The sequence below is a fragment of the Bacteroidota bacterium genome (assembly GCA_013696965.1).
Taxonomy (GTDB): domain Bacteria; phylum Bacteroidota; class Bacteroidia; order JACCXN01; family JACCXN01; genus JACCXN01.
In genome coordinates this window covers 1-57,671 of sequence record JACCXN010000072.1, presented here as the reverse complement: position 1 = coordinate 57,671, position 57,671 = coordinate 1, and the positions used below count along the sequence as shown (strand labels likewise).

Genomic DNA, 57,671 nt, shown 5'->3' with positions numbered 1-57,671 from the left:
TCTATTCTTGTTGATTTTGACAAGGAAAAAACTGAAATTTCAATTAAAATAACTAAACCTAAAAAAAGAAAAACTAAGGCGGATGATGAGAAAGAAAAAGATTAGTTTTAAGATTTAATTCAAATAGGTATAAAAAAGAAACCCGGCCATTTGGACCGGGTTTCTTTTTTATACCTATTTTGATTATCGTATTTTATCTGCTTCTCCCCTATTTATTTGTACCAAAATGGTTCATTACTTCCTCACTTATCCCTGTATTGGAAAAACCACCATCATGCATCAAATTTTGCATAGTTACATAACGTGTGAAGTCTGAGAACATAGAAACACAGAAATTAGCACAATCTACTGCCGGAGCATTTCCTAGAGGAGACATTTTATTAGCATAATCAAAAAACTTTTCAAAACCCTTCACCCCGCTTCCAGCTGTTGTAACTGTTGGAGATTGTGAAATGGTATTAACCCTTATTTTCCTTTTTATGCCATAATGATACCCAAAGCTTCTTGCAATAGATTCAAGTAGGGATTTTGCATCTGCCATATCATTATAATCCGGAAAAACTCTTTGCGCTGCAATATAACTTAAACCTAAAACAGATCCCCAATCATTAATAGCATCAAGTTTCATAGCAGTTTGTAATACCTTATGAAAGGACAATGCCGAAATGTCAAGGGTTTTAAGAAAAAACTCATAATTACTATCTGTATAATGTCTTCCTTTTCTAACATTTGGTGACATTCCTATTGAATGCAACACGAAATCTACCTTCCCCCCCATTTGTTCCATGGATACTTTAAAAAGGTTTTCCAAATCTTCAACCGAGGTGGCATCAGCTGGAATAACTGTTGTTTTACATTTTTCAGCCAGTTGATTTATAGCTCCCATTCTTAACGCTATTGGGGCATTTGTTAATGTAAATATTGCGCCTTCCTCATAAGCCCTTTCTGCAACCTTCCAGGCAATGGATTTTTCATCAAGCGCTCCGAATATTATTCCTCTTTTTCCTTTTAATAAATTGTTAGACATAGTTTTATGATTTTTTGTATAAAAAATGGATTTTCAAATATAGATTAAAAATTAAAAAGATTACATTTTTATATGCAATTTCAGTATATTAGAGGCATAAGCTCATCAGAAAATAGATTAAATACTTAAATACAAGAATATGTTTTTTCTTATTATATTAGGAATAACCCTTGCATTGCTTGCTCCTGCTTTATATAAATTTTCCAAAAGGCTAGCATTGGTAATGTTTTCCTTTTATCCATTGCTTTTTTTAATTTACCTGCTTATTCTTTTACCCCAAATTATTAAAGGCGATCCTGAAGTTGAGTTTTATAATTGGGTACCTGTTTTGCAAATTAATATTTCTTTTTATGCAGATGGCCTAAGTATACTGTTTGCTATTATGATTACTTTCATCGGTTTCCTGGTTATGCTTTTTTCCAGTGAATACATGAAAAATGACAAGCATGCTGGAAGATTTTATTTATTTATTCTGCTTTTCATGGCATCCATGCTTGGACTTGTTTTGGCAGGGAATATTATTTGTTTATTTATTTTTTGGGAAATTACAAGCATTAGTTCCTTTTTTCTTATCGGACATAAACATCAGGATGAAGATTCCAGAAAATCGGCCCTTCAAGCTTTGCTGGTAACAGCTGGTGGAGGCTTATTGTTGCTTGCAGGAATGATAATTCTGGGTGAGAGGATAGGAACTTATGAACTTTCAGAAATGTTGAATAATTCTCAGTTTATTCGCACTGATGGGGCTTACGTTCCAATTTTACTTTTGGTTTCTATTGGAGCATTTACTAAATCAGCTCAGTTTCCTTTTCATTTTTGGCTGCCAAATGCAATGGCTGCACCAACTCCTGTTAGCGCATACCTTCATTCAGCAACAATGGTTAAGGTGGGTATTTATTTACTTGCAAGATTGAGCCCTGTTTTAGGGGAAACTGTGTTATGGAGTAATCTATTGATGAATATTGGTGCTATAACAATGCTTACAGGGGCAATAATGGCAGTACTTCAAACTGATATGAAAAAAATTCTGGCCTACTCAACTGTTAGCTCATTGGGAATGCTTGTACTGCTTATAGGTATCGGAGGGGAAGTTGCTATTAAAGCTGCAATGTCCTTTTTAATTATTCATTCCCTTTATAAAGGCGCTTTGTTTTTGGTAGTAGGAAATGTAGATTATTTAACTACTAGTAGGGATATTTCAAAGCTTGGAGGACTGTTTAAATATATGCCGTTAGTAGGCCTGGCAGGAATTTTTGCTGCCTTATCTTATTCAGGTGTACCGCCTTTAATAGGGTTTATTGGAAAGGAATTAATTTACGAAGCTGCTATTGCAGTTGGCGAACAAAGCTCTTATTTTTTCATTGGACTTGCTGTTTTATCAAATATACTACTTGTTGTAACTGCAATTCAAGTTGGCATCAAACCTTTTATGGGTAAAACTTCTGCCCCTAAGCTTCCTTTAAATGTTCCTTTTTTACTTTGGTTTGGACCCGCTGTTCTAGCCCTGGCAGGCCTTTTTGCAGGTGTTTTTCCTCAAGTAGTGGCTAATGTTTTCATTACTCAATCAGTTAGTGCTATTTTGAATGTTAAAACACAAGTGCAATTAGAGCTCTGGCATGGATTAAATGTAATGTTGTTTTTAAGTGTGTTGACAGTAACCTTAGGGGTTGGTTTGTATTTTCTTAGGCTTTACAGACTTAAAAAAAATCCATATTTAAACATTCTTTTTAATATAGGGCCTGAAAAATGGTATGAACAATTAATAAATGCTTTGCTTAAATTTTCCTGGCTTCAAACAAAGGCAATTCAAAATGGATATTTAAGGCATTACCTTTTGGCTATAATATTGTTCTTGCTGCTTTTATTAGTAATTACCCTATTCATGTATATTTCCCCTCCAATTGAATTTTATCTTAAAGATCTAATGATCTACGAGTTTTTTCTTGGAATTACCATTGTTATAGCATCAATTTCAATTGTTATTACAAAATCAAGATTAATGGCCGTAGCCTCCCTTGGTCTTGCTGGTTATGGGCTTGCGCTGATATTTGTACTTTTTGGCGCTCCTGATATTGCAATGACTCAGTTCACAATTGATACGCTTACAGTTATTCTTTTTGTTTTGATACTTTATAAACTCCCAACATTCTCAACAATGTCAACTATTTATGTGCGCATTAGGGATATGCTCATTGCACTCACAACCGGAGCTTTACTCACATTTATAATTTTCTATGTTTCAGCAAAGCCCTCAGATGCGGGATTAAGAACTTTTTTTGCACAAAATAGTTACTTGCTTGCAAAAGGAAGAAATGTAGTAAATGTAATTCTGGTTGATTTCAGAAGTCTTGATACACTAGTTGAAATTACTGTATTAGCGGTTGCCGCAATAGGTGTTTATGCCCTTTTAAAACTTAAGCTTGATGAAAAACAATGATAAATCCGTTTTTAACCAATTCTATTTTATAACCGCAAATATTTAACTTTAAGACAAAATTTTAAACAGTTCGCCATTTTTTAACAAGGATAAACTTAACTTTTAATAATGAAATCAAAATTATTTACAACAGCTTCTAGGTTTTTGTTACCATTGCTGCTATTGTTTTCAATTTTTTTATTGATAAGAGGGCACAATGAGCCCGGTGGTGGATTTGTAGGGGGATTGGTAGCTTCAACTGCATTTGCTTTATATACAATTGCAAATGGAGTAAAATATGCAACTGCTACATTACAAGTTAAACCGGGAATATTCATTGCAACAGGATTAAGTTTCGCAGTAGGCTCAGGTATTCTGCCCTTGTTTTTTCAATTGCCGTTTTTAACTGGATTATGGTCAGATTTTCATATTCCAGCCTTCGGAAAACTTAGTACCCCATTGTTGTTTGATGTTGGTGTTTTCCTTGTTGTATTTGGAGTTACCAATACTATTGTTTTTTCACTTGCAGAAGATTAAAAAGTATGAATTTATTTTTAGCCGTTATCGTTGGAATACTCTATGCCGGAGGAATGTATATGATGCTTAGAAGGAGTATAGTTAAACTTATTATTGGTTTAATTTTGCTTTCACATGGCGCAAATTTATTTATTTTTGTTATCAGTCGTATTACCAGAGGAACGCCACCGCTTATTGAAGAATCTTCTGAAGTTCTTAAAGAACTTTACGCAGATCCTGTTCCGCATGCACTTATTTTAACAGCTATAGTTATTAGTTTTGGTGTACAAGCTTTTGCAATTGTATTAATTAAAAAAGTTTATCAGGGATCTCAAACAGATGATTTGGATGAATTAATTACAACGGATCAGGAATTAATCGAATTCGGAGAATGAATAGTTATATAAGTATTATTCTTCCTATAGTTGTACCTTGTATTGTGGCTATTTTATCCATTTTTTTCTGGTGGAAACAAAAAATACAGCTATGGTTAAACATTTTTGGCGCATTGATTTTTCTTGGAACAACTGTTAATCTTTTTCTTCAGGTAAATCATTTTGATATTATCACTTTTCAGTCAGGCAATTGGCCTGCCCCTTTTGGAATAACACTCGTAGCAGATTTATATAGTGCAATTATGATTCTTGTTACAGGAATTCTTGGGTCAGGGGGTGCAATATACTCAATGGTTAGTATGGATAAGCAAAGGATAAAATATGGTTTTTTTCCATTATTTTATTTTTTAATGATGGGTATTTCAGGCGCCTTTTTAGCTGGTGATTTGTTTAATTTATATGTCTGGTTTGAATTAATACTCATCACTTCGTTTGTTTTAATAGCTTTAGGAAGTGAAAAGGCGCAGCTTGAGGGAGCAATTAAATACGTTACTCTGAATTTATTTGCATCCATAATGCTGTTAACTGCTGTTGGGATGATTTATGGAATTACCGGTGCATTAAATATGGCTGATATTGCTGTAAAAGTGGCCGCCTTTGAAGATAAAGGAATAATAAACATTGCGGCTGTATTATTTATTATTGCATTTGGAATAAAGGCCGCTGTTTTTCCATTGTTTTATTGGCTTCCTGCATCTTACCATACCCCTCCCATAGCAGTTTCTGCCATATTTGCGGGTTTGCTTACCAAGGTTGGTACATATGCTTTAATTCGCATTTTTACCCTTATTTTTATCCACGACATTGATTTTACACATTTCATACTCCTGGTAATTGCTGGTTTTACCATGGTAACAGGTGTCTTGGGTGCAGTGGCACAATCAGAAATAAGGAGGTTGCTATCTTTCCATATTATATCCCAAATAGGATATATGATTATGGGACTAGCCATTTTCACCCCCCTTGCACTAGCTGGGGCTATTTATTTTATGTTTCATAATATTATTGTTAAAAATGCTTTATTCCTGGTTAGTGGAATTATTTATAAAATAAAAGGGCATTATCAATTGTATTATCTTGGCGGATTGTACCAGGCTTTCCCCTTTCTTTCCATTTTGTTTCTGATTCCGGCACTTTCACTTGCTGGTGTACCTCCACTTTCAGGATTTTGGGGAAAATTTATACTTATGAAAGCGGCCATTGAAACGGAACAATATGCAATTCTTGCCATTTCCTTAATTGTAAGTGTTCTAACATTATTTTCTATGATTAAGATATGGACTCAGGCTTTTTGGAAAACTACTCCTAAAGAAAGCCTCAATACTATTGGAAATTATCAACAATTTAATTTTATGAAAAAAGCAATGATATTTGGACCAATAATCTGGTTATGCATCTTAATAGGTTTGATTAGCTTTGGTGCTGAAACTGCCATTTCAATTGCACAAAGAGCAGCAGAACAATTAATGGATCCTCAGATTTATATAAATGAGGTTTTAGGAAAGTAAGTTAAATAATTATAAATTGTATTTTTTAGAACTAAGTGTAGACTGAATTTTTAATTTGAGAATAAAAAGAGATTTAATTTAAGAACAAAATAGTTGGTTTCAAGAATTTACCAGAATTATTATGAGATCCTTTTTAACTAACATATTACTGACTTTTGTTTGGGTTGTTTTAACAGGGGAGTTTATTTATCAAAACTTTATTTTGGGTTTTGCAATGAGTTTCTTTGTGCTGTGGATATCTACAGGTTACGGAAAGTCATCCCGTTATTTCCCCAGGTTAATCAGTGCTTTCGGATTGATTTTTTACTTTATACGGGAATTGTTAAAAGCTAATGTATTAGTTACTTATGATATTATAACTCCAAAATTTAAAATGCAACCTGCAATCATTGCAGTCCCCTTGTCAGTTGAATCGGATTTAGAAATAACCTTGCTTGCAAATCTTATAACCCTTACCCCTGGCACCTTAAGCATTGATGTTTCTGATGACAAAAAAATAATATATGTTCATACTATGTATTTGGTTACCCCTGAAAAATTTATTGAGCAAATCAAATCAGGCCTGGAAAGAAGGCTATTGGAGGTTTTAAGATGAATCTACTATTAATTGAGAATTTATCTGTTATCGTTTTTTTACCAATTATGGGAATTGCCATCATGCTAGTTGTTATACGGTTTATAAAAGGACCTAGTTTAACTGATAGGGTTGTTGCTTTGGATTTACTGGTAACAATTGGAATAGCCATTATTTCTGTTTACAGCATTGCCACTGGCCAATCTGCCTATCTGGATATTGCAATGATACTTGCTTTAATAGCATTTTTGAGCACAATTGCATTTGCCTATTATCTTAAAAGAAGGGGGACTGAATGATTTCTACAATTACAACCCTTGTTTTCTTAATTCTGGGAACATTTTTTATCCTTACTGCATCTATTGGAATATTACGCATGCCTGATGTGTATTTAAGAATTTCTGTTGTTACCAAAGCCGCTACCCTTGGCGTAGGATTTATGCTTATTGGCCTTGCCGTTCATTATGAAAATTTCGCTATTACAACCAGGGCCTTGGCAATTTTACTCTTTGTATTCCTAACAGGTCCTGCTGCAGCTCATATGATTGGCAGGGCAGCCTATTTTATTGGGGACCCACTTTGGAAAAAAACGGTTGGAGATGAATTAAAAAACAGATACAATAAGCAATCAGAGAACTTGGCAAGCTCAGACGAACAAGCTCATCAAAATGAATTGGACATGAAAGAAAAAAAATAAGTTGGATCAATTAAAAATCCAATTAATATTGATCGGGCTTAATTCTGTCTACCTGATCTGCTATTTCCACAGCAGTAGAAACAATTTTTTCATCCTTATCAACATTTGCCGGATTTATTACGATTTCATTGCCATTTCTCCACACCTGTAGTTTGTATTTTCCATCTTTTGATCGCCATACTATTTTGTTATCCCCATCTTCTGAATAAATAATGGTTTCCATAGCAATATCAATCTGATGTTTTACATTACACTCGTCTACAACTACCTTAATTGTGATTTCATTGGTTTCCATAACTGATATATTTAGAAAAGCAATTTACAAAAAGAAAGGCAATAAAGAAAAAATGAAGGAAAAGTTTATTTTAAATAAAGGGCAATAAGGCCTTCGGGAGTCTCTGTTATCACCTCTTTTTGAATTCTGTCAACTGATTTGATGATTTCATCATTAACCGGAATAAGAATTTCCTTGTTATCCTTAAAAACCTGCAAAACAGCCTGATTAGGGAAATCAAGAACTTGTTTTACAATACCAACAACACCAAAATTTTTATCAACTACAGTGAAATCAACTACTTCATGGTAATAAAATTTATTGCCATTTAAAGCAGGAAGAACACTTAAAGGCAGATAAAGTTCTTTACTTAAAAGTCTTTGTGCTTGTTCAAGGTTATCAACTCCGTCAAATCTTACAACAGCAAAGCCCTTGTCTTTAACATCAATTTGTTTAATAAAAAAAGGAATCAGTTGTTCATCTATTTCAATGAAAACTGATTCCAATTCTTTGTATTCCCAAGGATTATCAACATCTAATTTAATGCTGAGTTCACCTTTATATCCATGTAATTTTACCGTATGTCCAAGATAGAAGCAATCTTTCTTGTGCATACCTTTAAATTAAGCTTCTGGACTGTTTTCTTCTGCAGATTCTGCTTTAGGCTCTGAAGTTGTTTCTTCAGCTGGAGCCTCTTCAACGGCTACTTCCTCAGCAGGGGGCGTGTTTTTCGCAGCTATTTTGGCAGCTTTTGCCTCCCTTGAAACTGATTCTTCAGCCAAACGTTTTTTAGTAGCTTCTTGTTTTCCAGAAGACAATTTGTCTTTTTTACCAGTAATTCTACCTTCTTTCTCCTCTAACCACTTCTCAAACTTAGCATCAGCCTGCTCTTCAGTTAAAGCGCCTTTTGCAACACCCTTTGCAAGGTGATATCTGTAAAGAACACCTCTGTAAGATAACATTGCCCTACAGGTATCTGAAGGTTGTGCTCCGTTTTTAAGCCAGGTTAAAGCTTTGTCAAAATTAATGTCGATTGTTGCCGGATTGGTATTCGGGTTGTACGTGCCTATTTTCTCGATATATTTTCCATCACGAGGTGCACGACCATCGGCAATTACAATATGGAAAAAGGCTTGCCCTTTTTTACCATGTCTTTGTAATCTGATTCTTGTAGGCATTGTTAATTAAGTTTTTAAGTTAAATAATAGTTTACTCCCTTTTTTTGGGTGTGCGAATATCGTAAAAATTTATATAATATTAACGCATGTTCCGCTAATTATTTTAAATTTAGCTATATTTCCACAAAAATAGTATATGGATCAATCTATATCAGAGAAGAAAATTTGTTTGAATTGTGAAAAGCCAATAGATGATAAAGATTCTTACTGTGGGCAATGCGGGCAAAAAACAACTCCTGCCAAAGTTCCCATAATTCATTTTATCCAGGATTTTTTAGGAGATTACTTTTCCTATGATTCAAAAATTTTTAAAAGCATTATTCCCCTTTTTGTTAACCCCGGGCATTTAACACTTGAATATATAAAAGGAAAAAGAGTTAAATTTATTCCTCCTTTCAGAGTTTTCATTATTATTTCTGTTGCTTTTTTTCTATTGTTTTCTTCTCTTAACAATCAGAAAAGCAGTTTTATTGAGTTTGAAACTACTACTAATAGCGGTTTAAACGACAGTTTGCCAAATAAGAATGAAAATTATGCTCATACTGAAAACAAAAAAGTTGTTCATTCAAATGAACCAGGAAATAAAGCTGTGGTAAAATTAGATTTTGGAAATGATTTTAATATTGGTTTCAATATTGATTCTACAAGAAACTTAATTTCCAAAGTTGGTTTTGATACTTATATAGATTCAATTAGACCGAATGATAGTAAATATGAGAAGTTTATAGTTAAACAACTGATAAAAATATTTATTGATGATCATTCTAAATTTACTGAAGTTGTAGTTAACTTCTCTTCAAAATTAATTTTCCTGATGCTACCCTTTTTTGCATTGTTACTGAAGTTTATTTATATAAGAAAAGGAAAATACTTTTACGAACATTTTATATTTTCCCTTCATTTTCACACATTTATTTTCAGCTATTTAATTATAAACCTGCTTTTTGTGCACTATGTATTTGATTTTTCATTCTCTATTTCAATTCTGCTGCTTTTAGTTTATCTTTTCATGGCAATGAAAAAGGTATATGGTGAAAGTTACAAAAAGACAATTTCAAGTTTCATAATGCTTTCATTGAGTTACCTGTTATTGTTTATCCCCTTATTTTTTCTCCTGTTGTTATTCACTTCGCTTGTTTTTTATTAAGTACCTATTGCAATTGAGAACGTTTTAATTTTCTCCCAATTTACCGAAATGGGCAATTTGCTGAAACATTTCATTACAGAAAGGTACAAAGAAGAACAGCTTTTTTATCACTTAGGCTGCCCAATATTTATGGAGTAGAAATAAGGGTATTAAACCTGCCAGTAAAAAGAAATTGAAACGCGTTTTCCCAAGGATTTTGTGATATCCATTAAAGAGAAAATGGGACTCCTGAAATTCCCTTGTGTATTCACAGAACAAGGTGTAGCAATGCTATCCAGTGTATTAAAAAAGTGAAGCAGCTATAGAAGCAAACATACAAATTATCAGGATTTTCACCCGGATACGTGAATTGATCATAAATGAAAAGGACGTACTGTTAAAACTGGAAAAGAAAATGATTAAAAACGATGGAGGACTAAGGAAACAGGGAGAAGAAATTCAAACCATTTTCAGGGCCATAAAGCAACTTATAAGGCCTCCGCAGGAGTTAAGGTAGAAATAGGGTATTAAAAACATATTAAGTTTGGATATTACACTAAAACCGAGTCGTTTTTTCAGCGTAAAATTGATGTTACGGTTGGGCCCGGAAGGGGATCTGCTGCTGGTTCAGCAGTTGCTTATTGCGGAGGTATTACAAATATTGATCCCATAAAATACAATTTACTTGTTGAAAGGTTTTTAAACCCCGAACGTGTTTCCATGCCCGATATTGATACCGATTGTGATGATGAAGGCCGTGGAAAGGTAATTGATTACGTGTTGTATTGGCATACCAACTGCTAGATTAATTTAAACCGAAAAAACTAAAAGGACAAGTTTTCAATACTATAGGAGTATATATTTTTGTACTGGTTGTTTTATGGTAAATATTATTGGTTTTCAAAGTAAACTTTTATTTTTTCAGTTTTAAGCCTGGCTTGTAACCACTGTCCAATTTTCTTTTTATCAATACTATTTATATTTCCCTTTGTATTAAATGCAACTATTTCCATTTGGTTTGAATTTACCAAAGTATCATTAAACAACAAGGTGCTGGCATATGAACAACTTATTATTTGGGGATATAGGTTCTTTATCTCATAGTATATTTGTTTTCCTAATAATTTGCTCTGGGAAATGCTGTCAACACGGTTTTCATTTAACTTTAGTAAAGTATTTAATCTGTTCATTTCAGCTTTAAGGGTTTCTACCTCACTATTTTTGTTGTTAATTAAATCAAAAGATAACCCTTGCTGAAAAATAATTTTTGCATTATCAATGGAGAAATCTTTGGCTTTTTCTTTAATTTTTTCCTTTTGATCGTTATTCATGTTTGCCCCTCCATAAACTAATATAATCTTTTTGCTCTTAGGATCAATTTCATTTTTCAGCAGGTAATTACCCTCTACAATGCTAATATTCCTTACATAATTAGTTGCATTAGCCAAGAATTTTTCTTTTTGAACAAGAACGTAACCAAAATAAATACTTGGAATTAAGATTAAAATAGTAACTAAAGAAATCCATCTGTTTACTTTTGTTCTTTGAGAATCTAAAGATATTGTTCGGATAGGAAATTTTAATATTTGAGATATGAAAACAGAGGACAATGCGATAAAAACTGTATTTATTGTGAATAAATAAATTGCCCCAATAAAATAATAAAAATTACCTGTTGCCAATCCAAAACCCGCAGTGCATAATGGAGGCATTAAAGCAGTAGCAATTGCTACTCCTGGAATTACATTTCCTTTATGTTTACTACTGATAGCAACAATACCAGCAAGGCCGCCAAACAATGCTATTAACACATCATAAATAGTTGGACTTGTACGAGCCAAGAGTTCTGATTGAGCCGTAGAAATTGGACTTAAAGCAAAGTAAGTTGTTGATGCAACGAGACTTGCGACAACTGCAAAAGCGAAATTTTTAAGTGATCTTCTGAATAAAGGAAAATTATAGGTTGCAATACTGTATCCCATGCCATTGATTGGGCCCATTAAAGGGGAAATAAGCATTGCACCAATAATCACAGCCGTGGAATTCATATTCAATCCAATGGATGCAATAATTATTGCAAATATTAAAATCCAGAGATTTGTACCCTTAAATACTATATCTTTTGAAATATTTTCATGGATAATATCAAAGTCATCAAGTTCAGTCTCAAGATTAAAATAATTTAAAGCTTTTCTTATAAAGACAATTCTTTGCATAATTTTCCAATTATTATTTTTGAAATTTTAAAATGTTAATCAAATTTAGTTTGAACATCAATAATTTAATCATTTCAATTAGAAAGAATTTAAGTATAACGCTTTTTTAGATAAATTAACAAATACTGTTTTCTTTAAATTCACTTTTCTATAATTTCACAGCTTTTGTGCTCCAAAATTAAATTTTAAAATGGAGAAGATATTTTTGTTAAAAAGCACTTTTAAGCTTCACAAACATAGTACTTTTATTCAATTATCTTCATTTTTTAAACTTTAATTTACAAGTCGCATATTGGTTTATTGGATTGATGATACTGCTATTTAAATATAAATTAAGTTTAAATTTTTTACGTTTAAAGTTTTTAACAACAGGCTAAGGCCTCTGCTTTTTTCTTAATTTTACATTTGCAATTTTTAAACCTTGTTCCAATTTCAGGAGCGACAAATATTTCCTTAAATGCCTGATTTTTCTCATTTACATGTTCATACTCAGTATTCATTGTTGGATGGTGCTGCTGATATTTCCGGTTTATTCAAAAAGGCCAAAGAAGACAACATGAAAGCAGTTGCCATAACAGATCATGGCAATATGTTTGGGGTGTTTAAATTTGTTGCAGAGGCAAGTAAATACAATGTAAAACCAATAGTTGGATGCGAATTTTATCTTGTTGAAGACAGATTTAAAAAAAATTTCACAAAAGAACAAAAAGATCAGCGTTACCATCAGTTGTTAATTGCAAAGAATGCCAATGGATATAAAAATTTAAGCAGGCTTTGTTCTTTGGGCTATATTGATGGCTTATACAGCAAATGGCCCCGAATTGATAAAGAGCTTATTTTACAATACCACCAGGACCTTATTGCAACAACTTGTTGCCTTGGAGCTGAAGTGCCTCAGGCAATTATGAATAAAAACGAAGCCGAGGCAGAAGAACTTTTTAAATGGTGGCTCGATATTTTTGGTGAGGATTATTATGTGGAATTGCAGCGTCACGGAATGGAGGAACAGGAAAGGGTAAATGCAGTATTGTTGAAATTTGCGAAAAAATACAATGTTAAAATTATTGCTTCCAACGATTCCCATTATATTGAACAAGAAGATTCAGAGGCTCATGATATATTATTATGTGTGAATACCGGGGAAAAGAAATCAACTGAGATTGGTCATGGCAGGGATAGGCGGTTTGGTTTTCCTAACAATGAATTTTTCTTTAAGAACCAGGCAGAAATGAATACCTTATTTGCCGATATACCTGAAGCAATTGACAATACAAATGAAATTGTTGACAAGGTTGAAGTTCTAAAATTAAAGCGAGATATTCTTTTACCTAATTATCCTATTCCTGAAGAATTTTCAGGAGCTGATGAATTTCTTAAACACTTGACTTTTAAAGGCGCCAAGGAAAGGTATAAAGAAATTACACAGGAAGTAGAAGAAAGAATTAACCATGAGCTATTCATAATTAAAACCATGGGATTTGCAGGCTACTTTCTTATTACACAAGATTTTATTAATGAAGCCCGTAAAATGGATGTTGCAGTTGGGCCCGGAAGAGGATCTGCTGCTGGTTCAGCAGTTGCTTATTGTGTAGGTATTACAAATATTGATCCCATCAAATACAATTTGCTTTTTGAAAGGTTTTTAAACCCCGAACGTGTTTCCATGCCCGATATCGATACCGATTTTGATGATGAAGGCCGTGGAAAGGTAATTGATTACGTGGTTCAAAAATACGGAAGAAACCAGGTTGCTCAGATTATTACTTTTGGAACAATGGCTGCAAAATCATCCATTAAAGATGTTTCAAGAGTTCTTGATTTGCCTCTTTCCGAAGCAAACCTGTTGGCAAAAATGGTTCCGGATGGTGCAGGTGTTACTTTAAAGAAAGCTTTTGAGGCAAAAGAATTTGATGACATCAGAAAGGGAAATGATTTAAGGGGTGAAACGCTAAGACTTGCCGTAAAACTTGAAGGTTCGGTGCGCAATACCGGTATTCATGCCGCAGGAATCATTATTGCTCCCGATGATATGTTAAACTACATTCCTGTTTCAACTTCTAAGGAAACTGATTTATTGGTTGCCCAGTTTGATGGAAAATACATTGAAAGTGCTGGAATGCTTAAAATGGACTTTTTAGGTCTCAAAAATTTAACAATTATCCGTGATGCTATCAGGCTTATAAAGAGCAATAAAGGGCAAATAATAGATATTGATAATATTCCTTTGGATGATGAGAAAACCTATCAGATGTTTCAAAGAGGGGATACTGTTGGTATTTTTCAGTTTGAGAGCGATGGAATGAGTAAACACCTTGTTGATTTAAAACCCAATAACATTGAAGACCTTATTGCCATGAATGCCCTTTACAGGCCAGGTCCAATGCAATTTATTCCTAATTTTATCAACAGGAAACACGGTAGAGAAGAAGTTTCTTATCCACATGAATTGCTGGAACCAATACTTAACTATTCCTATGGAATAATGGTTTACCAGGAACAAATCATGCAAACAGCTCAAATAATGGCTGGCTATTCCCTTGGCCAGGCAGATTTGCTTCGAAGGGCAATGGGTAAAAAAGACCATAAAGAAATGGAGCGCCAAAGCCTTATTTTCATTGAAGGCGCACAAAAAATACACAATGTTCCAAAAGATCAAGCCAAAGAAATTTTTGCCATAATGGCCAAATTTGCTGAATATGGTTTTAACCGATCCCATTCGGCAGCATATTCAGTTGTTGCATATCAGACTGCTTACCTTAAAACCAATTATCCGGCCGAATATATGGCCTCTGTTCTTACTCATAACTTGAGCAACATTGATAAGATAAGTTTTTTTATGGAAGAGTGTAAAAGAATGGGGGTTTCAGTGCTTGGTCCCGATGTGAATGAGAGTGAATATATGTTTACGGTAAATAAAAATGACCAGATCCGGTTTGGATTAGGTGCAATTAAAGGAATTGGAGAAGCGGCTGTTGAAGCTCTTGTTAAGGAGCGCAAAAAAAATGGGCTTTATGCCGATATATTTGACCTTGTAAGGAGGGTTGATTTAAAATCTGCAAATAAAAAATGTTTTGAAAGTCTTACTTTTGGTGGCGCCCTGGATTCATTGGGTACTTTTAACCGTGCTCAATATTTTTACCAGGACAATGCCAACGCTGCTACATTTCTTGAGAAAATAATCCGTTATGGGAACAGTTGTCAAGAAAACGATAGTGCAGCCCCAAATCTTTTTGGAGAAGCCTCATCAGTTGATATTGCCCTTCCACAAGTGCCAATTATTGAAGAATGGCCCACATTAAGAAGGCTTTCCCGCGAAAGAGAAGTCATTGGAATTTATATATCCGGTCATCCACTCGATGATTTTAAATTAGAAATTGATACTTTTTGTAATGTTCAATTAAATCAACTTGGAAATTTAGAGGAGGTAAAAGGCAGGGATGTGGCCATAGCAGGCATTGTAACTGACTTTATTCACCGCACCACTAAAATGGGCAAACAATTCGGACTTCTAACGGTAGAAGATTATACTGGTTCCTTTCAGTTTGCATTGTTTTCAGAGGATTATCTGAACTTTCAGAAATATATGATAAAAGATTGTTTCCTATTTGTTAAAGGGAAAGCTCAAAACAGGAAATGGGGAGCGCCAGAACAGCTCGAATTTAAAATACATACTATTCAGCTGTTAACCGATGTAAAAGATAATTTGGTCAAAAACCTTAATTTGAAAATTGCATTGTCAAATATCAATGAAGATTTAATTGAAAAGCTTGATCAGTTAATTCGAAAAAATTCCGGAAAATGCAGGTTGAATATCACTGTTTATGACCCTGTTGAGAATATTAAAATTGACATGCCTGCCAAACAGTTAAAAGTAAACCTGGAAAAAGAATTTCTAGATGAAATGAAATCCTGGAAAATTATTGATTTGAGTTTGCAATAATAATTTATATTAAATGCGTTTTTATATTTAAAATCAGACTATTTTTTGGGAGAAGACAGTAAATTATATACTTTTACAACTATTAGTAAAATAAACATTCATTATAAAAATAAAACATAAATTATGGCTTTAGAATTCACAGATGCTAATTTTGAAGAAACAGTATTGAAATCAAATCAGCCTGTTTTAGTTGACTTTTGGGCAGAATGGTGCGGTCCATGCAGAATGGTTGGGCCAATAGTAGAGGAACTTTCCAAGGAATACGAAGGGAAAGCAGTAATTGGAAAATTAGATGTTGATAATAATCCTGGTATTTCTGCACAGTTTGGTATAAGAAACATTCCAACTATTTTGTTTTTTAAAAACGGAGAAATTGTGGATAAGCAAGTTGGAGCTGTGCCAAAATCTGTGCTTGCAGCAAAAATTGACGCCCACCTTTAGACTTTAAATCAATTTGATAATTCGCCAATTCGATAATTAATACTAAATTGAATTGTTGTAAGTTTATTATTAAGACTTAAAATAATTGTGATTTTAAAAGGAAAATTACAATTGGCGAATTAACAAAATTGATTGACTTAAAATGGCAAGCATAGACCTACACCAACTTCAGCAGTATTCCCATCTTGAACTACTCTCCAAACAAGTTGTAGAAGGTTTTATTACCGGTTTGCATAAAAGTCCTTTTCATGGTTTTTCAGTTGAATTTGCTGAGCACCGCATTTACAATACCGGTGAGTCAACAAGGCATATTGATTGGAAATTATATGCCCGTACAGAAAAATTATTTATAAAGCGCTTTGAAGAAGAAACAAATTTAAGATGTCAGTTAATCATTGACAATTCCTCTTCAATGTATTATCCCTTGAAGGAATCTTTAAAGGATAACCAGTTTAGTAAAATCCATTTTTCAATATATTGCGCAGCCGCACTCATTGAACTCCTTGGAAGACAAAGAGACGCAGCCGGCTTAAGTGTGTTTTCCCAGGATGTTGAATTGCATACTCCGTCCAAATCAACTTCAATGCATCATAAATATCTTTTTGATCAAATGGAGCAATTGCTGGAAGATAAGCCGGATAAAAAGAAAACATTTGCAGTTCAGGCATTGCATAAAATTGCTGATAATATTCATCGCCGCTCATTGGTGATAATTTTTAGTGACATGATGGAAAGTTCAGCTTCCAAGGATGATTTATTTTCTTCCCTTCAACATCTCAGGCATAATAAACATGAGGTAATACTGTTTCATGTTACAGATAAAAAGAAAGAACTAGATTTTGAATTTGAAAACCGACCCTATCAATTTATTGATGTTGAAACTGGCGAGGAGGTAAAAGTCCACGCAAACGAAGTAAAGTCAAACTATTTGAAAGCTATAAAAGAATACAATAAAGAGTTGATGTTAAAGTGTGGTCAATATAAAATAGAATTTGTAGAGGCAGATATTGGTGAGGGTTTTAATCAAGTGCTACTCCCCTATCTTATAAAGCGATCTAAAATGCTTTAATTTAGAAGGATTTTGGCAAAAGAAAAAGTTTAAAAAAATATTTTTAATTATTTTTCTTTTTCTTTGTGGTATTAAAAAAAATAAACTACTTTTGCCGCTCTCTAAAACCAATTAAGGGAAAATTGTTCTTAAAAATAATGAGTTTTAAACTCTTAAAAATAGTAAAAACGGTCCGGTAGTTCAGCTGGTTAGAATGCCTGCCTGTCACGCAGGAGGTCGCGGGTTCGAGTCCCGTCCGGACCGCAAAAGGAGTCGCAGAAATGCGCTCCTTTTTTTGTTTCTGAGTGTTTTTCAGCGTGTTAGGTTGTGTATGTTTTAGGGTTGTGTGGTAGGGACTTCACAAATTACTACACAAACGAAAACGCAAACTACACAAATGATTACTTTTACTTCTATTGAATTTTTAAACTTCAAAATCCCTTTTTTTGATAATTTAGGTGAAGAAAAAATCATTTACAATACAATTGCATATTGTCATAGGCAACTCTATATCCAAGTTTTACAGCTTTACTTAAATCAAAACAAGCGCCATCCTTATCCCCCATTTCAAATTTTACCATACCTCTGCTATTGTATGCCTTTTCAAAACCAGGTTTGAATTCGATGGCAATTGTAAAGTCCATAATTGCTTCTTCGTATTCACCAAGGTCTTTTTTTACTAATCCCCTGTTATAATAGGCAAGTGCATAATCCGATTTTATTTCTATTGCATTATTAAAATCACTTAATGCTCCTTTGTAATCTTTATTGATGTGCCTTAGCAAACCCCTTTTATAATAACCAACCATTGACTTTGGTTTTAAGGTTAATGCCTTATCATAATCTGCAAGAGCACCTCTGAAATCACCCAGTTCAGCTTTTGCCATTCCTCTTTGTGAATATGCCTCAGAATCATCTGGTTTTAATTCAATAGCATTGTTGTAATCCATTATTGCGAGTTTGTAATCTCCCATTATATGTCTTACCATACCTCGGTTAAAATAAACATCTGCTCCATCAATTTTCATCATTATTGCTTTATTGTAATCCTCTAAGGCTTTCTTATAATCATCAATGTCACAATATGCGTTTGCCCTGTTGTTGTAAGCCATTGCATTTCCTGGATTTAGTTTTATGCACATATTGTAATCCTCTATTGCACCTTTTGTATCACCTAGTTGATTTCGTGCCAAAGCCCTGTTGTAATAAGCTTCGGCAGAATTTCCCTCAATTGCCAGGGCCTTATCAAAATCTCTCATTGCAGATTGTATATCATTCAATTCGCTGTATGTACTACCACGGTTACTATAGGCTATGGCAAAATCAGGATTTAATTCAATTGCTTTATTGTAATCTGCAAGGGCACCTGCATGATCCTTAAGTTTTGCTTTAACCATGCCTCGGTTGTTGTAGGCAAGTTCATTGTTTGGATTTAACCTTAATTGAATTGTATAGTCTTTAAGAGCTGCATTATAATCTTCAAGTTTTAGGTAGGTATTCGCTCTTTTTTGATAAACTTCCTCATAATCAGGCTGTAGTTCTATCGCCTTGCCAAAATCATAAAGGGCTTCCTGAAACTTTCCCTGCTCGTAATTAAATGTTCCCCTTCGCACAAAGTCCTCAGCATAGCTGGGGCTTTTTTCAGTTATTTCATTCTTGTCTTCTGGAAGTGATTTTATGTTAGATAGTTTATTCTGTATGCTGTTTTTCTTTTGTGCAGCCTCAGAAATAGTTGGATCAATACTTAGTGCTTTTTCATAATCTAACATTGCTCCTTCAAAATCCTTTAGTTCAGATAATATATTTGCTCTGTTGCAGTACACTAAGGCATTATCAGGATTCAAACTAATAATTTGATTGTAATCATCCAAAGCTTCTTTAAATTTTTTGTTTATCACATAAACTGTTGCTCGAAGTTCAAGTGCAGGAGTATAGCTTGGTTGAATTTCTATTGCAGCAGTAAAATCATCAAGAGCTCCATTTAAATCTTGTAATTTCATTTTCAGTTCTCCGCGTTTAATAAGAACCATATTGTCATTGGGGTTTATTTTTAGAAATTGGTTAAGGTCTGCAACAGCATCTTTAAATTCTTTTTGGGTTTCCTTCACAATAGCCCTGTTCAAATATGCATCAGCAAACATTGGTTTTAACTGCAAAACTTTGTTGTAATCTTCTATGGCAGCATCATAATCTTTGAGGCTATTTAATGAATTTGCTCGCAAATAAAAAGCTTCGGAATTATTTGGATCCAATTCAACAGCTTTTGTGAAATCAAAAATAGCACCCTTATAATCCTGTTTATCCATTTTTTGTTTCCCTTTTCTTATATAATCAGCACATTCGTTTTCATGTGTAATTTTCAGTTTTAAAGGCAAGTGAATTGGGTTGGAATAACCTGTAAAAACAATTAATAACAAACTCATAATTAATATTTCATTTACTATTTTCCCAGTACGTGTTTCCTTAAATAGCTTAGTTGCCATAAATCGAATATTTAATTCTCTTTTTAATATTTTAATCCAATATTACTTTTGTGGTAGTTTGATCAAGGCCATCGGAAACACGGAGCAAATAAATACCTTTTGGAAAACTTTGCATATCTATCTTTATTGAAAATGAAAGGTTTTCAGGATGATAAATATTTTTATAAATTACCTTTCCCATGTAACTTAAAATATTGATTTCTAAAGAGCCATGCGTGTTCATCTTAAGTGAAAGTTCCACAATTCCAGAACTTGGGTTAGGATATATTTGAATTGTATTTGCTAATGACTCTTCTCTGATTCCAGTGTTATCACTCCATTCGCCCAGTGAATCTAGTTTAAGCAAATAGGAATCTTCCATTTGTGCTATATTCTTATTAACATGTCCAGTGGCAATGTAACCCCCATCGGAAGTTGGAAGAATATGATGTCCGTGATCATGATCATAACCTCCATATTCTTTAGCCCATACCTGTTCACCTTGTTTATCTATTTTAATAAACCAAGCATTTGGGTTTGCCCAATTAAAACTACGGGAGGAAGAAGCAATTATATAACCCCCATCATTAGTTGGTTCAATGGATTTTCCAGTATCTTTTTTATCACCACCAAATGTTTTGTACCATTCAAGAATCCCTTTATCATCTGTTTTTACAACATAAATATCCTCATCTCCTGCTCCAAAACTTTCTGTTTTTCCAATTAAAATGAATCCTCCATCATCAGTAAGTGAAAAATATCTACCCTCTTCTGTTAATGTCCCTCCATAAGTTTTTGACCATTCTTTATTTCCATTTGAATCAGTCTTCACTAAATAAAAATCTCCTGAACCTTCTCCAAAGCTATGTGTTTGGCCAAGGAAAGCATAACCGCCATCCAGAGTTTGTCTTACGCATAATCCTGAATCATAAGAAGGACCTCCATATAGCTTTTTCCATTCTTCATTTCCATTAGTATCTATTTTTAAAAGAAAAGCATCGAAGAAAGTTGCCCCAAAACTATTGGTCATTCCCGTAATAATGAATCCGCCATCGTTGGTCTGTCTTATGTCCCAACCTTCTTCTTTTTGTAATCCTCCATATGTTTTTTCCCACAATTTGTTTCCATTATTATCAATTTTAACTGCATAAATATCTTGTTGACCAGAACCAAAGCTTGTTGTAGAGCCCACAGCTACATAATTTCCATCTGTTGTTGTGGTTACTGCAAATGCATAATCTGTATATTTTCCACCAATTACTGCCTCCCAAATTTGTTTACCATACAAGTCTGTTTTAATTAATTGCATACTCGCATCTCCTGGTCCAGAGGATACGGTATATCCAGCAGTTATATAGCCTCCATCTGAACATATTTCCACTTTATAAGAGGATTCAGAACGAGTTCCTCCAAATATTTTTTGAAAAGTTATTTGGCCATAAGAAATTAATGGAACTAACAACATTACCAAAAAGAACATAATGTTTTTGAAGTTCGTGAAACAGGAAATTGTATATTTTGAGTCCATTTTGCTATTTTTTTTCAAGTCATTTTAACTTAATTAAAAAATCTTGCCGCATTGGCTCCTCCACTTATGAGTTGAATATTTCTTGGAATGTTAAGAGTAAAAAATTAAATTTGAAGAGAATCTTCCACAATTCGAGAAACTTTATTATTAATTAATGGGTATATTAATAAAAAAATGGACTGACTAATTAAAGTCAGCCCATTGAATAAATAGGTTTTTGAAGCCAAAATAATTCTATTCTGGATATTGTTCAATTTCCTGTTCTTGCTCAAATTGAGGCTCTTGCGTTGGTTCTTGCTGCATTCCATCACCATCTCTTACAGATATCAAATCCCTTTCCAGTTCAGTTATCATTCTGTTTATATCAGTCCTTAATTCAGCGGCTTCAAGTGAAGCATCTTTTTCAATTGCCTGATTATAGAGTTCAATACTTCGGTTTAGTTCATGTCTTTTAACCTCAACTTTTCTCCATTCCTCCCTAAAGCCTTCTTCAGATACTTTGTCGGATGACATCACTTCCTTTTCAACATTTGTAAAATTTTGGTTAAGGTTCTGAATCCTTGAATCCAATGCCGCTGCACCTTCATTTCCAGGGGTTACCGATTCTGTAATTGGCACTGAAGCTGTTGTATCTGCTGCTCGTTTACTTGGTTCACAGGAATATACCATTGCCGCGATTCCTAAAATCCCTAAAAAGGAAAATATTCTCCGGCTGATTTTTTTAGTTTCCATAATTATTAATATTTAAGTTGTTTTTACTCTTTTAATCCTCCAAATCATTCATTCTCTTGCTTAAACCAATTCAAAACCTTGCCAAATAGTTTAATATAAGCCAATAAAAAAAGCCACCCCATAAATGGAGTGGCTTCCAGCCAGTTTAATCGTATTTACTTTAGTCCAATAAGTACAAAAATTAGACTTTAAATGGTATCAACGGGAATAATTAATCTACTCGGTTTGCATAATGATGAGGATTTTCTGTTCTGGATTCCTTGGCAACTGCATCAGCTATTGCTTTTCCAATAATTGCAGGAGAATCTACAACTATAATCCCACATTCACTCATAATTTTCATTTTGGCAGCAGCAGTATCATCCGCTCCACCTACAATTGCCCCAGCATGGCCCATTCTTCTTCCTGGAGGGGCGGTTTGACCGGCTATGAATCCCACAACTGGCTTAGTTCCAAATTCCTTTATCCAATAAGCGGCCTCAGCTTCCATTCCTCCACCTATCTCACCTATCATTACAATACCATCTGTTTCAGGATCTTCCATTAAAAGTTTTACTGCATCCTTTGTTGGAGTTCCAATTATTGGATCCCCTCCTATTCCAATTGCTGTTGATATCCCCAAGCCTGCTTTCACAACCTGATCTGCTGCTTCATATGTTAAAGTCCCTGATTTGGAAACAATCCCAATTCTACCCGATTTAAAAACAAAACCAGGCATAATACCAACTTTAGCTTCCCCTGCTGTAATCACTCCAGGACAATTTGGTCCTATTAACCTGCAATCCTTATCTGATAGATATTCTTTAACATCAATCATGTCTTTTGTTGGAATTCCTTCAGTAATACATATTATAACTTTAATACCAGCCTCTGCAGCTTCCATTATAGCATCAGCTGCAAATGGAGGTGGAACAAAAATGATGGAAACATCTGCTCCTGTTTTTTTTACAGCCTCTTCAACTGTGTTAAATACTGGACGATCTAAATGTGATTGTCCCCCTTTACCAGGAGTTACTCCTCCTACAACATTGGTCCCGTATTCAATCATTTGACCGGCATGAAAGGTTCCTTCGCTGCCTGTAAACCCTTGCACAATTACTTTGGAATTCTTGTTTATTAAAACACTCATTGTTTATTTTTGGTTAGTTTTATTGAAAATACCCTTATTCAGAGCGCTAAAATAAAGTTTATTCTCGTAAAAAGGAACAAAGTAAAATGATATTTTTGCAAAACCTTATATTTTTGGCACTTTTTAACGTTAATAAATATCGGTAATTACTATAAAAAACAAATCATTGATAAATATAGATTCTATTTGTGCTATTGCAACTTCGCCTGGAATGGGTGCAATTGCTGTTATTCGCATTTCTGGCCCTCAGGCTATTTTTATTACCGAAAAAATTTTCGATTCTAAATCTCGAAAGAAACTCTCAGAAGTCAAATCCCATACCCTGCACTTTGGTTTTATTAAGGAGGATAATAAAATAATTGATGAAGTTTTAATTTCAGTTTTTAAGGGTCCAAATTCATTTACAGGAGAAAATACCATTGAAATCTCCTGTCATGGTTCTGTTTATATTCAGCAACAGATTCTACAATTGTTGATTAAGACAGGTGCAAGAGCTGCAAAACCCGGCGAATTTACTTTAAGGGCTTATTTAAATAAGAAGATAGATCTTTCACAGGCTGAAGCTGTTGCAGATCTGATTGCTTCTGATTCAGAAGCCTCACATCAAATTGCTATGCACCAAATGAGGGGTGGTTTTGCAAAAGAACTTAATGACTTGAGGGAGAAACTCATAAACTTTGCTTCCCTGATAGAACTGGAACTTGATTTTTCTGAAGAGGATGTTGAGTTTGCCAATCGCAAGGATTTACAGGATCTCTTAAAGCATATTCAAAAAGTACTTTCACGTTTAATTAATTCTTTTTCTGTTGGCAATGTAATTAAAACTGGTATTCCAGTTGCTATTGCAGGAGAACCTAATGTTGGTAAATCCACTCTTTTAAATGCACTGCTCAACGAAGAGCGGGCAATAGTTTCGGAAATAGCTGGCACAACCAGAGATACCATTGAAGATGAAATTAATATTGATGGGGTTGTATTTCGTTTTATTGATACGGCAGGAATCAGGGAAACCCAAAACACAATAGAGGCTCTGGGTATTTCCAGGACTTATGATGCAATTGAAAAGGCACGGGTATTATTGTATATGTTTGATGCCTATAATGATAGTCCTCAGACAATTCAGAAAAATACAGCCTTATTACAGGAAAAAATAAAAAAACTGCCGGTACATTTAATCTTGCTTGCCAACAAAGCTGACAAAATCAACCTGGATGAACTAAAACTAAAGTTCAGTGAATTGGAAAATGTTATTTTCATTTCCGCAAAACAGAAAGAAAACCTGGAAGAACTTACCCAAAAACTATCTTCCTTTATCAACACAGGACTACTCCAAAGCGGACAAACAATAGTAAGCAATGTGCGCCATTATGAGGCATTAAAAAAAGCATCCGAAGCTATTGATAGTGTAAATACGGGCCTTGTTTCAGGAATTAGCAGTGATTTCCTCGCTATTGATATCCGAAAATCATTGTTTCATTTAGGAGAAATTACGGGAAGTATTACCACTGATGATTTATTGGAGAATATTTTCAGGAATTTCTGCATAGGAAAATAGTTGATTGTCAAGAACTTGCGATTTGTATTTGCAATTTTGATTCCCCTACTCACTAGTTAATCCAAAGGAAAAAAATTCCCCATCCTGTGCAAGAGGCACATCTGCCCAACTTTCTGAAAAACAGAGACACAAGCATTTACTTTTTCCTGAAATAACGGCAAAGTTTTATTACACTATCCAATAGATGCACAAGTAAAAAGTGTATGTATTTATGAGAATGTTATTTATAGTTTTAATGATTATCCTGTTCCAGGTGCAGTCTAAAGCCCAGGATTGGGAATGGGTTATAGAAGGCGAAGGCATTGAAAACCTCCAAACAGCCGCTGATGAAGAGGGAAACCTTTTTGCTTCCGGAAATTTTAAGAGCTCCTGCAAACTTGGAGAAGTTACAATTACCTCACCTGAAAAATCAGCTTGTTTTGTTTTAAGGTATGATGAAGCGGGGAATATCCTTTGGTGGAAAACCATTGGCAGTACTGATACCCTTGCAATGGTTGAGCTTAAAGCCAAAGCAGGTGTGGCTTATATTGGAGGAAATTTCAAAGGGACTTTGAAATCTAGTTTAGGTATTTCCCCATCTGCAGGTGGAATGGATATTTTTCTGGCTTCTTTTGATAAGGAGGGGGATTTGAAGATGGTGAAGAGGGATGGTGGGCCTGAGAGGGAGGAACTGGTTTCCTTGGCTTTTACGGGAGAAGATTTAATTGTTATTGGCAGCTTTTCAGTTGGAGGAAAAATTGGGAACATAAACTTCACATCACAGTCTACAAGAAATAATTCATATTATTTAAAAATGGACACGCTAGGTAACTATGAGTGGATAAAAGAATTTTTAGGTGGAGAGGATTCGTATAGTTTTGCTCGTATGGCAGTAACGGACTCAAAGGGAAATATATATATTAGTTGTGGGATACAAAATATTAGGATTGGTGAAGTTGATACAACCTTTAATTCTTGTGACAAATTATTAAAATTTTCTCCTCAAGGTGATTTTCTTGAATATTTATATTGCATAAGCAATCCCGGCCATTCTACTAAATCAATACATATTGATTCAGATGGTTTTTTTTATCGTTTTTTTCGGAGCAGTATCAGATATATCATAACTTCGCTTTCGAAATACTCTGATAGTTCTGGGAATGCAAATTGGATCTATTCAATAAACGCAGAGCCCGCTTATCCTTTATCATTAGAAGTAAAGGAAGATAAAATTCTAATTTTTACTTCGGTTAACAATTATAACAATGAAAATAAGAATGGACTTTTAATTCAAGAATTTAATACAGAAGGAAAATTAATAAATTTCAATCTTGGAAAAGTAGAATCAGCAGGGACATTTTATTCTATATCCCCGCACAATATATTTTCAGTTTCATCAGATTTTGTTATTATTTCAGGAGCCTTAGCTGATAAAATATCTTTTGGAGCCCAAATAATAAATGAAAATAGAAAACAAGTTCAATATATTGCTAAAATTGCTAAGAATCATTCTTTTGAAACCCAGACTGGCTTCGATGCAATAAGTCGTCAATTATCCGAATCCCTCCACCCAAACCCAACCTCATCCCATTTCACCCTTTCCTTTGAAGCCGAAAAAGCAGATGTTACCATTACCGATTTCTCTGGAAGAATTATGCTCCAGCGGCAGGTAAAAAGCAACGAAAACATCAGCACCCAAGGATTTTCAAAGGGAATTTATTTTGTTCAGGTGAAGGTTGGGGAGGAATTGGTAAGGAGGAAACTGGTGGTAAATTAAATTAAAAGTTAAAAGTTAAAAGTTGGTTATGAAAAAGTTTTTGTTATTTCTGATGATTACCCTACTTATGGGAGCGGTAAAGGCCCAGGACTGGGAGTGGGTGAAAGGATTCGATGTTGTAGAAGGCCGACAGGATGCCAGGAAAATTTGCTTTAATCAACAACATATTTACGTCTTGGCTTACCAGGATGGCAAAAGCAAAATAATTAATACTACTCTTGACACTGGCTATTTCATTTTAAAATACGACATAGATGGAAATTTCATTTGGGGTAAGAATTATTCAGGAATAATTGAAGACATTACTACAGATAATAACAGCAACTTTTATTTAGTGGGTCTATTCACTGTGCAACTGAGCTTTAATTCAATATCAATTTTAAGCCTTGGGAGCTCTGATGCATTTTTAGCAAAATTTAATCCAGAAGGGGATTGTATATGGGCAAAACCTATAGGAAATGATGAAAATAAAGAAATAGCTAGTTCTGTCGGAGTTGATATAAAAGGAAACATTTATTTCGGAGGCCAGATTTTTGGCGATTATTTGATTGAAAATAATACCATTAATAACGATAAGAAAAGTTGGGCTTATTTAATTAAACTTGATAAAAACGGAGAATTTATTTGGCATTTAAACGATAGTATTAATAATCACAATGGAGCTAAAATTAAGGTTGGCCCTGATAATTATATCTTCCTCTCTTCATATTCCACACTTTCCACACTTGAACCTGGTTGTTATGCGTATTGTGGTAAGAATATAATTTTTAAGATTAAACCTAGCGGAGAAGAAATTCAAATAATACAATTTTCCTTTACATGGGCATCTGTAGATTTTATATCATATAATTCTAAAATTACTTCCCTTAATATGAAAACCAGATATAATTATGGCGACCGATCAATTTATGACCAACTTTCTAACGGAACAAGCAACCTTAGAAAAGATGTAGGTAAATATTATAATGGTTATTACACGAATTTTATCACTGCACAAAATGAAGAAGATATAATAATATCAGGAGCCATAAAAAAAAATGTTTATATGAATTTTGATACTGTTTATTTTGACAGTCATTACATTGTTCCAGATACAATGGAAAGATTGTTATTGGCAGGCATATCTAAAGATAATAAATTTCAATGGGCAATTACTTCTGAAGGTGATGGATGCAATAAAATAACTGATATTATCAGCGATAGAAAGGGAAATTCTTATGTAATTGGAAATTACAACAGAACTGACTACTATTGCACCGAGGGGAATAGAAATTTAGTCCTAGGTAGTTTTAAATTAAATACCTCAGATACCCTTCAGAGATTATTTTTCGCAAAACTTACAACACCATATAAAGGTGAAACAACTCCAATAATATCTGAAACAAAGATAATCCCCCTCACTCTCAACCCCAACCCAACCTCATCCCATTTCACCCTTTCCTTCGAAGCCGAAAAAGCAGATGTTACCATCACCGATTTTTCAGGAAGAATTATGCTCCAGCGGCAGGTAAAAAGCAACGAAAACATCAGCACCAGCGGGTTTTCTAAAGGGATTTATTTTGTGCAGGTGAAGGTTGGGGAGGAAGTGGTGAGGAGGAAGCTGGTTATCAATTAGCGGATTTTGAGCGAAGCGAAATCCCGATGAGGTTCGAATCGGGAAGCTGATGCGATGATTAGCGGATTATGAGAGAGCGAAATCCCGGTGAGGTAGGAATAGGGAATCGGATTAGCTGATGTTGAGTGAATTGAGAATAAAAATTTATAATTATGAAAAGGCTGATTATATTAATATTGATGTTTTTTGTTCAGGTGCAGTCTAAAGCCCAGGATTGGGAATGGGTTATAGAAGGCGAAGGCATTGAAAACCTCCAAACAGCCGCGGACGAAGAAGGAAATCTTTTTGCTTCAGGAAATTTCAAAGGCTCTTGCAAATTAGGAGAAGTTACAATTGCCTCACCTGAAAAATCAGCTTGTTTTGTTTTAAGGTATGATGAAGATGGGAATATCCTTTGGTGGAAAACCATTGGAAGTACTGATACCCTTGTAATGGTTGAGCTTAAAGCCAAAGCAGGGGTGGCTTATATTGGGGGGAATTTTACAGGGACTTTGAAATCAAGTTTAGGAGATGAAACTTCTGTCGGTGGTTGGGATATTTTTCTGGCTTCTTTTGATATGGAGAGGGATTTGAAGATGGTAAAAAGGGATGGAGGGACTAAGAAGGAAGTTTTCAAAACCATGGATATAAAGAATAGTGAAATTGTGATTACAGGAAGCTTTAGTAAGGGCGGGTCAATTAATAATCAAATGTTTTTTTCAGAAGCTGAAGAAGATAATATCTTTTATGCCAAATATGATACTTACGGTGTATCTCTATGGGCAAAAGAAATATTTCTTAAAGACTCACCTTCTTTAATTAATCCTATTGGATCCAAGCCAGATTTAATTAAAATAAATAATCAGGATGATATTTATTTAATTGCCCGCATTAATGGAGAAACTAATTTCTCAAATAATTTACTGGCTTATGAAAGTGGCCAGTATATGCTCAAATTTTCCAAAGAAGGCTATTTTTTAAATCATAAGAATATTTCGAGCTCACGCAAATTTATTTCCGATTTTAAAATTGATTCAATTAACAACTTTTATTTTTATAGATCATTCTGTGGCAATCATTCACCCTGTACTGATCGAATTGAAAGCTACGATAGTCTGCTTAATTATCGTTGGGGTTTTAGCTTAAACAATCTACATCCTATTAAGATGGAATTAATAAATTATGGTTTTGCAACATTGAGTACATTTTTAAATTATCCTAAAACAGGATTAAGTGTAGAATTAACAGATTCAACAGGTACGAAAATTTTCAAATTGAAAAGTAGTGAAATTGAAAGCTGGGAATCAATAGGATACTCAATTTGTTATGACAACAACAAAAACCTTTATATAACAGGAGTATCTTCTTCATTAATTAGTTTTGGTAATAATTTGGAAGTCAATCGGGATAATCTTAAAATAAACTTTCTTATCAAAATAAACACAATCGAAAAATTTACAAAAGTACATTCAGAAAACAAGAATTTTCACTCTTCCCTCAACCTCCACCCAAACCCCACCTCATCCCATTTCACCCTTTCATTTGAAGCCGAAAAAGCAGATGTTACCATTACCGATTTTTCAGGGAGAATTATGCTCCAACGGCAGGTAAAAAGCAAGGAAAACATCAGCACCAGCGGCTTTTCAAAAGGGATTTATTTTGTGCAGGTGATGCTTGGAGAGGATGTGGTAAGAAGGAAGCTGGTTATCAATTAGCTAATTGCTGATGCGATATTAGCGGATTATGAGAGAAGCGAAATCCATTTGAGGTACGAATCGGGAAAGTGATTTGGTGATGGTAAAATGCATAAGATTTTAAATTAAAAAGTGTAAATTATGAGGAGGCTGATTATTTTAATATTGATGTTTTTTGTTCAGGTGCAGGTTAAAGCCCAGGAATGGGAGTGGGTAAAAGAGCTCGATTTTATACGCTCTTCTTCCTGCGATGTGGATGCATTTGGAAACATTTATTTATTTCATTTTGATAGTGAACAAGAAAAAATAAACCTTGAAAAATTTTCTTCTGAAGGGGAAATGCTCTGGACCAGGCAAATCTCAAATGATTATTGGACAGTTTCTTTGAAGACATTGAAACAGGGAGGTTTTTTTCTTACCTATGGAAGCCAGGATAAAAAAAGGTTTACACTTGAAAGATTCTCAGAAGACGGAAATTCAATGTGGCAACAGAACCTGGAAGGAAATGAGCAGGTATCGCTTTCCGAAATCCACATAGATTATTATGGAAATTATTGGATTACGGGAAAAGCTAACCAAGGTGACCACTTTGGAGACTATACCTTTAGTAATAGTGGATTGTTTATAATTCAAATTGATTCTGTAGGCAAAGCATTAAAAGCCTTTGAGGCAAAGAAGGGAGGGTTCGGCCAAAGAATTGAATCCGACACCCTGGGTTTTATATACCTGATAGGTGGCAACAGGGAAGATTTTTGGTTGATTGAAAGTATAAGCTCCGGATGGGATGGCTTTTATACCAATAATTTTGAAATAATTTTCGACACAAACCTAGAAGTAAAATATTTTCAGAATAAAGGTGGGAATCCATATGGTTCTCAAGGGTTTCTAAAAGTAAAAGAAGACGGAAGTGTTTATAGAGCCAATGTCAGCAGATATTCCGGCATTACCTTATTCAAAAACTCAAAAGATGGAAAGGAAACCTGGAAGACCAATATAGATGCTGTTTACAGTCAATTTTCGAACATAGTTTTTGACAAAAATGGAAATCTTTATGGAACTGGTTATGTGGCATCTGGCGATGGTAAAACCAAATCATTTGCCTGGAAATTAAATGATGAAACAGGAGAATTACTTGAAACCTTTGTGCCAGGCTGGGCAGTCAAATTGACTGGTCAAAAAGTAAGCATAGATGAAAATGATAATTTATATTTTTTTGGGACGGCCAATGAACCGATAAGTATTGGCCCTTTCAACATTGGAAAAACTGAAGACAGTTATTATACATTTTTAGCAAAATACGCTTTGCGAAATTTTCCTCCGGATACCTTGCCAGAACAGAATTCAGCTATAAAAAGAAATATTTCAAAGACTTCCCTTTCCCTCAACCCCAACCCAACCTCATCCCATTTCACCCTTTCATTTGAAGCCAAAAAAGCAGATGTTACCATCACCGATTTCTCTGGAAGAATTATGCTCCAGCGCCAGGTAAAAAGCAATGAAAACATCAGCACCATCGGCTTTTCTAAAGGGATATATATTGTGCAGATAAAAGTTGGGGAGGAAGTTGTAAGAAGGAAATTGGTTATTAATTAGCGGATGAAATGATTAGCGGATTAACGGATGTGGTTTTTAGAAAATTGAAAGTTTAAGATAATGAGAAAGTTGATTTTGTTTTCAATGGTTGTTGTATTACAGGGCTTAGTACAGGCCCAGGAAAGTTGGCAGCCCACAAACGGGCCTTACGGTGCGACTATTAATTGCCTTGCGGCCTCCGATACTCGAATTTTCGCTGGCACCGATAGAGGGTTATATTTTTCTGATGATGGAAGCAAAACATGGAATTTTAATAATTATGAATTCACAAGGGCCATTTTTCACTACAGAGGAAAATTATTTATTTACACAGGTAAATACTATGTTTCCCTTGATAACGGAGATTCCTGGCAGGAGATGATTCAGAATGATAACTTTTACTTTCATTCCTCTAGTTGGGATGGTGTACCTAGATTTGCAGCGATTGATGACACTGTTTTTTTCTGCCATCAGGGTGGAATTTTAAAATGTGGCTTCAATGATAATACCTGGAAATTAGTCATAGGAGGGAATTTTGTTTCATTTGCAGCTGGAAATAATACCTTAATAGCAAGTACAAAAAGGCAAAATGAAGGCAAAACTTGTATATCTTATAACAATGGCTTATCATGGAAAACCATTGATTCTCCAAGAAGCTCAAATGCCTTAGAATTTAAAGGGGACAGTATTTTTTTAGGTTATCATATTTCTCCAAACCTGGGGCAAACGTGGCTGGAACAAACCATATCTATACCTGCATACCTAAGAACTTTTTTTATGGACACTGACACCCTCTATGCTGGCACCATCAACGGTGTGTACTATTCTGTTGATAATGGCTTAACATGGAATTACCTGGGTACCGGACTTGAAAGAAAAAATGTAACCTCTTTTGTAAAGTTCAAAGGGCATTTATTTGCAGGAACAGATAATTTTAATGGAATATACAAATTCAACAATGGCACCTGGGAAGAAGCCAGCATATTTCTAAATGGCGCTCCAGTATATAGCCTTTCAAATACTGATGCAGGCCTGTTAGCTTCAATTAATCAAAAACTATACAAGCTGGATGAGAAAAAACAGAAATGGGAAAAAATATCTCCTGACTTAAGCACTCAATTCGCCTTTTCTGATTCAGGCAAACCTACTCCCTATTTTTCCCCAGGTTATATTACCCAAGCACAAACTTACAAAGGGGATATTTATATTATTGACGATAAACTACAATTAAGCATCTTAAAACAAGGAGGCAATGAATGGGAAGTCATTTTTCCTGACAGTACAAATGATATAAGTGCCAAAAGTTTTTTAAAGCATAAAGGTAAACTGTTGCTGTCCACCACTCACGGGCTATATGAGCTTGAAGGAAAATCTTATAAATATTTAGGAGGTGAAAATTATAGCTTATTGGATTCAGACAATGATTTCATTTATGGCTTTACAAGGCAGGAATTATTTAGGTCAGATGATGGTGGTATAACCTTTAAAAAAATTGCAATTCTTTCCTGGTTGGGTATATGGGAAATATACTCAGCAAAAGTAAAAGGTGATATAATATGCATAGGTACTTTTAACCAAGGCCTCTATATCTCCCGTGATGGTGGGGCCACCTGGAACAAGGCCTGGGAAGACAATTCAAATATGAGATTTAAAAATCTTGTTAGCAATATTGTTATAGAGGATTCACTAATAGCCATTACAGTCAATTATAATGGAAACCTTTTGTTCACCAAAGATTTTGGCAAAACCTGGGAACCAATGAATGAGGGGATAGATTTTGATTTAGAAAATGATTTAGCAGGAAATAAAATTTGGCGATTAGTTGTAAGAGATGGTAAACTCTATGCATCGCTGAACAGAGGAGGAGTTTATATACACAGCATGGAATTAAGTAGTAATGTCAGTATAGAGTCGGAAGCAATAAATAGAATTAATTTTCTCCTCCACCCAAACCCCACCTCTTCCCATTTCACCCTTTCTTTTGAAGCCGAGAAAGCTGATGTTACCATCACCGATTTTTCAGGAAGAATTATGCTCCAGCGCCAGGTAAAAAGCAACGAAAACATCAGCACCAGTGGCTTTTCTAAAGGAATTTATTTTGTGCAGGTGAAAGTTGGGGAGGATTTGGTGAGGAGGAAGCTGGTTATCAATTAACTAATTAGCGGATGCGATGATTAGCGGATTATGGTGATCCCGATGACCTATAAAGCTTTCGGGACGGGACAAGTTGTAGTGATGAAAATGCTTAAGATTTTAAATTAAAAAGTGTAGATTATGAAAAGGCTGATTACTTTAATACTGATTTTTTTTGTTCAGGTGGGTTATTTCATTAGGTGGCTTCATTAGCATTTGATAGTATCAAAATGTAGAATACAGAATGAAAACTGCTTAAATATATTTTAAAGTTTTCCTTGCAAGTATAAAACCAAAAGTATAAATAGATAATTTATACCATCCTAAATTACAACAGCCTTTATGACTAAAAACTTTTAATGTTTTATAATTTTAAACTGCTTCCTTTCCACTCCATAATCAATAGAAATAACATATAAACCCTGTTTAAAATTTTGCATTGGAATTTCAAATTTATTTTGATTGCCTGAGGTTTTATAAAGTACCTCTCCTAATAGGTTTTTAAGAACTATAGTTACTTGTTTTTGTTCAGGAAGCTGAATGGTTAAAATATCATGGGCAGGGTTAGGAAAGAGATCGGCATTAATATCCATTTCAGTTGCCTCAACAATTGTAGGTACATAGGCCTCATCCACAACAATATTTGAAGATGTAGTTCCAAAATAATTACTACTACCCAAGTAACAAAATAATTTTTTGTTGGCCTTCACCTGATAATGAAAAAGGCTATCCAGATTTGTGTCAACGTAAATTAAAACTGAAACACCAATAGAATCAACCAAACGCATCTTCCCTTTATCTGTTCCTTTATAAATATGATAGCTATGAATATCCATCCCTTCATAAGGCTCCCACTCAAGTAAATTACTTGTGCCTTCCTTTCTTATTTTTAGCAGAATTGGCTTATGGGCAACACTAACTGGTGATTCAAGGCCACAAGTATCAACCTTTGAAATGGAATATAAATAAGCTTTGGTTGAAGGTGTAGAATTTTCATCAACAAATTGAACATTTAAATAATTTTTGTAATCTTCAAACAAAACATCTACAGTATCTCCTGTTGCTTTATCTATTTTGTATATTTTATAATTCTTTGTACTATAATCAAAATTCAAAGTGCCATAAATTATTTGTTTATCATTTTCATAAGTTATCAGGCATAAATTGTGTACAGAACTATTTTCTTTATGTAAAATTGAAATTGGAGATGAGTATGAAATGCAATTATTCTTATCCTTCACCTTTACGGTATATCTGTTTAGCTCAGAAACTTCTATTTTCTGAGTTTTAGAACCATTACTCCACTCATAATCCACAAAGCCAGGGCCTGCATCAAGTTGAAAGACCTGATCTGGGCAAATAATCCTGTTAAATGGATGGTGTGGTACATCATTAATACTTGGAGGAGTACAGTTTTTATCATTCAGTTTGATTAAAAAATGTCCAGAATAGTAAAAAGAAGTACCACTGCTTGAAATACTATCAGCTAGTATTACATCTTTGCCAATATGTGCTTGCCTTTCATTAAAAGCACCATATACAAATACATTTCCCTGATTATCCTGAATAATTTTCCGTAGCCATACTCCCATTATCCTTGCCTCACCCAAAAGTTGGTTATTTTCATCCATCTTCTTTATCACCTGATAACCAGAATTGCTGCCAGGGCAAGGGCAGCCATTTGCCCCTTCTTTACCAACAAACCATATGGAATTGTTACGGAAAAAAATATCACTATAACCCCCATCCCTATTTTGCCCTGTCCATAATGTACTTGCATTCGAATTACTTAACCTGCTGATACTGCCATCTCCACCATATTTAAAAGAGCAGTAACTTCTGGTATAAATATCTCACTTGCTGTCGGCTACAAGATTTCCATTGCTCCATCCGTTATAACAGGATGGCCCAATCAAATACCTCGACCATAGGGTATCAAGATTTTCATTAAATTTTATGATATATCTTCCTGCTAAAGGGCCATCAATAGTATCACCATACCAATGGGCGCCTTCTCTGTCCCCAAGAACAAAAATTTCATTATTCTTGTCGCAGGTTATTTCTATTCCTCTATTTGAATGGATTCTTTCAGGAATAAAATCAACAAGTTTGTTTTTTATATTATGCCCATTTAAATTAAAAATGCCTAAAAACATTGGAAGGGGTTCACTGCCTTTATACTGGCTGTTTACAAAAAGAGAATCAGCTACAGAACCTGTTATCAGCAAATTTGTGCTATTGGCATACATGCTTATGCCCATTCCAAAATCAGATTTACCTCCTCCGAAAGTACTAACCCAATAAATATTGCCATTTAAGTCCATTTTCCCTACCATACCATCATATTCGCCCATACTATTAAAAGCAACTCCATTTAGATTAAGAGAACCTGCAAAACAGCCAGTAAAATAAAAGGCATTATCACCATCAAAAATCATTTTAACGATATAAAATGGAAGCTTCCACCTTTTTTCAAATATTAATTCGCCTTCATCGGAATATTTTTGAATAAAGGAACCTACAGTATCATTTATAACCTGGCCAGGATCATTGATGTTCCAGTTTCTGTAATATGAGCCATAGAGATAAACATTTCCGGAATTATCATATAACATTCCATGTGGATTCCAAAAAGGAATACTAATCTTCTTTGCCCACTCTATCTCCTGTGCATAAAGATTTACCTGCATTAAAAACATAAGGAAAAACAGATACAGCCTTTTCATTTTTTAAGTATTAATTACTTAAATTTTTCTAAAATCATACCCTTTTATCCATTAAAGAAAAATCAGCAATTCCAGAAATGTTTATCTACACCAAAAACCGTTTGAGTATTGGGTAGAATCGGGATTAGGAAAACATTTTTTAGCTTCTGCAGAAGGTTTCCCCCACCTTGGGCAATTCCGTCAGCCACTTTACTACCTGAATTCTAAATATCACAAATTGCGAAGGTGTTTTTTTGGCTAAATTTTATGGAGAAGAAGAGGTATGTATTGATAGCCGAATGGTTAATTAGATTTAATGCTGAAAAACAGAAGATTTGAACTTAGTTATGAGGAAATTAATAACTGAAGTTTCGGAGTTGATTTAATTGCCTTAATTTCAGTATATTAAAAAAATACAACAGCGCAAATTGCTAATTTTCAACAATTTGTGTTTTGCCAAACAATTGAACATAAATGTGCTGGAAGCACTAATTCTATGTTTCAGTTTTTTATCTAAAATATTTTCACATACTGAAACATCAGTAAAACAAGGAATTTACAACTCCGAAACTTTAATTAATAACTGAAGTTTCGGAGCTGATTTAATTGCCTTAATTTCAGTATATTAAAAAAATACAACAACGCAAATTGCTAATTTTCAACAATGTGTGTTTTGCCAAACAATTGAACATAAATGTGCTGGAAGCACTAATTCTATGTTTCAGTTTTTTATCTAAAATATTTTTACATACTGAAACATCAGTAAAACAAGGAATTTACAACTCCGAAACTTTAATTAATAATAATACTAACATTGACTCTTCTCCATGTGCAGGTAAAGGCTCAGGACTATGAGTAGGTTTTGATAATCATTCTACAGGTAGGAAATTACAAACCTGTAAAAGAAAAAATTGATGCTCCGCTTTTTATCAATTCAAACCAAACATGTTCAATTTTTAATATAAAATGAACATGTAACGATTATATGTCCAGTTTCTGTACAACAAAACTACACATGTTCAATAAAAGGCAAATAATGGACATGTTATGATTATATGTCCAGTTTTTTATTTAATTTCGTAAACATGTTCAATAAAAGCAAATAAATGGACGTATGGCTAAATTAGATCGAAACCTCCCATATAATGAATTACCATTGCTTCCTCCTTCTAAAAAACTGGACGAGGACCTGGAAATCCTTAAAAAACTGCTGTTGGCTTCAAGGGAATTGGCAACCGTAAATGCTAATATCCTGAGGTTGCCGAATCCTTTTATGCTCATTAATACCATTGCGCTTCAGGAGGCTAAAACATCTGTAGAAATAGAGAATATTTTTACAACTGAAGACGAATTATATAAAGCAATTTCAGATAGCGTAAAGGAGAAAGATGCTGATTTATCAACCAAAGAAGTATTGAGGTACAGAGAAGCCTTATGGGCAGGGCATGATGAACTTACAAAGAATGGCATTATACAGGAAGAAACTATTAAGAGGGTATTTCAGATGGTTAAAAATGCCCATACCGGTTTTCGCCCTCCACATGCCCTTGTGGTTATTAAGCGTGGCCCGAGTGAATTTAAACCGGGGGAAGTAATCTATACGCCACCAAGAGGAAAAGGCATCATTGAAAAACTTGTAAAAAACCTGTTGGATTATATGGATGACGATGTGCAATTTCCAGAAGACCCTTTACTGAAAATGTGTATTGCCCATTATCAATTTGAAGCAATCCACCCATTTCAGGATGGAAATGGAAGGACAGGAAGGATTTTGAACCTGCTCTACTTGGTTCAGAAAAAGCTACTTTCCCACCCTATTCTTTACCTTTCAAAATATATCATTAATAATAAGGAGGATTACTATTTTAACCTGGGCGCTGTAACACAAAGAAACGCCTGGAAGCCATGGGTACTGTATATGCTTGAAGCAGTATGCAAAACCTCTGCAATTACCAATGATTTAATCGACCAGATCATCAAACAAATGGAGTCAACATTAAGCCATGGAAAAAAGGAAATCAAATGGTACAACAAGGAAGTAAATGAGGCGCTTTTTTATCAACCTTATATTAAGCCTGCTGTTGTAGGAGAGGCATTAGGAAAAACCTCCAGAACAACTTTAACAAAATACATGGCGGAGTTGGTTGAGGCAGGAATTTTATCCTATAAAAAAAACGGAAAAGAAGTTTTTTACCTAAATGACAGTTTAATCCGGATTCTGGAAGAAGCTTAAAATAAAATTACTTATAATAAATCTCTTGATAAAATAAATTCAAATGGAATTGTTCATTCCTTAATTATTCGTTTTTTTTATTATTCCTTTAAGGAACTCATGAAATCGATGATTTGCTTTACCAAATCAAGATTCGGCAAAGCCAATGCTAAAGCATGTGTTTTTTTATGTATTATTCACTTGTCTTTTAATTTTTAAAGGTGTTCATGAATCTTTGATTTCACGAACTTACGTTTCGCCATGTTATATTCATTTGTATTTTCGAAAACATCCCTTTTTTGCTCACCCATCCTATGACTTTGGTATCAACTCCAACAGCCATTCTGTTTTTCACAAACCACATATAATACTAAAAATTAGGATCAGGACTTGATGGGGATGATTTTATATCGCCATAACTTTCCCGGCATTCATCAGTTGGTTAAAAATTAACTCCCCTATTCCGTGCTGGTATGCCCATAAACTATTGGTTTGCCCATTGAAACTGGCTTCACCGCCCATTTCACCCCAGGGTAAAAAGCCGGATGCAAGCCCAATTCCATAAAGCCCGGTAATAGTATTCCCATTAACATCCATTACCTGGCAGTATTTGTTGACCAGTGGTTTTTGGGAAAACATGAGCTCAACTCCTGCTTCATCATATAAAGGAATGGTATTAGGCTGATAACCAAAAGCAGGTATGATGAGTGCCGCTTCATTCAATTTCTTTTTCAGAATTTCTGAATTATCGCCACCATCATCAATTTCAAGCAGTTCTATCCTTTCTTCCCTTTGATGGCTTAAGCCGAAAAGTTTTCTTAGCAAGTCCTTTGAATCGGCACGCATGCCCCCCATCCGAAATACCCTTTGCGTTACCGGGCAAATATCCGCTTCCGTAAAATCACCATAACCTTCCGCCCACGCTTTTTCTTTTGATTCATAAAACAGTTTAAACTTTCCCCTGTGAATTAAGGAAATGGCTGCTTTTTCAAATTCAATTCCATTCATTTTATTTAACATCAGCCAAATGGATGAAAATGCACTATGAGAGCCTCCAATGACCACAACTTTATTACATTTTGCTTTTCTAATTAATACTTCCGCTTTTGATAGTCCTGGAGCGGTAAAAAATTCATCTGTCAGGAAGATTTTCTGTTCAAATTCTTTTAATTTTAATGAGGGTGTAATACTGCTATTGGCCATATTCTCAAAATCCTGTTTCCCACCCATTGCAAATACCAGGGATTCTGCTTCTATCAGGCGCTCTGTTACTTTGCCATCTTCTGTTGTTTGCATTTTAACTAAAAATTGCCCGCTTTTTTCTTTATAGATAGAAATTGCCTTTGAATTTTGAAAAATTCCGGAAGGGGAAATACCATTTATTATGTTTTTTAATGCTGCTCCAAGCCTATGTAAATATTCACCCACTAATTCCAGAGGAACAGGATTGGATGCCATTTCTGCAATAGATTTAACTTTTTCATCCGCTTGGAGATGGTTAAACCAATCGGTGCCGGTGTCATTTAAACATTCTAAAAACACTCCCCCATTAGAATCTGAATTAACCAGGTACTTCCCGATAGTACCGGATGCAAAATTGCCTGTTGACTCAATAAAAGCAAGGCCACCTTCTAATAGCTCCTTCAACTTCCCCTTTCGTATGGCATTAAAAATTATTCCTGTGCCGGCAGGCCCTGCGCCAATAATAACTGTTTTAAACTTTAGCGTGCAATTCTTCATAACCTTCTTTTTGTATGATAATTTTAATTTCAGGCTTCAGGAAATCCTGGAGAAAATCAGCAATTCTATTCGAGGCTTTTCCATCCCCATAAGGGTTATGGGTTATGTTTACCGGTTTTAAAACACAGCCTTGAAAAGCATTTTTTATCTTTTCCCGGTTTGCCCCGCATAAAAATGCAAAACCATTTTGTACGCTTTCCATACGTTCTGTGGTTTCCCTTAAAATAATCACCGGAATTTTAAAGGTAGGCGCCTCTTCCTGCAGGCCACCGGAATCTGTAATCATAATCTTTATGAATGGGTAAATACTTACCAGGTCAAAGTAATCCAGCGGGTCAATAATGGCAACATTAGCCTGTTCGCCAATTTTGGCTAGTTCCAGGCTTTTTTGGACAGAAGGGTTCGGATGCCTCAGCCAAACAAAATTATGGCCCGGGTTTTCATGAGCCAATTCTCCAATGGCCTTTATAATATTTTCCATATTAGCCCCAAAATTTTCACGCCTGTGGCATGTAATCAGCACCAGGTTTTTCTGCTGTTTAAGGTAATGCATTGGCAATTTTAAATCTTTTGCAACTTCATCCATTAACTGAACTTTTTTAATATATTCGATAGCATCAACCACCGTATTTCCGGTCATGATGATGTTTTCTGGATTTATCCCCTCTGTTAACAGGTTGTTGCTTGCCGATATAGTTGGGGTAAAATGTTTCATCGTATTCAGGCTGATGATTTTTCTGTAATATTCCTCCGGAAAAGGATTCTCCAGGTTATTTGTCCTAAGACCTGCTTCAATATGGGCAAATGGAATTTTATTATGAAAAGCAGTAACCGATGCTGCAAAAGCCGTTGCGGTATCACCCTGGGCCAGAAAAATAGCAGGTTTTTCATTTTTTACCTGAAGTTCATCTATTAATTGCTGAAACTGCACCAATGCCCTGGCGGTTAATTCATTTAAACTTTGGCCCGGAATCATTAAATCGAGTGTATAGTCTGCATCAATTCCTAAAATCCGGAAGGTGTTTTTCATTAACTCCTTATGCTGCCCGGTATTTACTACGATTAATTGTCCCCGAAGGCCACGCTTTTCCATCTCCCGGATAACGGGTGCAACCTTGATGAGCTCAGGCCTTGTTCCTATTGCCAATAATGCTTTATCCATTTTTTGCTTTGAAAGTGCTTAAATCATTTCCAACAAAATCCTTTAAGATGTTTCCTGCGATTGCATCTTTAGCCATTGCAGGAATTTCTTTTATTTGAACCAGCCCTTTATCCGCTTCAATAAAGCGCGATAATTGTGCCCCGGTATTTTTTGAACCAGTTGCATTCAAGTGTACCCCATCGAAAAGGTCAGCATCATTTAAATGAAATTCCATGGCCCTTAGGTTATAATTCACAGCCAATTGGTCAATAATTTCATTGCATGAATCGACTTTATTATTCATCCCGAAGTTATAGGGATATGCTACATTTTTAGGAAAAAAGGGCAATTTTATCAATACCACATTCCGGTTGCAGGAAAGCAACAAAGCTTTCAGGATAACTTGCCGGTATGCTATTTCAAAATCAGAAGGCAAGGTGTTTTTCTTTACATCATTGGTTCCTATCAAAATAGATATGATGCCTGGCTCAAATTGCTTTAGGTTTGAAAAGTTACTGCTAATGTAGCGTGCCAAATCCATTGCGGTATAGCCACACACCGCCAGGTTGATGACATTCCAGTTGTTTCCAAGTTTTTTTTCCAAAAGGTTTCCGGCATATTCAGGATATCCGCAATAACTTCTTGCCCCGATGGTGATGCTATCTCCGAAGCACATTAATGTTTCCCAGTTCATGTTTATTCTTATTAATAATTAAATTATTTCAGGCTTCTACCGCCAGAGGTCTATATGATTTTCTCTCGATTTCCTTAACTTTTTCTTTAACACCGGATAATTCCGTATCCCAATACGCAGCGCGCACATAAACACTTAAAGTGTAACAATTATGAAGCCCCCACAAAGTATTCATGGTAATGCCAAATGAGAGATTTTCACTTCCAAAAAACACCAGTATTCCATTTAAAATGATACCAGAAACGGTGAGTATTATAATGGTTAAATGTGGCCAGGAATGTTTTAGCGGGTGCGACTGCTGCTTATATTTAGGCGTAACTGTGAATTTCACTTTCTTGCCTGATAAAACACTGATGATTGCCTGAAGGTTTATCCAGAAAAGGCATATATAATACTGCCTGCCACGTTTTTGAGAGATTCCCCAGGAGCCTGCTGTTTCGGCTATTTTATAGATGAAATAAAAAGGAATGAATACTGCAAAAAATTCTGTAGAGCTGCAATCCACAGGCAATTGATGCGTAAAGAAAAATACGATAGGGCTAAGTAAGAATATCAGTATCCAGATGCAGGAAAAATAAGCCCAGGCTGTATGGAAATAACAAAGTTTTTGCCTCCAGCTAAGCCCTTTTTTGAATAAGGGGTTGTCGTGGAGGGCGATGTCAATAGAGCCTTCTGCATAGCGAAGCCTTTGCTTTACAAAGGTTTGCATATCCTGTGGCGAAAGCAACTTACTTTCCACGTAAGGGTGAAGCACGCTCTCCCATTTATTTTTACTGTCGCTGTGGATAACCATAGAAGAATAGAGGTCTTCTGAGGCATGAAACATAAAAGGCATTAATTCTTTGCTTTGGATTAATTCCATCCGCTTTGCCATAAGGTTTTGGTTGTCCTTTTGCATTTTCCCCTGCAGAAAGCCTTCATTGAAGGATTCACTGAATAATTTAATGGAATTGCCCATAACCGCTTCCCTTCTGTGAACAGATGCAGCGCCACAACAAAAGGACGCATTGTGGAAGTTTCTTCTACGTTGGATTACCTCATAAAACTGCCTTGGCTCACTTCCGAAGATATCTCCGCCAGTATTAATATATCCTGTTGAAAAAATAATTGCTTTCTTAAGTTTTTCAGAAGTAATGCCCAGGGCATTAATCAGGTAGGTACTTAAAGGGATTGTTTCTGTGGTATCATAAAACCAATGGCAGGTTTGCACCCAGGCAACTTTTTCCCTTTTGAAATAACCAAGGGTATTTTTTAAAAAACCTGGAAACGGCCTGTTGTCGGCATCAAGTATTACAAAAAAATCGCCAGAAGTATGTTCAATGCCGTTTTTTAAATTTCCTGCTTTATAACCGGTGTTATGTTCCCTGGAAATATACTTTACACCTTCCTCCTGGCAGAGTTTTTTTATATTTTCCTTGTGAATATTGCGCCCGTCACGCCTTCCATCATCCAAAACAAAAATATGAACAGGCATATCGTCAAAAGGATATTCCATTGCTTTGGCATCTTTGATGGTGTACCTTAGCAATTCTGCTTCTTCATTTAAAGTGGCAATAAAAACATCTATTTTAATGGGCCTGTCTTCCCTCCCGTTCAACTCCTCCACCTCTGATAAATAATGAGGTGCTGGTTGCTGTGCTGCATCTTTATTTTGCCATAAATCGAAAATAAAAAAGCAAATCCCCAAAAAGGAGAATGTTTCGGCTATGGCCAGCGGCAGTGAGAACCAGAGTGCATCAAAATTCAATGAAAAAGCCCACCTCCAGTAAAGGTAAATCAGCCCTGCTATGATTGCCAGGATTCCGGCCACCTGAAATAACCTTGCCCTGTAAATGTTATCTTTTACGGGTTTATATGGCTTACGGTGGTCGAACTGGTTGAAATAAAACTCTTTCATTACCTGGAGTAAAACCAAAATCTGTTCCCGACTGAAATTCCGGCTGCTTAAGGGGAAGATAAATAATAAGGTGTGGGCTTATTTATGAAACTTGTGGATTTGGTTCTACAGCATAAAAATTCGAATCTTTAATTACGATAAAAAAGCCAAGTTCCTATTCTTTTTGTGGATTCGCTAAGTTATTGATATATAACGATTTAAGTTAGTATCTTTGGTATTTAACCGCAAAGTTCGCAAAGGTTACGCAAAGCACTCAAAAAGTGTAAAAACCAAATTTCAAACACTTTGGTCGATTTAATTACCTCTTAAACAATAATTTTAAACACCTGAGTAATAATGGCTATTTTATTTTTCCATTAAAATATACTATTCCCTTTTTTGTTTTAAATTTCTAACTAGGCAGACCTTTCATTGCCAATTTGCCAATTGAAATGCCAGCGACAGTATAATTCTGTAACAGTAATTAAACAATACAATAATAGGCAGGAAGCACCTTGAAATCATAAATGCACAGGAGCTTTTTATAAAATCTCAAATGGATTATTTAAAATCAGTTACTTCTTAAAAACAGACTACATTTTTGGATTAACGGTGGCAATTGGAGGTAAGTGTTGTGCAAATTCAGGGACAAGCCATAGGAACAAAAAAAAGGAGATGTTTTCAGAAATAATTCATTGCTATTTCAATGAAATCAGTAATTACAGAGGATTTTAATGGGGTTTATAAAAAGTTTCGGATGAATGTGAAAAAATGTATATTTGCCCGGCCCAAAATTAAAATCTTTGTTAAAAAACAAAAAAACATACAGTGAGCAGGAGCTGGTTGATCTTTTAAAAAAGAAAGACAAAGAAGCTTTCAGCTATCTGTATGATAAATATTCAGGCGCCTTGTTCGGGGTCGTCATAAAAATACTGTCCGACCAGGAACTGGCTGAAGATGTTCTTCAGGAAGCATTTGTTAAAATATGGCAGGCAATGGAGAGCTATGATGCAAAGAAAGGTTCACTGTTTACCTGGATGCTTAATATTGCCAGGAATAAATCCATAGATAAATTACGCAGTAAAAAAACAAGGCCCGAAATCCAAGATATCGATCAGAGCGTATATACTATTGATAAAAGCCAAAACCATCAAAACAATATTCAAACAATAGGAATGAGGGAAGTTGTAAATAAACTGGGCCCTGAGTATCAAAAAGTAATCCATGCAATCTATTTTTCAGGTTACACCCATGAGGAGGCGTCAAAAGAATTAAACATTCCGTTGGGAACTGTTAAAACGAGGGTAAGGGCCGCATTAAAAGAATTAAGGAAATTATTCAATTAAATGGATGTAAAAAGTTACATATCTTCCGGAATATTGGAGGACTATATTTTAGGACAGGCTTCTGATCAAGAGAGGCGTGAGGTAGAATGTATGTCTCATATTTACCCTGAAATAAAACAGGAACTTTCAAGATTTGAAAGTGCCATGGAAGGATATGCCTTTTCCCATCAAACAACACCTCCCCCCACTCTGAAAGACAAAATTTTTAAGCAAGTTGAAGAAATAGAAGAGCAGCAAAAAAAGAAACAGGGGCCTGAATCAAAGATTATCTCAATTAATGATGCAGGCAATAACGTGAAAACAGAAAGTGCCAAAACCGGTTATCTTAAATTGGCTGTCGCTGCTTCTGTTTCAATTTTGATAGCAACAGGTTTGTTCTCTTATAACCTATACAGGAATTATGTTGGACAAAAGCAACAGATCACAAATATAACAGAAGAAAGAAATGCCGTTTCGGCATCACTATCCTCCCTACAGGAAAATTTAAACAACACAGAAGAAGAACTCGCTGTTGTGAAAGACCCGAACAACATAAAAGTGCTATTAAAAGGCCTTGAGAACAAAGCACCTGACGGACTTACCTCTGTTTACTTCAATCCCTCTGACAACAGTGTTTATTTAAGCTTAAACAACCTTCCCGAGCCCCCTTCCGGAAAACAATACCAACTATGGGCAATTGTGGAAGGCCAGCCGGTGGACATGGGTGTTTTTGAATATCGTTTGGAAACGCTGCAAAAAATGAAACAGGTTGAAAACCCCCAGGCATTTGCGGTAACCTTAGAGAAAAAGGGAGGATCTCCTTCTCCTACAATGGAAGAAATGTTTGTGCTTGGAAAAGTATAATCTCCGTTTTTTCTGCTTCTTTAAAAATCCAACTCTTTTCTTTTAGCGTATATATGATATATTTTATATCTGCCATGCTAAAAAACTTATTGATTTTCCTCTTTTCCATCCTTTTAATTGGAATGGTTTTCACCATTATACAAACAAGCCTGCAAAGCAATCTTTTTGAAGCACTTCCGGATTTAATCCGAATACCCTGGATGAAAGCTACCCTTATTGATTTCTATGCCAATGTAGCAGCGCTGTTTCTTTGGATAGCTTACAAAGAAAAAAAGCACTATAAGAAGATATTGTGGTTAATACTCTTGATTCTGCTGGGAAGTGTAGCCACCTGTATCTACATATTAAAAGAACTGTTTCAGTTAAAGGAAAAGGAGAGTATAAAAGATTTGCTCATCAAACAAAATAATTAATAGAATTTATTTAAATTTAAGGATATACCATTTTTTTTATACCCAGTTAAATTCTGTATAATTCCCGTCTTCCTAAATTTGTTCTGTCTTCTTTTTTGTAAAAAAACTTATATAAATATAATGTTGCTTATTGTTAAAATGCTATTATCGGGGCTATTGCTTACTTCATCGGTACTGTTTATTGTATGGCTAAGGCAATTAAAAACAAAAAATGCCGGCATAGTAGATGCCTGGTGGGCCTATAATTTTACTTTTCTGATCGTTCTTTTTTATTTTCTAACCTTAGGTTCTTCTATCAGGATTTTTTTATTAATAGCCATGGTAATGTTTTGGAGCATAAGGCTTGGAACTTATTTATTGATCCGAAACTCTTTTCACCGAAATAAAGAAGACATAAGATATGCTTTATTGAGAAAAGGATACGGAAAAAATGCCAATCGTAACATGCTGTCGTTTTTTTTAATCCAGGCATTTTCAAACGTGCTGCTTTCAATTCCTTTTTTGTTGGTTTTTATTGATCAGGACTCCTCTGTTTCTTTTTTTGAGATCTCCGGTTCTACCATTTGGTTGGTAGGGTTTGTTGGGGAAAGTGTGGCAGACAAACAACTTAAATCTTTTAAAAAAGAAAGTGGAAATGAAGGAAAAGTTTGTCAAAAAGGACTTTGGAAATATTCCCGCCACCCCAATTATTTTTTCGAATGGCTGATATGGGTCGGCTTTGCCGTTTATGCATTATCCTCTCCTTTTGGCTGGCTGGCTTTAACTTCACCCATTAGTATGTATTTTTTATTGAATAATGTAACAGGCATTCCTATGTTGGAGAAACTGGCAGTTTTATCAAAAGGAGAAGCATATATTAACTATCAAAAAACAACGAATGCATTTTTCCCTTGGTTCAGAATAAAATGAAAAGCGTGGTATTGTTGACCCTTCCGATTTTTCTTACCTCCTTTTTATGGAGCACAAACATCCGTAAGTCGAAAGATATTCCATACAAGGATAAAACCCTTAATGAATTTGACCCTGACAGGCATATCCTGGATATTTTTTATCCAGAACCTGGCGAAAACAAAAGAGAGGTTTTAGTATTTGTTCACGGGGGCAGTTGGAACACAGGAAGTAAAAACCGATTTCATTTTATCGGTAATAGAATGGCAAAAAAAGGCATTGTTACGGTTTTGATAAACTACCGTTTAAGTCCTTCCGTTAAATATGATAAGATGGCAGAGGACTGTGCTGCTGCAACAGACTGGGTTTACAAAAACATTTCAAAATTCGGTGGCGATCCTAAAAAAATAACTGTTGCAGGGCATTCGGCCGGGGGCCATCTTGTCGCTTTAATTACTTTAGGAAATACGTTTAAAGATTTAAACCTTAACAACCCTATAAAAAAGACCATACTTATTGATGCCTTTGGTCTGGATATGGTTTCTTATTTTGAACAATACAACAATAATTATAGCAAATCTTTAAGAGCAGTTTTTACAACCGATCCCCGTATATGGCGAAAGGCCTCCCCGATTTATCATATCCCCAAAGAAGGATCTGTTCCTTTTCTCGTTTTTACAGGATCTAAAACGTATAAAACTATTTCTGAAAGTAGCGAAATGTTCTGCCATAAGCTCAATGAATCCGGTAACTTCTGCTCATTAAAAGTAATAAAAGGAAGAAATCATTTCGGAATGATCGCCCAGCTTTATTTCAGGAACAACCCTATGGGCCGGGATATTCTTTCTTTTCTCAAAGAACCTTATTTTCCAGAAAAAGAATAAATTTTTTCATTTTTCAAATCCAAATAAGAAAACCACACGTAAGTTTAAAAAAAAGCTTGTTAAACATGTGGTACGATAAACTACTTTCCAATAATTTGGTCCCTGAACGGTTGATCAGAAAAAACATCAAAAAATTATTGATCCAAAGGCTCCGGGAGGAAGAAAATGCTTCAGGGCATGACCTTAAAAAACACATTGGTTTTTTAGTTGATGAACTCAAAGAAAACCCCATAGCTGTTAATACCAAAGCTGCTAACGAGCAGCATTATGAGCTTCCAACGGAGTTTTTCAAATATGTGCTAGGACCATATATGAAATACAGTTGCGGATCTTGGGAAAACAACGCTACTAGTCTGATTGAATCAGAATGTGAAATGCTGGCACTAACTTGTCAAAGAGCAGATTTAAAGGAAGGACAGGATGTTTTGGAATTAGGTTGTGGCTGGGGCTCTCTTTCTCTTTTCATGGCCCAGAATTTTCCTTCGAGCAGGTTCACCGTTGTTTCAAATTCAAGCACCCAGAAAATACATATCGATAAACAAATAGCAGAAAGGAAATTGAAAAACCTGGAAGTTATTACTGCTGACATGAATACGTTTGACATAGAAAAAAGATTTGACAGGGTGGTTTCCGTAGAAATGTTCGAACACATGCGAAACTATCAGAAACTAATGAAAAATATATCGAAATGGCTTAAGGAAGATGGAAAGCTGTTCGTACACATTTTTACCCACCATAAATATGCTTACAAGTTTGAAGTAAAGGACGAGAGCGACTGGATGTCCAAATATTTTTTTACAGGGGGAATTATGCCTAGCGATGATCTCCTGTTTTATTTTGACGACCACTTCCAAAAAAACAAGCATTGGAGGGTAAATGGCATCAACTACAGCAAAACCGCAGAGGCTTGGTTGGAAAATATGGATAAAAACAAGAAAAAAATTATACCCATCATGAACAAAACCTATGGAAAAGACAAAGGAATGCTATGGTTGGCGTATTGGAGGATATTCTTTATGTCGTGTGCCGAGTTGTGGGGCTTTAACGGAGGAAATGAATGGATGGTAAGCCATTATCTTTTTAATAAAAAACCATAACGGAAATGGGGAAGTTTTTAATTATTATCGTTGCTTATGCATTAGGCCAGGCAACCGGCTTAAAAACAGAAACGTATTCAGGCTATGCATATGAGATAGGTTCCAAAAAATTTATTTACAAAGAAACACACACCGAAATGTTTGAAAATGGAAAACATGCCGGCACCGAAACAAAATATTATGATTCCAAAAACAAATTGGTAGCTCAGCGAAACCTTGATTTTTCAAAATCCAGGCACACCCCCGATTTTAAAACTTCCGATCTGCTAACAGGATACCAGGAAGGGGCAATTGTGGACGGAAACAAGGTGAGGCTATTTGTAAAATCGAATGAGAAGGAGCCAATCCGTGAAAAGACCCTAACGGTGCCGGAACCTTTTACTGTTGATGGTGGGTTTAACTATTATATAAAAGACCATTGGTCGGAGTTGATGGAAGGGAAGGTGCTCGTATTTAATTTTACGGTGTCATCCGAACTTAATTATTTTCAATTAAGGGCAAGGTTAGTAAAGGATGGTTCTGTTGGTAACGATAAAGCCAAGGTTATAGTAGAACCGAACAATGTAATGTTCAGGTGGCTTTCTGATCCCATTTCCATTACTTATGATATGGCAACAAAGCGGATATTGATTTATGAAGGAAAATCCAACCTGAGCAATAACTCGGGAAAGAATTACCTGGCACGGCTTATTTATCCTGAACAAGGCCCATAAGCTAAAATCATTATACATGAATTTTCTGTAAAAATCAGTAAATCAATATTTACAAACACAATACATTGCAAAAACAATTATGGAATGAACAATTCCATGTGACGGTAAACGATTATTGCCCATGAAAATAAAAACAGCGATTATAGGAACAGGAATATCGGGTATGGCTTGTGCACATTTCCTGCAAGACGATCAGGAGATTACCCTTTTTGAAAAGAACAATTATGTTGGTGGCCATACCAATACGATAGACGTTAATGAAAATGGAAGTAATATACCTATTGATACTGGTTTTATGGTCTTCAACAAAGTTAACTATCCAAACCTTATTGTTTTGTTCGAAGAACTCGGGGTGCCTATAAAAAAAACAGCTATGTCCTTTAGTGTTCAGCATCTTCCGAGTGGGTTAGAATACAGCGGAACAGGCTTTGATGGCCTTTTTGCCCAAAGAAAAAATTTTTTCAACCCTGGTCACTTAAAAATGCTGATGCAAATTAACCGCTTTAACAAACAAAGCGTGATTGACATGGAATCATCGGAATTCAGTAACGATAGCTTGTATGAATACATCAAAAAGAGAAATTATGGCGCTGATATGATGTTCAAATATCTGTTGCCGATGAGTTCTGCACTCTGGTCAACACCTACCGATATCAGTATGCAATTCCCGGCAATCGCACTTGTAAGGTTTTTTAAAAACCATGGGTTTCTCGGGTTGGATACCCAGCATGAATGGTACACGGTTTCGGGAGGAAGCAAAGAATACAAGGAAAGGCTTGTTGCATCATTTAAGGATAAGATTAAAATCAATGAAGGTGCAAAAAAAGTGATCAGAAAAGAGAATAATAAGGTAACAGTAATATCTGAAAGCGGGAACCATTATGAATTTGACCAGGTGATTTTCGCCTGTCATGCAGATCAGGTGTTGCCAATACTGGAGAACCCGACTAAACAGGAAACAGCCATGCTCGGCAATTTCAGTTACCAAAAAAACATAGCCACATTGCATACCGATTCTTCGGTAATGCCTAAAAACAAAAAGACATGGTCTTCCTGGAACTACCGGATTGAGAGTAAAAAAGGCAAACTTTCGCCCTCCACTGTTTATTTCATGAACAGTTTACAGCAGGTTTCCCAAAATCAAAATTACTTTGTTTCTATAAATGATCCTGGAAATGTAGACCCCAAAAAAACCATTAAAGTGATTGAATATGACCATCCTATCTTTACGGTTAAAGCAATGGAAACACAAAAAAGCTTGGGTAAGTTAAATGAGTCAGGTCCTGTTTTTTACTGCGGAAGCTATTTCAGATACGGTTTTCACGAAGATGCTTTTACAAGTTCCGTGGAATTATGCAAAAAAATCCTTGGCCAGAACCACCCGAAAGTGAAAAAATATGAAACTCCATTATTCAGTAAAAGTTTAACTAGCGCTTAATGAAGAATTCCTGCCTATATAAATGTACGGTTATGCATAACCGGCTGAAACCAAAACAAAATCGGTTTCACTATAGTATTTTTATGTTTTATATAGACCTGGATGAGATTAACGAAATAACAAAAAAAATCCTGCTGATAAGTCGCAACCGCTTTAATTATTTTAATTTCAGGGATGCCGATCACTTGCAGTTTCCTGCAAAAAGGCCCGACACATCAAAAAACACAAAAGAGCAAATTTCCGGTTACCTGAAAGAACAAGGGATTGATATTAAAGATGGCAAAATAATGTTGTTGACCAATCTTTGCACTTTAGGATATCAATTTAACCCCGTATCCTTATATTACTGCTTTAACAATGAAAACCAACCCATTTGCACCATAGTGGAAACCTGCAATACCTTCCGTGAGATGAAGCCTTACTTTATAGGCCCTGAAAATTATATGCGCAATATATTTCATCTAAACACCACCAAATATTTTTATGTTTCGCCTTTCATCGACCACGATACCCAATTTGATTTTAATTTAGGAGTCCCTTCTGAAAAATTAAATATCCGGATTGATGATCATAAAGATGGGGAGCGTTTTTTTGTAAGCACCCTTACAGGCAAAAGAAAGTCTTTGACCAATTACAATGTTTTTCGCTTTGCCTTTCGTTTTCCGCTTATCACATTAAAAGTGATTACCCTGATCCATTGGCAGGCAGTTATTTTACTGTTAAAAAAATTACCATACCATAAAAAATCTGAACATAAAGAATTACAACAGGATGTTTACCGTCCTCATCATCAATAACGCTAAATTATGAAATAGCCATGCACGAACCGTTCACAAACGCTAATGAATACAGCATGGCTATCCCGATAAATCGGGATGACAGTTAAAAAAATAAATTATATACATATGAAAGCTGCAAGTATTATTTTAAAAAGGAAGGAAAATATCTGGCAAAATATTGTTTTGCAGATTTTTCAAAAAATGCAAACAGGAAATTTAACAATAACGCTACCGAACGGAGAAACAATAGCTACCGGCAATACGGCTGAAACGTTACAGGCAGACATAAGGATAACAAGGCCTGAGTTCTTTAAAAAATGTGTTTTATATGGAGATGTGGGTTTTGGAGAAGCTTACGTGGATGGGGACTGGGAATCAACAAACATAACCAATCTTATCTCCTGGTTCTTGTCCAATATTGATAATGCACCCACAATTTCAGGAAACAAGCTGAATATGTTTTCAGTGAACGTGCTGAAATTTTTCAACATCAACAAGCATTTTTTTCGCTCTAATACATTAAATGGCTCAAGAAAAAACATCAGCGACCATTACGACCTGAACAATGATTTCTTTTCGCTGTTTTTGGATGAAACAATGACCTATTCCTCTGCTTATTTTAAAGAAGACGATATGCCTTTGAAAGAAGCCCAATATGCAAAATATGAAGCCCTTTGTAGGAGGGTTAAGTTAAAATCTTCTGATCATGTTCTTGAAATAGGAACTGGCTGGGGCGGCAATGCCATTTATATGGCCGGAAAATACGGATGCAGGGTAACAACTACCACTATTTCTGAGGAACAACATAAAATGGCATGTGAAAAAGTAAAACTGGCAGGGCTTGAGGATAAGGTAACGGTTCTTCTCCAGGATTACAGGGAACTAAAAGGTTCTTATGACAAGATTGTTTCCATTGAAATGCTTGAAGCAGTAGGGCATAATTTCCTGGAATCCTATTTTAGGCAATGCCATCACCTGTTGAAGAAAGATGGTTTGTTAGGGTTGCAGGTAATTACCTGTCCAGATAGTAGATATGAGAGTTTACGGGGCAATGTGGACTGGATACAAAAATATATTTTTCCAGGCTCTTTATTGCCTTCCATTGCTGCAATCAATAAAGCAGTTAACAACACAAGCGATCTCACACTTGTTAATTTGGAGGAAATGGGGCTTCATTATGCAAAAACACTTCGTTTCTGGCTGGAGTCTTTCAATTCCAACTGGTACAACATTAACAGGCTTGGATTCAACAATACCTTTAAAAGGAAGTGGAATTATTATATGTGCTATTGCGAGGCCGCTTTTCTGATGCGTAATATCAATGTAATGCAAATGGTCTATTCAAGGCCTAACAACAAAAATATGTAAATAATAAACCACCAACCATGGCTATACTCAAATTATTTTCAATACTCATAATGATAAATTCTATTTTTCTGTTGAAAGACGTAGATAATAAATTTGTGGCGACTAACAATCCCTCTTCCGTTTATGATATAGAATTAACAGATATAAAAGGGGAACCTTTTAAGTTGGGCAAATTCCAGGGGAAAAAGATATTACTGGTAAACGTAGCATCGGAATGCGGCTATACCAAACAATATAAAGATTTACAAAAGCTGCATGAATATTATAAAGAAAAGTTGGTGGTAATCGGGCTTCCCTGTAATCAATTCTTAAAACAAGAATCCGGGAACGAAGCAGAAATAGCCTCATTCTGTGAGAAGAACTTTGGTATTACTTTTATCCTGACACAAAAAATCATTGTAAAGGGAAAAGGTCAGCACCCGCTTTATAAATGGCTAACTGTAAAAGAGCTAAACGGACAATTTGATTCTTCTGTCAAATGGAATTTTCAGAAATACCTTTTAGATGGATCTGGTAAATTGATAAAGGTGTTTTATTCGAAAACAAATCCTATGAGCAGTGAATTAACAGAACTTCTTTAATTGAAAAAATATCTTCAGAAAAAACTGTTACAGCCGCTGACCCTATTGTTAAAACAGGGTATTTCTCCGTCCCGACTTTCCCTGGCCGTTACTTTCGGAACCATATTGGCCATCATACCCCTTTTCGGATCCTCTACTATCCTTTGCTTAATCGCTATTGCGGCATTCCGCCTGAACCCTTTGGCCATTATGCTTGTAAACCAATTTGCTTACCCCTTGCAATTTGCTTTATACATACCTTTTATGTTTTTAGGAGAAAAAATTTTTAATGCCTCTTCTTTTTCGGTTTCAATCGGTGATATTTTTGAACTGTTTTCAAAAGATCCGGCCCAGGCAATTTCCCTTTTGTTTTGGCCTACCCTTCATGCCCTTACGGCTTGGTTAATAATTGGTATACCACTGTTTTTTATATTGTTTCACCTCATCAAAAGGATTATTTTAAAATTGGGTTTCTGATATCCATTAGAAGATTATTCTACTAAACGGGAAATTAACTCCCCGTTTAGTAGAATAATTTCTCATTGTTTAAAAATCAAAAAACTTTCCCTTAATATCCAATATTATAATAAAGGGCATTGATGTTTTTGGCCAAGGGTTTTTTAAATGGGCATGATATTTTAAAGAAAAGTTTCCCGGTAAAATCCAAACTGGCTTTTTTATCGTAGGTGTTTGAAAAGAATCATTATTTATTAATTTAAAAACTATTATGAGAAAACTTACCACTAAATTAATGGCGATTGCCTTTATTTGCTTCGCATATAATGTGAATGCAGGGCATTTAAGCGCCAATCTGTTGCTTTCGGCCAAACTGGAAGGTGCGCAGGAAGTTCCGGCTGTTGCCACCAATGCCACTGGTGTTGCCAGTTTTACACTTAATGCCACCAAGGACACCATGTGTGTAAATATAAGCGTAAACGGTTTAAGTGGCAATATAACAGGCATCCATGTGCATGAAGGGGCTATGGGCGTTAATGGAAACGTTGTTACAGACCTTTCTACCTATGTTGTAGGGAACCGTATTGCTGCTACTTTAACAGGAAGTGACATTACCCCTGCGATGATTGCCAAATATTTAAAAGGAATGTATTACGTGAATGTTCACACAGCAGCTAATCCGAATGGTGAAATCAGGGGGCAACTGATGTTGGAAACGGATCATGGTTTTACCGCTGATTTGAACGGAGGCCAGGAAGTGCCACCGGTAACAACATCAGCTTACGGGTTGGGCGTTTTTAACTTATTACAAAGCCAGGATAATTTAATGTTCCATGTTGTGGTACAGGGATTAAGCGGTGCAATAACAGGTGTACACCTCCACTCCGGGGCCATGGGCGTTGCAGGAGGGGTTGTTGAAGACTTGGGGCCCTTTATGACCGGAAATGTAATAACAGGAGAAGTAGACCCGGCAGCTTATTTAAACGATCTTTTGGCCGGCAATGTTTATATTAACGTACATACTGCGGCTAATCCCAATGGTGAAATACGTGGCCAGCTTATAATGGGCAAGTATCTTATGCATGATGCCATGCTGGACGGGGCACAAGAAGTTCCTTCCGTTACAACAAATGCCATGGGTGTAGCTAGTGTTAAGCTTAATGCCACCATGGATACTTTATGGTATGATGTGGTAGCAGACGGAGACGAATTAAGTGGAGCTATTACCGGTGCACATTTTCATTCTGCTGCACCCGGAGTAGCAGGTGGTGTGGAAATTAATATTACCGACTCTATTAATGGTAACCGTATTAAAGGACGGGTTACCGGAACAACAACGCTTACTACTGCCGTAATTAATAAATTTCTTACCGGTAATATGTACCTCAATTTGCATACTGCCGCCAACCCGAATGGTGAAATAAGGGGGCAGGTTTATCGCCTTGCCAGAGAAGGATATACTTTTTCAATGGACGGGGAACAGGAAATACCTACTGTTAATACTCCGGGCAAAGGCTCAGGCTTTGTAAGCATTGACCGTAATCAAGACAATGCCCATTTTATGTTTGTTTACAATGGGTTAAGCGGTGCAAGTACTGGTACTCATTTTCATAAAGGCATGGCAGGACAAACCGGAGGCGTAATTCATGATTTGAGCAGCTTTGTTACAGAAACAAGTATGGGGAATGGCGCAGCTTTCGGCTACTTAAAATCTACTGATACTACCCCATTTACCACTGCAAGCTCCTTGTTGTTCAGAAAAGACAGTGTTTATATAAATGTTCATACCGTAGCTAACCCTAATGGAGAGATAAGGGGTGATGTAATGCGAGGAAGCACTTGCTTTCAAATTGGGGTAGGTATTAAAGAAATCAATAACTCTACTATAGGTAGTTTGGAATTGTTCCCTAACCCTGCATCAGAAAAAATAAGTGTACGTTTCGAATCGCCCTATTCCACCCAGGTGTTCATTACGGTTTATGGCATAACAGGTAACAAGGTATTCAACGAAACCCTTAATGCCGCTTCTGGTATTAATCTTTATCAGATGAACCTTGCAAAGTTGGATACAGGAATGTATTTTATAAAAATCAATAACGGAACAAATCAAACAGTTAAGCGATTTGTCAAAAAGTAATTAAGCTTTTTTACCTTATAAAAGAGAGCGGTTTATAGCCGCTCTCTTTTAGCGGGGAGCTGTTTTTATTTTTTTTCTATAATCATTTAATCCCTTCGGAATTTTATTCCTTAAGATAAAAAAACATTGAATTTAGAAAATCAATCAGCAGTGAAAGATTTTGTACAAAAGCACATGGTTGAAATTTGGGTGGAAAGCAAACTTTCTGCTTTGCCATTTCCGATTCTTAAAGAATAAGTTTAGAGTTTCTTCAGACATGCCAATTCCGGTGTTATTTGATCACGAAGTAAAACTCCGCCTTTTGGTCTGCCGCCACTTTCAAGCGAACTTAAAATACATGATAATTTTTCCTGCATTACATCAACTTTTTAATTCAGCCAACCCATATTGAATGATAAATAAACCCGAGGGGTTGTGATTAGTATAACAACATGGTAAACCCCATCTAACCAACCCCGAAGGGGTGAAATGATTATTCTATCCAGTCGAACAAGTATTTTTCATTGTATTCAATTTCAAATTTTTTGAGCAACTCCAGGTATTCCTCTTTGAATGATCGTTTTTTATGATGCTCTTCCTGATTTAATATATAATTATAAACATTCTGAATATGTGAATGAGAATAGGAAAATGACCCATATCCTTCTTGCCAGGCAAATTTGCCTTTTATCAAATTTCTATCATTGATAAAATTCGAAGAGTTGTTTTTTATATCACGAACCAAATCGGAAATTTTCATTGAGGGGCTCAATCCAATAAAGACATGTATATGGTCGGGCATTCCATTAACAATAATTGATTTTTGCTCTTTATTTGTAATGATGCCTGAAATGTATTTATGCAAATCATCTTTCCATGATTTTGCAATAA

48 protein-coding genes, 1 tRNA gene and 1 pseudogene (1 of these 50 running past the window's edge) are annotated in these 57,671 nt (G+C 35.3%); 34 read left to right on the top strand and 16 right to left on the bottom strand.

Annotation, left to right across the window (positions count from 1 at the left end; all coding sequences use genetic code 11):
* Window positions 1–105 carry the end of an ATP-dependent Clp protease ATP-binding subunit gene (locus tag H0V01_11085; GenBank protein ID MBA2583913.1) on the top strand. 2,442 nt of this gene lie to the left of the window's left edge, so 105 of the gene's 2,547 nt are visible here — the last part of the coding sequence; the start codon falls outside the window, past its left edge; the stop codon is at window positions 103–105.
* A gap of 103 nt (window positions 106–208) precedes the next feature.
* Here H0V01_11085 and H0V01_11080 read toward each other — a convergent pair whose 3' ends face one another.
* Window positions 209–1,027 carry an SDR family oxidoreductase gene (locus H0V01_11080; GenBank protein ID MBA2583912.1) on the bottom strand — a complete coding sequence of 273 codons (819 nt, stop codon included), beginning with the start codon at window positions 1,025–1,027 and terminating at the stop codon, window positions 209–211.
* A gap of 139 nt (window positions 1,028–1,166) precedes the next feature.
* On the opposite strand from H0V01_11080, the gene H0V01_11075 reads away from it, so the two are divergent.
* The 7 genes from H0V01_11075 (at window position 1,167) to H0V01_11045 (ending at window position 7,133) form a co-directional block, all read left to right on the top strand.
* The gene (locus H0V01_11075) at window positions 1,167–3,464 is read left to right on the top strand and encodes a putative monovalent cation/H+ antiporter subunit A (GenBank protein ID MBA2583911.1); all 2,298 of its coding nucleotides are present in this window, start codon (window positions 1,167–1,169) and stop codon (window positions 3,462–3,464) included.
* Between the two features lie 108 nt (window positions 3,465–3,572).
* Window positions 3,573–3,980 carry a Na+/H+ antiporter subunit B gene (locus H0V01_11070; protein ID MBA2583910.1) on the top strand — a complete coding sequence of 136 codons (408 nt, stop codon included), beginning with the start codon at window positions 3,573–3,575 and terminating at the stop codon, window positions 3,978–3,980.
* 5 nt (window positions 3,981–3,985) lie between these two features.
* Window positions 3,986–4,354, top strand: a complete 369-nt coding sequence (locus H0V01_11065) for a Na+/H+ antiporter subunit C (GenBank protein MBA2583909.1) — start codon at window positions 3,986–3,988, stop codon at window positions 4,352–4,354.
* Entirely contained in the window at window positions 4,351–5,862 is a 1,512-nt protein-coding gene (locus H0V01_11060; protein MBA2583908.1) for a Na+/H+ antiporter subunit D, read from the top strand. The genes H0V01_11065 and H0V01_11060 overlap by 4 nt, the downstream gene beginning before the upstream one ends.
* A gap of 121 nt (window positions 5,863–5,983) precedes the next feature.
* Window positions 5,984–6,457: a Na+/H+ antiporter subunit E gene (locus H0V01_11055; protein MBA2583907.1), complete on the top strand. Its 474-nt coding sequence runs from the start codon at window positions 5,984–5,986 to the stop codon at window positions 6,455–6,457.
* Complete coding sequence (locus H0V01_11050; GenBank protein ID MBA2583906.1) at window positions 6,454–6,735, top strand: cation:proton antiporter; 282 nt, start codon at window positions 6,454–6,456, stop codon at window positions 6,733–6,735. The genes H0V01_11055 and H0V01_11050 overlap by 4 nt, the downstream gene beginning before the upstream one ends.
* Window positions 6,732–7,133: a monovalent cation/H(+) antiporter subunit G gene (locus H0V01_11045; GenBank protein ID MBA2583905.1), complete on the top strand. Its 402-nt coding sequence runs from the start codon at window positions 6,732–6,734 to the stop codon at window positions 7,131–7,133. Before H0V01_11050 ends, H0V01_11045 begins: the two co-directional genes overlap by 4 nt.
* A gap of 22 nt (window positions 7,134–7,155) precedes the next feature.
* Here H0V01_11045 and H0V01_11040 read toward each other — a convergent pair whose 3' ends face one another.
* From H0V01_11040 to H0V01_11030, 3 genes are all read right to left on the bottom strand, one after another.
* Entirely contained in the window at window positions 7,156–7,428 is a 273-nt protein-coding gene (locus tag H0V01_11040; GenBank protein ID MBA2583904.1) for a hypothetical protein, read from the bottom strand.
* 65 nt (window positions 7,429–7,493) lie between these two features.
* Window positions 7,494–8,021 carry a 16S rRNA processing protein RimM gene (gene rimM, locus H0V01_11035; protein MBA2583903.1) on the bottom strand — a complete coding sequence of 176 codons (528 nt, stop codon included), beginning with the start codon at window positions 8,019–8,021 and terminating at the stop codon, window positions 7,494–7,496.
* 9 nt (window positions 8,022–8,030) lie between these two features.
* Complete coding sequence (locus tag H0V01_11030) at window positions 8,031–8,585, bottom strand: 30S ribosomal protein S16 (GenBank protein MBA2583902.1); 555 nt, start codon at window positions 8,583–8,585, stop codon at window positions 8,031–8,033.
* A gap of 136 nt (window positions 8,586–8,721) precedes the next feature.
* Between H0V01_11030 and H0V01_11025 the strand changes: the two genes are divergently transcribed.
* Together H0V01_11025 and H0V01_11020 are read left to right on the top strand one after the other, a co-directional pair.
* Window positions 8,722–9,732: a DUF3667 domain-containing protein gene (locus H0V01_11025; GenBank protein MBA2583901.1), complete on the top strand. Its 1,011-nt coding sequence runs from the start codon at window positions 8,722–8,724 to the stop codon at window positions 9,730–9,732.
* Window positions 9,733–10,290: 558 nt separating this feature from the next.
* Window positions 10,291–10,494 (top strand): annotated as a pseudogene (locus tag H0V01_11020) (hypothetical protein).
* A 107-nt stretch (window positions 10,495–10,601) separates the two neighbouring features.
* Here the strand turns inward: H0V01_11020 and H0V01_11015 are convergent.
* A complete protein-coding gene (locus H0V01_11015) occupies window positions 10,602–11,927 on the bottom strand; it encodes a DUF389 domain-containing protein (protein ID MBA2583900.1) in 1,326 nt (441 codons plus the stop codon).
* Window positions 11,928–12,384: 457 nt separating this feature from the next.
* Between H0V01_11015 and dnaE the strand changes: the two genes are divergently transcribed.
* From dnaE to H0V01_10995, 4 genes are all read left to right on the top strand, one after another.
* On the top strand, window positions 12,385–15,867 hold the full coding sequence (dnaE, locus tag H0V01_11010) for a DNA polymerase III subunit alpha (GenBank protein ID MBA2583899.1): 3,483 nt from the start codon (window positions 12,385–12,387) through the stop codon (window positions 15,865–15,867).
* 123 nt (window positions 15,868–15,990) lie between these two features.
* Window positions 15,991–16,308, top strand: a complete 318-nt coding sequence (trxA, locus tag H0V01_11005; GenBank protein ID MBA2583898.1) for a thioredoxin — start codon at window positions 15,991–15,993, stop codon at window positions 16,306–16,308.
* A 142-nt stretch (window positions 16,309–16,450) separates the two neighbouring features.
* Window positions 16,451–17,377: a DUF58 domain-containing protein gene (locus H0V01_11000; protein MBA2583897.1), complete on the top strand. Its 927-nt coding sequence runs from the start codon at window positions 16,451–16,453 to the stop codon at window positions 17,375–17,377.
* Between the two features lie 169 nt (window positions 17,378–17,546).
* Window positions 17,547–17,620: transfer RNA gene (locus H0V01_10995), tRNA-Asp, on the top strand.
* Between the two features lie 206 nt (window positions 17,621–17,826).
* Here H0V01_10995 and H0V01_10990 read toward each other — a convergent pair.
* The 4 genes from H0V01_10990 to sucD form a co-directional block, all read right to left on the bottom strand.
* Window positions 17,827–19,839, bottom strand: a complete 2,013-nt coding sequence (locus H0V01_10990; GenBank protein ID MBA2583896.1) for a tetratricopeptide repeat protein — start codon at window positions 19,837–19,839, stop codon at window positions 17,827–17,829.
* A gap of 31 nt (window positions 19,840–19,870) precedes the next feature.
* Window positions 19,871–21,346 (bottom strand): T9SS type A sorting domain-containing protein, encoded by a 1,476-nt coding sequence (locus H0V01_10985; GenBank protein ID MBA2583895.1) that lies wholly within the window; start codon window positions 21,344–21,346, stop codon window positions 19,871–19,873.
* Window positions 21,347–21,580: 234 nt separating this feature from the next.
* Window positions 21,581–22,078 carry a hypothetical protein gene (locus H0V01_10980; GenBank protein ID MBA2583894.1) on the bottom strand — a complete coding sequence of 166 codons (498 nt, stop codon included), beginning with the start codon at window positions 22,076–22,078 and terminating at the stop codon, window positions 21,581–21,583.
* Between the two features lie 211 nt (window positions 22,079–22,289).
* Window positions 22,290–23,207, bottom strand: a complete 918-nt coding sequence (gene sucD, locus H0V01_10975; protein ID MBA2583893.1) for a succinate--CoA ligase subunit alpha — start codon at window positions 23,205–23,207, stop codon at window positions 22,290–22,292.
* 166 nt (window positions 23,208–23,373) lie between these two features.
* Here sucD and mnmE point away from each other — a divergent pair, with 166 nt between their 5' ends.
* From mnmE to H0V01_10945, 6 genes are all read left to right on the top strand, one after another.
* Window positions 23,374–24,762: a tRNA uridine-5-carboxymethylaminomethyl(34) synthesis GTPase MnmE gene (gene mnmE, locus H0V01_10970; GenBank protein ID MBA2583892.1), complete on the top strand. Its 1,389-nt coding sequence runs from the start codon at window positions 23,374–23,376 to the stop codon at window positions 24,760–24,762.
* A 211-nt stretch (window positions 24,763–24,973) separates the two neighbouring features.
* Entirely contained in the window at window positions 24,974–26,518 is a 1,545-nt protein-coding gene (locus tag H0V01_10965) for a T9SS type A sorting domain-containing protein (protein ID MBA2583891.1), read from the top strand.
* Window positions 26,519–26,546: 28 nt separating this feature from the next.
* Complete coding sequence (locus H0V01_10960; GenBank protein ID MBA2583890.1) at window positions 26,547–28,133, top strand: T9SS type A sorting domain-containing protein; 1,587 nt, start codon at window positions 26,547–26,549, stop codon at window positions 28,131–28,133.
* Window positions 28,134–28,285: 152 nt separating this feature from the next.
* Window positions 28,286–29,827, top strand: coding sequence for a T9SS type A sorting domain-containing protein (locus H0V01_10955; GenBank protein MBA2583889.1), 1,542 nt, complete (start codon window positions 28,286–28,288; stop codon window positions 29,825–29,827).
* 120 nt (window positions 29,828–29,947) lie between these two features.
* Window positions 29,948–31,399, top strand: a complete 1,452-nt coding sequence (locus H0V01_10950) for a T9SS type A sorting domain-containing protein (GenBank protein ID MBA2583888.1) — start codon at window positions 29,948–29,950, stop codon at window positions 31,397–31,399.
* A 60-nt stretch (window positions 31,400–31,459) separates the two neighbouring features.
* Window positions 31,460–33,532: a T9SS type A sorting domain-containing protein gene (locus tag H0V01_10945; protein ID MBA2583887.1), complete on the top strand. Its 2,073-nt coding sequence runs from the start codon at window positions 31,460–31,462 to the stop codon at window positions 33,530–33,532.
* A 335-nt stretch (window positions 33,533–33,867) separates the two neighbouring features.
* Here the strand turns inward: H0V01_10945 and H0V01_10940 are convergent, their stop codons facing one another.
* Entirely contained in the window at window positions 33,868–35,142 is a 1,275-nt protein-coding gene (locus H0V01_10940) for a T9SS type A sorting domain-containing protein (GenBank protein ID MBA2583886.1), read from the bottom strand.
* A gap of 222 nt (window positions 35,143–35,364) precedes the next feature.
* A complete protein-coding gene (locus H0V01_10935) occupies window positions 35,365–36,237 on the bottom strand; it encodes a hypothetical protein (protein ID MBA2583885.1) in 873 nt (290 codons plus the stop codon).
* 1,093 nt (window positions 36,238–37,330) lie between these two features.
* On the opposite strand from H0V01_10935, the gene H0V01_10930 reads away from it, so the two are divergent.
* On the top strand, window positions 37,331–38,449 hold the full coding sequence (locus tag H0V01_10930; GenBank protein ID MBA2583884.1) for a Fic family protein: 1,119 nt from the start codon (window positions 37,331–37,333) through the stop codon (window positions 38,447–38,449).
* Between the two features lie 384 nt (window positions 38,450–38,833).
* Here the strand turns inward: H0V01_10930 and H0V01_10925 are convergent, their stop codons facing one another.
* Genes H0V01_10925 through H0V01_10910 form a run of 4 tightly spaced genes read right to left on the bottom strand, consistent with a single transcriptional unit; the run spans window position 38,834 to window position 43,900 of the window.
* Entirely contained in the window at window positions 38,834–40,168 is a 1,335-nt protein-coding gene (locus tag H0V01_10925) for an FAD-dependent oxidoreductase (protein ID MBA2583883.1), read from the bottom strand.
* A complete protein-coding gene (wecB, locus tag H0V01_10920; protein MBA2583882.1) occupies window positions 40,143–41,330 on the bottom strand; it encodes a UDP-N-acetylglucosamine 2-epimerase (non-hydrolyzing) in 1,188 nt (395 codons plus the stop codon). Before wecB ends, H0V01_10925 begins: the two co-directional genes overlap by 26 nt.
* The gene (locus tag H0V01_10915) at window positions 41,323–42,003 is read right to left on the bottom strand and encodes an SGNH/GDSL hydrolase family protein (protein ID MBA2583881.1); all 681 of its coding nucleotides are present in this window, start codon (window positions 42,001–42,003) and stop codon (window positions 41,323–41,325) included. Before H0V01_10915 ends, wecB begins: the two co-directional genes overlap by 8 nt.
* A 28-nt stretch (window positions 42,004–42,031) precedes the next feature.
* Entirely contained in the window at window positions 42,032–43,900 is a 1,869-nt protein-coding gene (locus H0V01_10910) for a glycosyltransferase (GenBank protein ID MBA2583880.1), read from the bottom strand.
* Window positions 43,901–44,682: 782 nt separating this feature from the next.
* Between H0V01_10910 and H0V01_10905 the strand changes: the two genes are divergently transcribed.
* From H0V01_10905 to H0V01_10845, 13 genes are all read left to right on the top strand, one after another.
* Entirely contained in the window at window positions 44,683–45,225 is a 543-nt protein-coding gene (locus tag H0V01_10905) for a sigma-70 family RNA polymerase sigma factor (protein MBA2583879.1), read from the top strand.
* Window positions 45,226–46,068, top strand: a complete 843-nt coding sequence (locus H0V01_10900; GenBank protein ID MBA2583878.1) for an anti-sigma factor — start codon at window positions 45,226–45,228, stop codon at window positions 46,066–46,068.
* Window positions 46,069–46,121: 53 nt separating this feature from the next.
* On the top strand, window positions 46,122–46,481 hold the full coding sequence (locus tag H0V01_10895; GenBank protein MBA2583877.1) for a DUF1475 family protein: 360 nt from the start codon (window positions 46,122–46,124) through the stop codon (window positions 46,479–46,481).
* Window positions 46,482–46,619: 138 nt separating this feature from the next.
* Window positions 46,620–47,390: a DUF1295 domain-containing protein gene (locus tag H0V01_10890; protein MBA2583876.1), complete on the top strand. Its 771-nt coding sequence runs from the start codon at window positions 46,620–46,622 to the stop codon at window positions 47,388–47,390.
* Window positions 47,387–48,253, top strand: coding sequence for an alpha/beta hydrolase (locus H0V01_10885; protein ID MBA2583875.1), 867 nt, complete (start codon window positions 47,387–47,389; stop codon window positions 48,251–48,253). The genes H0V01_10890 and H0V01_10885 overlap by 4 nt, the downstream gene beginning before the upstream one ends.
* Window positions 48,254–48,318: 65 nt before the next feature.
* The gene (locus H0V01_10880; protein MBA2583874.1) at window positions 48,319–49,350 is read left to right on the top strand and encodes a class I SAM-dependent methyltransferase; all 1,032 of its coding nucleotides are present in this window, start codon (window positions 48,319–48,321) and stop codon (window positions 49,348–49,350) included.
* 5 nt (window positions 49,351–49,355) lie between these two features.
* Window positions 49,356–50,063 (top strand): hypothetical protein, encoded by a 708-nt coding sequence (locus H0V01_10875; protein MBA2583873.1) that lies wholly within the window; start codon window positions 49,356–49,358, stop codon window positions 50,061–50,063.
* Window positions 50,064–50,184: 121 nt separating this feature from the next.
* Window positions 50,185–51,501, top strand: coding sequence for an FAD-dependent oxidoreductase (locus H0V01_10870; GenBank protein ID MBA2583872.1), 1,317 nt, complete (start codon window positions 50,185–50,187; stop codon window positions 51,499–51,501).
* 32 nt (window positions 51,502–51,533) lie between these two features.
* Window positions 51,534–52,298: a DUF1365 domain-containing protein gene (locus tag H0V01_10865; protein MBA2583871.1), complete on the top strand. Its 765-nt coding sequence runs from the start codon at window positions 51,534–51,536 to the stop codon at window positions 52,296–52,298.
* Window positions 52,299–52,406: 108 nt separating this feature from the next.
* Window positions 52,407–53,648, top strand: a complete 1,242-nt coding sequence (locus H0V01_10860; GenBank protein MBA2583870.1) for a class I SAM-dependent methyltransferase — start codon at window positions 52,407–52,409, stop codon at window positions 53,646–53,648.
* A 50-nt stretch (window positions 53,649–53,698) separates the two neighbouring features.
* The gene (locus H0V01_10855) at window positions 53,699–54,229 is read left to right on the top strand and encodes a glutathione peroxidase (protein ID MBA2583869.1); all 531 of its coding nucleotides are present in this window, start codon (window positions 53,699–53,701) and stop codon (window positions 54,227–54,229) included.
* Window positions 54,230–54,685, top strand: coding sequence for a DUF2062 domain-containing protein (locus H0V01_10850; protein ID MBA2583868.1), 456 nt, complete (start codon window positions 54,230–54,232; stop codon window positions 54,683–54,685).
* A gap of 250 nt (window positions 54,686–54,935) precedes the next feature.
* Window positions 54,936–56,801 carry a CHRD domain-containing protein gene (locus H0V01_10845; GenBank protein MBA2583867.1) on the top strand — a complete coding sequence of 622 codons (1,866 nt, stop codon included), beginning with the start codon at window positions 54,936–54,938 and terminating at the stop codon, window positions 56,799–56,801.
* A 472-nt stretch (window positions 56,802–57,273) separates the two neighbouring features.
* Here the strand turns inward: H0V01_10845 and H0V01_10840 are convergent.
* Window positions 57,274–57,671, bottom strand: a 398-nt coding sequence (locus H0V01_10840) for a transposase (GenBank protein MBA2583866.1), incomplete at its 5' end; no start/stop codon positions are given.

Coding starts and splice junctions, on each gene's coding strand:
- H0V01_11060 (MBA2583908.1), top strand. CDS start 4,351: ATGAATAGTTATATAAGTATTATTCTTCCTATAGTTGTACCTTGTATT.
- H0V01_10880 (MBA2583874.1), top strand. CDS start 48,319: ATGTGGTACGATAAACTACTTTCCAATAATTTGGTCCCTGAACGGTTG.
- rimM (MBA2583903.1), bottom strand. CDS start 8,021: ATGCACAAGAAAGATTGCTTCTATCTTGGACATACGGTAAAATTACAT.
- H0V01_10980 (MBA2583894.1), bottom strand. CDS start 22,078: ATGGAAACTAAAAAAATCAGCCGGAGAATATTTTCCTTTTTAGGGATT.
- H0V01_10910 (MBA2583880.1), bottom strand. CDS start 43,900: ATGAAAGAGTTTTATTTCAACCAGTTCGACCACCGTAAGCCATATAAA.
- H0V01_10960 (MBA2583890.1), top strand. CDS start 26,547: ATGAAAAAGTTTTTGTTATTTCTGATGATTACCCTACTTATGGGAGCG.
- H0V01_11050 (MBA2583906.1), top strand. CDS start 6,454: ATGAATCTACTATTAATTGAGAATTTATCTGTTATCGTTTTTTTACCA.
- H0V01_10945 (MBA2583887.1), top strand. CDS start 31,460: ATGAGAAAGTTGATTTTGTTTTCAATGGTTGTTGTATTACAGGGCTTA.
- H0V01_11040 (MBA2583904.1), bottom strand. CDS start 7,428: ATGGAAACCAATGAAATCACAATTAAGGTAGTTGTAGACGAGTGTAAT.
- H0V01_10890 (MBA2583876.1), top strand. CDS start 46,620: ATGCTATTATCGGGGCTATTGCTTACTTCATCGGTACTGTTTATTGTA.
- H0V01_10930 (MBA2583884.1), top strand. CDS start 37,331: ATGGCTAAATTAGATCGAAACCTCCCATATAATGAATTACCATTGCTT.
- H0V01_10950 (MBA2583888.1), top strand. CDS start 29,948: ATGAGGAGGCTGATTATTTTAATATTGATGTTTTTTGTTCAGGTGCAG.
- H0V01_10990 (MBA2583896.1), bottom strand. CDS start 19,839: ATGGCAACTAAGCTATTTAAGGAAACACGTACTGGGAAAATAGTAAAT.
- H0V01_11000 (MBA2583897.1), top strand. CDS start 16,451: ATGGCAAGCATAGACCTACACCAACTTCAGCAGTATTCCCATCTTGAA.
- H0V01_10865 (MBA2583871.1), top strand. CDS start 51,534: ATGCATAACCGGCTGAAACCAAAACAAAATCGGTTTCACTATAGTATT.
- H0V01_10955 (MBA2583889.1), top strand. CDS start 28,286: ATGAAAAGGCTGATTATATTAATATTGATGTTTTTTGTTCAGGTGCAG.
- wecB (MBA2583882.1), bottom strand. CDS start 41,330: ATGGATAAAGCATTATTGGCAATAGGAACAAGGCCTGAGCTCATCAAG.
- H0V01_10860 (MBA2583870.1), top strand. CDS start 52,407: ATGAAAGCTGCAAGTATTATTTTAAAAAGGAAGGAAAATATCTGGCAA.
- H0V01_10900 (MBA2583878.1), top strand. CDS start 45,226: ATGGATGTAAAAAGTTACATATCTTCCGGAATATTGGAGGACTATATT.
- H0V01_11030 (MBA2583902.1), bottom strand. CDS start 8,585: ATGCCTACAAGAATCAGATTACAAAGACATGGTAAAAAAGGGCAAGCC.
- H0V01_11080 (MBA2583912.1), bottom strand. CDS start 1,027: ATGTCTAACAATTTATTAAAAGGAAAAAGAGGAATAATATTCGGAGCG.
- H0V01_10985 (MBA2583895.1), bottom strand. CDS start 21,346: ATGGACTCAAAATATACAATTTCCTGTTTCACGAACTTCAAAAACATT.
- H0V01_10870 (MBA2583872.1), top strand. CDS start 50,185: ATGAAAATAAAAACAGCGATTATAGGAACAGGAATATCGGGTATGGCT.
- H0V01_10965 (MBA2583891.1), top strand. CDS start 24,974: ATGAGAATGTTATTTATAGTTTTAATGATTATCCTGTTCCAGGTGCAG.
- sucD (MBA2583893.1), bottom strand. CDS start 23,207: ATGAGTGTTTTAATAAACAAGAATTCCAAAGTAATTGTGCAAGGGTTT.
- H0V01_10845 (MBA2583867.1), top strand. CDS start 54,936: ATGAGAAAACTTACCACTAAATTAATGGCGATTGCCTTTATTTGCTTC.
- H0V01_10925 (MBA2583883.1), bottom strand. CDS start 40,168: ATGAAGAATTGCACGCTAAAGTTTAAAACAGTTATTATTGGCGCAGGG.
- H0V01_10935 (MBA2583885.1), bottom strand. CDS start 36,237: ATGAAAAGGCTGTATCTGTTTTTCCTTATGTTTTTAATGCAGGTAAAT.
- H0V01_11015 (MBA2583900.1), bottom strand. CDS start 11,927: ATGCAAAGAATTGTCTTTATAAGAAAAGCTTTAAATTATTTTAATCTT.
- H0V01_11025 (MBA2583901.1), top strand. CDS start 8,722: ATGGATCAATCTATATCAGAGAAGAAAATTTGTTTGAATTGTGAAAAG.
- H0V01_10885 (MBA2583875.1), top strand. CDS start 47,387: ATGAAAAGCGTGGTATTGTTGACCCTTCCGATTTTTCTTACCTCCTTT.
- H0V01_10915 (MBA2583881.1), bottom strand. CDS start 42,003: ATGAACTGGGAAACATTAATGTGCTTCGGAGATAGCATCACCATCGGG.
- H0V01_11045 (MBA2583905.1), top strand. CDS start 6,732: ATGATTTCTACAATTACAACCCTTGTTTTCTTAATTCTGGGAACATTT.
- H0V01_10895 (MBA2583877.1), top strand. CDS start 46,122: ATGATATATTTTATATCTGCCATGCTAAAAAACTTATTGATTTTCCTC.
- H0V01_11065 (MBA2583909.1), top strand. CDS start 3,986: ATGAATTTATTTTTAGCCGTTATCGTTGGAATACTCTATGCCGGAGGA.
- trxA (MBA2583898.1), top strand. CDS start 15,991: ATGGCTTTAGAATTCACAGATGCTAATTTTGAAGAAACAGTATTGAAA.
- H0V01_10855 (MBA2583869.1), top strand. CDS start 53,699: ATGATAAATTCTATTTTTCTGTTGAAAGACGTAGATAATAAATTTGTG.
- H0V01_10875 (MBA2583873.1), top strand. CDS start 49,356: ATGGGGAAGTTTTTAATTATTATCGTTGCTTATGCATTAGGCCAGGCA.
- dnaE (MBA2583899.1), top strand. CDS start 12,385: ATGCCTGATTTTTCTCATTTACATGTTCATACTCAGTATTCATTGTTG.
- H0V01_10940 (MBA2583886.1), bottom strand. CDS start 35,142: ATGGATGAAAATAACCAACTTTTGGGTGAGGCAAGGATAATGGGAGTA.
- H0V01_11055 (MBA2583907.1), top strand. CDS start 5,984: ATGAGATCCTTTTTAACTAACATATTACTGACTTTTGTTTGGGTTGTT.
- H0V01_11075 (MBA2583911.1), top strand. CDS start 1,167: ATGTTTTTTCTTATTATATTAGGAATAACCCTTGCATTGCTTGCTCCT.
- H0V01_11070 (MBA2583910.1), top strand. CDS start 3,573: ATGAAATCAAAATTATTTACAACAGCTTCTAGGTTTTTGTTACCATTG.